This is a genomic window from Paenibacillus sp. FSL M7-0802 (assembly GCF_038004945.1).
In the GTDB taxonomy this organism is placed as follows: Bacteria; Bacillota; Bacilli; order Paenibacillales; family Paenibacillaceae; genus Paenibacillus; species Paenibacillus polymyxa_B.
In genome coordinates this window covers 3,590,001-3,647,671 of sequence record NZ_JBBOSD010000001.1, presented here as the reverse complement: position 1 = coordinate 3,647,671, position 57,671 = coordinate 3,590,001, and the positions used below count along the sequence as shown (strand labels likewise).

The following is a 57,671-nucleotide window of genomic DNA, read 5'->3' as shown; positions in this document are numbered from 1 at the left end:
TCAGCCGCTCCAGTTCCTCCAACGTCACATCTTGAAGCAGTACGTCGCTAGGCGTAAGCTCCGGCCGCTCTTTCGATACGCAATGGCTGATGACTTCACGCAAGCTCGAATGAAGCAGGGTGCCCAGGCGCTCTACCGTTTCCCGTTTATACTGGGTTTCCCCATAACGGATCGTGAGTTCCTGCACTCCTTCCGACACCATACCGTTGATATCGAGGACATAATCCATCACTGCATTCGGGCTTGAATCGGAGCCCGGGCTGAACGGAGACGGCCTCGAGCCGCTGCTTTCGTAATCCTGGTCGAACTGACCCAAATAGTTAAAGCTGATCTCCGGCTCCAAAGCGAAGCGCTCGCCGTCACGCGGCGCCGACAAATAACGCAGGATGCCGTAGCCGATTCCTTTGTTCGGAATGCGGCGCAAGCTTTCTTTAACCTGTTTCACCTGATGACCGAGCGCCTGGGCGTGACCCGGCTCCAGAACGACAGGGAATTGGCTTGTAAACCAGCCTACCGTGCGCGTAATGTCCACATCCGGCAAAATATCTTCCCGGCCGTGGCCTTCGAGATTCACCAGCACGCGTTCCCGGCCGCTCCAAGCTTGTACCGCGAGGCCAAGCGCGGCAAGCAGCAAATCGTTCATTTCCGTATGGTAAGCACGGTGTGCCTGCTTCAGCAGCTGTTCGGTTTCCTCCGCCGTCCAGCGAACGGTCACGAGCCCGCTGTCCTTCAGCTTGGATCTGCCTTGTTCAAAATCTTTCGGAAGCGGCTCATAGGTCAATTGCTCGATATGCTGCCAATACTCTCTCTCGCTTTCCATCGCCGGACCGTTCGCATAATCAGCGAGCTGTTTCGCCCACGTTTGGAATGAATCCGTTTTGAGCGGCAGACGGATCGGCTGCCCTTGCAGCGCCTGCTCATAGCCGGCAGCAAAATCCTCAAGCAGAATCCGCCAGGATACGCCGTCTACGACCAAGTGATGGATCGCGATGAGCAGGTGGTCGCCGTCGTCGCAGCGGAACAAGCCGAGCTTCACCAGCGGACCGTTTTCCAGATCGATGCTCGCTTGAATGTCATTCGCCTTAGCCTCTACCGCTTCTTTCACGTCGCCGACTCCCTTGAAATCGACAACTTCCAGATCGAACAGCGCTTCGTTCTCCCCGGCGCCGCAGTTCCAGGCGGTATAGCCGTTCTCGGTTTGGCGGTAAACCGTACGGAGAGCATCGTGATGCACGACAAGCTGACGCACCGCTTGGCGTAAAGCTTCTTCGTCAAAGCCTTGCTTGGAGAACTGCATGAACGCCTGGTTGCTGTGATGCACGTCGGCCGGATTTTGTTCAAAGAACCAGCGCTGAATCGGGGTCAAGATGACCTCTCCCGTCACTTCGGCCTGGCTTGCCGTTCTCTCCGCCGTTTGCAGCTGCAAACTAAGGGCGGAAATCGTCGGGTAATGGAACAAATCTTTCATGACCAGCTTGTACCCCGTTTGCAAAAGACGGGACGATACCTGCAAGGCCTTGATCGAATCGCCGCCGAGCGCAAAGAAATTGTCCATCGTGCCGACCTGATCCACGCCCAGCACCGACTGCCAGACCGATGCAAGTGCTTGCTCGGCAGGAGTACGAGGCGCCGTGTATGCAGCCTCGGCACGAATGCTTCCTTCCGGCACAGGCAGCGCTTTACGGTCGATCTTCCCGTTCGGCGTAAGCGGCATTTGATCCAGGCGCATGATGCGCGAAGGCACCATATGGGAAGGCAGCGCGGCGTCCAGATGGGCCACAAGCCCTTCCAGATCGAAGCTGGAATCCGCTACGACATACCCACACAAATATTTCTGCCCCCGCTCGTCCGTCCGGTCGATGACAAGCGCTTGACGCACGCCGGCAAAATTTTTCATGGCCGCTTCAATTTCACCAAGCTCGATCCGATAGCCGCGAATTTTCACCTGGTTGTCGATCCGGCCGATGAAGTCCACGTTGCCGTCCGGCATCCAGCGCGCCAGGTCGCCCGTCCGGTACAGACGCTCCCCAGCGGCGAACGGGCTGTCTACGAATTTCTCCGCCGTCAAATCCGGGCGGTTCAAGTAACCGCGGGCCACACCCGCTCCGCCGATAACCAGCTCGCCCAACACCCCGATCGGCACCGGCTTCAGATTCGCATCCACGATGTAGAACTTGGCGTTCAGCCACGCTTTCCCGATCGGCACGCTGCCCGTCTTCGGCAGCTTCTCCAGCGGCTCGTCATAGAAGCTGGAGTCAATCGCCGCTTCCGTTACGCCGTAGCTGTTAATAATACGGAACTGCGAGCCGAAGCGCTCCTGCAAGGTGCGGTAATCCGCTACGCTGCACGCATCCGAGCTTGTGATCAGCAGCTGCATCGAGCTGAGGTCCAGACCCTCGGCATGCACATGCTCCATGAACGGCACGATCAGCGCCGGAGTCGATTCGAACACCGTCACGGCGTAGTCGCGAATCCAGCCGTAGAGGCGGGTTGGATCAATCCGGTCGTCCTTCGGCACGATGACCATGGTGCCGCCGTTGTACAGCGTCCGCGCAATGTCGCCGACGAACACGTCGAACGAGAAGCTGGCGAGCTGCAGCAGCCGGATCGGGAACTGATCCAGGCGGTAGTCCCGCCGGTAGCCCGCCGCCGTGTTCACCAGGCTGCGGTTTTCCACCGCCACGCCCTTCGGACGGCCCGTCGTACCGGAGGTGTAGATGACGTAAGCCAAATCGCGCGGCTTGTTCACATTCGCCGGATTCGATGCGAGATCCGCCGCTAGTACGTTCTTCTCGGCTTCTGCCGTGGCGGACGTTTCGGCGGCAGCCGTTTCCGCTTGCGCCAAAGCCTCCGCCTCTGCGCCTGCTTCGCCCACAGCCGCTTCCGCCGCTCCGAGGCTGTACGTCGCGGCGTCGTCAAGCGCAAGCACCGTTTGCAGCACTAGAGCTCCGTCGCTGCGCCAAGCTTCCGCCTGCTCCAGCAGGCGGGTCTGCGTGAGCAGCACCGACGCCCCGCTGTCCGCGAGCATATACTCGATCCGCTCCGCCGGATAGTCCGGGTCGAGCGGCACATAAGCGCCGCCCGCTTTCCATACGGCGAGCACCCCGATCAACAGCTCCGCCGAACGGTCGGCCAGAATGCCGACCACCTGTTCCGGCTTCACCCCGCGCGCCCGCAGTGCATACGCCAGACGATTCGCTTTGGCGTTCAGCTCCGCATACGTCAGCTTACTGTCTTCGTAGACAACCGCCAACGCTCCCGGAGTGCGCTCCGCCTGCTCCTCGAACAGCTCGTGGAACGTTCTCTCTCTCCACGACTCATCCGCCTCCAAACCTGTACCCTCTGCGGCGGGTTGCTTCGCAAGAGCCGAAGACGACACGTCAAACCCGACCAGCAAATCATGCTTTTCGCTGTCCGTCAAGATATCCAAATCCGAAATCCGTGCACCCGGCTGAGCCAGGAGCGACGCCAAAAGCTGCTCGTAATGACCCGCCAGCCGGACCATCGTTTCCTGTCTAAACAACGAGGTAGCGTACTCGATCTTGCAAACCAGCTCGTTATCGGCTTCCACGATATCAAAGCTAAGATCAAACTTTGCCGTCTTTTCCTCGATGTCGAACAGCGACCATTGCAAGCCTTCCAGGGTTAAATCCAAGCTTTCGTGCTTTTGCAAAGAAAACATGGTGTCAAACAGAGGATTCCGGCTTAAATCCCGGCTCACCTGAAGAGCTTCCACCAGCTCCTCGAACGGATAGTCCTGGTGCTCGTAGGCTCCAAGCGTCGTTTCCTTCACTTCCTGCAAGTAATCCAGGAACGTCCGCTCCGCCGCCGGACCCAAGCGAAGGGCCAGCGTATTGACGAACATGCCGATAATCGGCTGCAGGTCGGCGTGAGAACGGGCGGCAATCGGAGTGCCGACCACTATATCTTCCTGTCCCGCGTATTTATGAAGCAATACGGAGTACGCAGCCAGCAGAAGCATGTACAGCGTCGCTCCCGAATCGCCGGCAAGCCGTTTGAGAGCTTCGCTTTTCTCCGCATCCAGCGTAAACGTGAGCGTTTGACCGTCAAACTGCTGGACAGCCGGGCGGGAGAAGTCGAGAGGCAGCTCAAGAACCGGAAGCTCGGAGCTGAATACCCCGCGCCAGTATTCCTCCTGCCGTTTGATGCGCTGGCGCTGCTCCTCGGATTGCTGCCAAACGGCGTAATCCTTGTATTGAATCCGCAGCTCCGGCAATTCTTCCCCATTGTAAAGCCGCACGAATTCACGCAGCAGCACGTCCATGGAAAGGCCGTCGGAACCAATATGATGAATATCCAGCGCGAGCAGGAATTTCTCTTTCTCCAGTTCGATCAGCAGGGCGCGCAGCAAAGGCGGCTGGGTCAAGTCAAAAGGCTGAATGAAGCCTTCAAGAATGGCCGCAACCTGATCTTCGCTTGCTTGAAGCTTCTCGACCTTGAAAGCTACGAGCGGATGAATACGCTGAACCGGCTCCCCATTCACGATTTCAAATCCGGTGCGCAGCATATCGTGCCGGGCCACCAAAGTAGTCAGCGCCTTTTCCACTTTGGCCTCGTTCAAAGCCCCTCTCAATTGCAAGGCGCTTGGGAGATTATAATTCAGCTCCAAGCTATCCAGCTGGTGCAGGACGTACAGCCTTTTTTGCGCGGAGGAAACCGGATAGTACGCTTTCTCTTCCGCTTTCGGAATCGAGCTGTGCCGCGTTTCTTCCAAGCTGGCAATAGCCCCGGCCATCGACTCTACCGTCGTATAGCGGAACACATCGCGCAGCGGAAGTTCGACGTTCATTTCCTTCTGAATCTTGCTGACAAGGTTCGTCGCCCGCAAGGAGTGGCCTCCGAGCTCGAAGAAATTGTCCAGGACTCCAATGCCGGAGTAGCCCAGCACTTCCTCCCAGATCTTCACAAGCTCGGACTCCGTCCAGTTACGCGGTGCTACATATTCGACGCCCGTCTGCAAGCTGCCTTGGGGCTCCGGCAGCGCTTTGCGGTCTACTTTGCCGTTGGCCGTCAGCGGCATGCGCTCCAGCTGCACGAAGTACGACGGGATCATGTACCCCGGCATTCCCTGGGCCAGTGAGGTTCTCATTTCGCTGACCGTCAGTGTCCGGTCCGCCACAAAGTAGGCGACAAGCGCCTTCTCGCCCCCGCCGTCCTGACGGGCAAGCACCACCGCTTCTTCCACGCCCTCGACGTTCAGCAGCTGCGTCTCGATTTCGTCCAGCTCGATCCGGTAACCGCGGATTTTGACCTGGTGATCGATTCGGCCCAGGTATTCGATATTGCCGTCCGGCAGCCAAGCCGCCAAGTCGCCCGAGCGGTACAGTTTCTCCCCCTCCGCAAACGGGGAATCGACGAACTTCTCCGCCGTCAGATCCGGACGGTTCAGGTATCCTCTCGCAAGGCCTTCCCCGGCCACGTACATTTCGCCCGCTACGCCGATCGGCACAGGGCGGCAGCTTTCATCAAGGACATACACGCTCAGCGTCGGGATCGGCTTACCGATATTGCTCTTCGCCGCCTCTATTTCGACCCATGTGATTTCCTTATATGTAACGTGGACCGTCGTCTCGGTAATGCCGTACATATTGATTAGCTTCGTCTCCGGGTACTTCGTCTTGAAGCCCTTGAGCAGCAGCGGACTCAGCGCTTCGCCCCCAAAGATCACATTGCGAATCCGCAAATCGTATGGATGATCCGTCAAGACCTCACGCAGCAGCTGGTAGAAGTACGTTGGTGTCTGGTTCAAAATGGTAACCTGTTCGCGGCCCAGCAGCGCCAGGAAATCGGCCGGATTTTTCGCCGTGAGCGGCGGTACGATGACCAGCTTGCCTCCGTACAGCAGCGCTCCGTACATTTCCCAGACGGAGAAATCGAAGCAGAACGAGTGGAACAGCGTCCACGTGTCGGACGGCCCGAAGTCGAACAGGTTCTTGTCGTTGAACAGGAGCCGCACGACGTTCTTATGCTCGATCAGCGTTCCTTTCGGTCTGCCGGTCGTTCCCGACGTGTAGATGACATATGCCAGGTTATCCGGCCCGGAAATCGGCTCCAGGTTCGAAGCGTCCAGCGCACCTTCGGAGCCCGCCCCTCTGTCCCTCCAAACGAAATCATCCAATTCGAGGCGCGTTCCTGCGAAGTCAGTCTTCTCGTGCAGATGCTTTTGAATCAGCAATAACGGCGCGCCCGAATCCTCGATCATGAAGCGGATGCGCTCCTCCGGGTAGTCGGGATCGACAGGCACGTAGGCTCCGCCCGCTTTGAGAATCGCCAGAATGCCGACAACCATATCGAGCGAGCGTTCGGCCAGAATCGCTACCAGCTGGTCCGCTTCTACTCCCGTCTCCCGCAGCTTCCGCGCAAGGCGGTTGGATCGCTCGTTCAGCTCGCGGTAGGTCAGCTGCCGCTCGTTCATGACGGCGGCCACGTTGTCCGGGTAAAGCTCCGCCTGCTCTTCGAACAAGCCGTGAATCGTCTGCTGCCGCGGGTAGTCCGCCTCCGAATCGTTGAAACCGCGCACCAGCTCGCGGATTTCCTCCTCCGTGAGCATTTCCAACGAGGCAATATCCCCGTCCGGCGCTGCTGCGATGGTTTCGAGCAGCTTGTCATAATGTCTGGCGAACCGCTCCGCGGTCTCCTGTTTATACAAAGCCGTAGCGTACTCCAACCGGCATTCGAGCTGACCGTCCAGCTCCGAAATATCCAGGAGCAGCTCGAACTTGGATGTTTGGTTTTCCAGTGGATAAAACGATTGCTCCAGCCCCTCGATGACAATTTGCTCGTTCTCCGTATTTTGTAGGGAGAAGAACGTGTCAAAGAGCGGATTCCGGCCGGTCGCGCGCGGAATGTGAAGACTTACTACCAAGTCTTCGAACAAATAATTTTGGTGTTCGAAAGCCCCGAGCGTGATGTCCTTGATTTCTTCCAGGTACGAAAGGTACGGCTTGGAACGCTCCGGACGGCTGCGAATGGCCAGCGTGTTGATAAACATCCCTACGATCGGCTGCACTTCTTCCTGCGTTCTTCCGGCAATCGGCGTTCCTACGATCAGATCTTCCTGACCCGAATATTTATGCATAAGGATGGTGTAAGCCGACAGCAGCACCATGTACAGGGTCGTCCCCGTCCGTGCCGCCAGTTCTTTCAGCTTCTCCGTCCGATCTTTCTCGATATAAAACTTCACGGTTCGGCCGTCAAAGCTTTGCACCGCAGGCCGCGGGAAGTCCGTCGGTAGCTCCAAGACCGGCAACTCGCCCGACAGCTGTTCCAGCCAATACTCCTTCTGCGGCTGAAGCATCTGCCCGTAAGCTTCGGAATGCTGCCAAACGGCATAATCTTTGTATTGAATGCGTAGCGGGGTCAGCTCCTCGCCCCGATACAGGCGGCTGAACTCGTCGAAGAGCAGCGCTGTCGAAATGCCGTCCGAGACGATATGGTGCATATCGAACAGCAGAATGTGGCGATCCTCGGCGACTTCGATCAGGCCGATGCGGAGAAGTGGCGGCTTGGTCACATCAAACGGATAATAGTAAGCTTCCACCACTTGGTCCACTTCCCGCTCGCTCGCCTGGAAATAATCGACAGAAAACTCCACCTCGTCATAGATGCGCTGGACAAGCTCGCCTTGAACCTGCTCGATCCCGGTACGCAGCGTCTCATGGCGCTGAATCAGCGCCCGGAACGCGTGCTCGACGCGCGTGCGGTCCAGCTTGCCTTCGAGAAGAAGCGCCGCCGACATATTGTAGCTGCGCTCGGCCCCGTCAAGCTGGCGCAGGACGTACAGACGCTTTTGCTCGGATGAAACCGGATAGTACTCGGCCTCAGCCGCCTTTGTGATCTCATACGTCTCCTGCTGCCTTAAACCGCTGATTCTTTGGGCCAGCTGTTCGATCGTGGTGTAGCGGAAAACTTCCCGCAACGGAACCTCGACTTGCAGCTCTTTCCGAATCTTGGAAACAAGCGTGGAGGCCCGCAAGGAATGACCACCCAAGTCAAAGAAATCGTCTTGGACTCCAACTCGCGCAATACCCAGCACCTGCTGCCAAATGAGGGCAAGTCTTGTTTCCAGCGTTGTGCGAGGAGCCACATACTCACGGCCTGCTTCTACCTCTCCGGTCGGTTCAGGCAGCGCTTTACGGTCAATTTTGCCGTTCGGCGTGAGCGGAAGCTTATCAAGAGACACCAGCCGGGCCGGGACCATATGGGCCGGCAGCTCTTGCTTCAATTGGGACAGCAGATCGCTCAGCTGCAAGGAAGCATCCGCCGCCACGTAGCCGCACAAATACTTTTGCCCCTGCTCATCCGTACGGTCGGTCACCACAGCCTGCTTGACGCCCGGGAAACGCAGCAGGGCCGTTTCAATTTCGCCGAGTTCGATCCGGAACCCGCGAATTTTCACCTGATAGTCGATCCGGCCGATGAAGTCGACGTTGCCGTCTTTCAGCCAGCGGGCCAAATCGCCTGTCCGGTACAGACGTTCGCCCGGCACAAACGGGCTGTCCGCAAACTTCTCGGCGGTTAGGTCCGGACGGTTCCAGTACCCGCGCGCCACCCCGGCGCCGCCGATGACAAGCTCGCCCGGAACCCCTACAGGAACCGGCTTTAACGCGGCATCGACAATGTAAAACCGGGCGTTCAGCCAAGCTTTGCCGATCGGCACATGACCCGACGGCGGCAGCTTATCCAGCGGCTCACCGTAAAAGCTGCTGTCAATGGCCGCTTCGGTAACGCCATAGCTGTTGATGATGCGGAATTGTCCGCCGAATCTTTCCTGCAGCAATCGGTAATCGGTGACACTGCAAGCATCCGAGCTGGTAATCAGCAACTGCATGGAGCTAACGTCCAGCCCTTCTTCATAAATATGCTGCATGAACGGCAGGATGAGCGCAGGCGTCGATTCGAATACCGTAATGTTTTGGTCCCGAATCCAGCCGTACAAGAGGTTCGGATCAATCCGGTCATCCTTCGGCACAATCACCATCGTGCCTCCGTTATACAGCGTCCGCGCGATGTCTCCGACGAACACGTCAAACGAGAAGCTGGCCAGCTGCAGCAGCCGCACCGGAAACTGATCCAACCGGTACTCGCGACGGTACGCATCCGCCGTATTCACGAGACTACCGTGCTCGATCATGACGCCTTTCGGGCGTCCCGTCGTACCCGAGGTGTAAATCACATAAGCCAAGTCTTGCAGGGCGCTGCCGGCAGATTCAAATTCCACGGCTAAGGCATCCCCGTTATAAATCTGTTCATCGTCCATGGCATAGACAGCTTGAAGCTTCAGCCGGTCATCGGCCAACCAACCTCCGGCCCGCTCCAACAGATGACGCTGCGTAAGCAGCACCGATGCATCGCTATCGCTGAGCATGTACTCAATCCGCTCCGCCGGATAATCGGGGTCCAGCGGTACATAGGCTCCGCCGGCTTTCCAAACGGCGAGCACCCCGACCAGCAGTTCCACCGAACGCTCCGCCCAGATCCCCGTAATCGTCTCCCTTCCCACGCCCTGTTCGCGAAGGAGAGAAGCCAGCCGCTCGGCGCGTTCGTTCAATTCGCCGTAGGTCAGCTGTTTGTCCATGTAGACGACTGCCGGATGATCCGGAATTTCCCGGGCAAACTTTTCAACATACCGATGAAACGCTTCTCCCTCGCTCAGCCCTGCCACCGGCGGGTTAAAAACGTTGAGAATGCGGTGTCTCTCCTCATCGCTCAGCAGAGAAATCTCGCGTACCGGCAGTTCGGGAGTCTGAAGAAACTGGTCCAGAACGGTTACATACTGTTCCATAATCCGATCAATCTCGGCCGTCTCGAACAGGCCGGTACGATAGGAAGCATGGAGAATTACATGGCCTTCATTCAGCATATGGTCGAAGCGCAGCAGCAAATCGTCCATCTCGTGCCTAGCGAAGTGAGCCTCCAGGCGTACCTTGATTTCTTCGTACTCCACGATTTTCAAAGGCAGATATTCCAGAGACGTGCGGAACAGCCCCGAAAGATCGTTGCGGCCGTGTTGTTCGCGTAAATCCTGGATCAATTGGTTATAAGGGTATTTCTGATACCTCAGATCCGCCGTATTTTCCTTGGAAACCGTTTGGATCAAGGAAAGCACGTGCCTGTCTGGATTCAGACGAATCCGCGTAGCCACGGTGCTGACGAACATGCCGATCGTTTCTTTTTCCTTCTTGCTGGTGCGATTGGCGAAAACCGTGCCGACCGGAACATCGGTGCTGTCGGTCAGCTTGTACAATAAGGCGTACATGGCGGACAGAAATAACGTATATAAGCTGACCTGATATTGTTCGCTAAAGGCCAGAATGCGTTCATACCGGGAACCGTCCAAAGTGATGGCCAGTTTATTGGATTCGCTGCCGATCGAGAATGGCGGATACGATTTAATGCCGGTCGTTTCAGGCAAAGTGTTGTACTTCGTCAGCCAGTATTCCTTGCCTTTTTGATAACGCTGCGATTGCTCATATTCACGCTCCGCGGAAATATAATCCAGATAGGAAGGGGCCTGGTAACTGCTGGAGATGCCTTTGCGCAGTTCCAGGTATTTTTCCATCACCGCATGCAGCAAAGCATTGACGGACAAGCCGTCGGCGATAATATGATTTACCGTCAAATTGAGCCATACTTGGCCGTTCGCAAAATGGATCATCGTAAATTGGTAGAGGTGTTCGTCGAACACGCTGGCCGGTTTTTCGCTTACTTCTTTCACCCAAGCATAGAATTGTTCGGTTGTGCCTATTTCGAGGCGGCTTATCCTAGCTTGGACATTCTCCGGCTCTTCGAACCACTGCGTTGGATTTTGCAAATCCCCGCTAATGCGGATTCGGAAAACGTCATAGGTTTTGACGATCTCTGCCGCCGCTTGCTCCAGAAGCTGTGTGTTGATCTCGCCCGTAATCTGGTAGGTCGCGGAAAGCATCGTGATGGACGTTCCCGGATTCATAATTTCCATGAACCATATTCGGCGCTGGGCTTGCGTTAATCCATATTGCTCGTTGGTATTCTCTCTCACATCGACACACTCCCGGTTTAGAGATTCTTTATAGATAGGCTTTGTACCTAGATGTCACTTAGTCACTCTTAGAAGAACCGCGCAGGCCATTCCCGGAACGGCTCCTTCGGACTTTTCCTCCTTTTTCGTGTCTACGTTTTCTGGTAACTACCGGTTATAAAGTCATACCTTGGATTACTAAAAGACTCTGTCGCATTCGCAAGCAGGAAGCCGCCCGCCGTAAAGCGGGTCTAGCCGTACAGCCGGGCGTAATAACCCCCGAGCGCCAGCAGGTCCTGATGGCGGCCCCGCTCGACGACCGTCCCTTGGTTCATGACGGTAATCAAATCCGCATGTTCCACGGTGCTGAGACGGTGGGCGATCAGAATGGTGGTGCGCCCCTTCATCAATACGTTCAGGGCCTGCTGTACCCAATGCTGGGATTCATTATCCAGCGCGGAAGTCGCTTCGTCCAGCAGCAGAATCGGGGCGTTTTTGAGAATCGCCCGGGCGATCGCAATTCGCTGCCTTTGTCCGCCCGACAACGACGCTCCTCTCTCTCCCACCGGCGTTTTATACTGTTCAGGAAGTTCCTGAATGAAATGGTGAGCGTACGCCGCTTTGGCCGCTTCGATCACTTCTTCATCCGTTGCATCCGGGTTGCCGTAGCGGATGTTTTCCTCAATCGTGCCGGTAAACAAGAACGGCTCCTGCGGAACGTATGCAATCTGCCTGCGGATTTCGTCCAGCGTGTAATGGCCGAACGGTTTGCCTTGGAGCAGGATTTCTCCGCTGTCCACAGGATAAAAGCCGAGCAGCAGCTTGATCAGCGTACTTTTGCCGCTGCCGCTGGCCCCCACGATAGCGGCGACCTGGCCGGGAAACACCTGCATGGACATGTCGACAAGCACCTTTTTATCCGCCTGATAGGAAAATTCCACATCGCGAAACTCCACCGCAGCCTCCGACACGAGCTCGCTGTGAGGAGATCCCAAACTCTCCGGTTCCTCTTCCTCTCTTAGTACCTCTTGAATCCGGTGAGCGCCTGCGAGCGAATTTTGGGTCATCGACAGAACCATCCCCAAGTTCAACAAGGCGTGCGTCAGATTCACTTGCAGAACCGCCAGGGCGGCAACGCTTCCCATTCCCATCAGTCCGTAGGCATAAAGAAGACTGCCGATGACGATAATGCCGCAGAACGTGACGTAACTGATAAAATGGTTCACCGCAGCCTGCATGCCATTCTTCTGCGCGGTTTGCCGAAGCGTCTGCGTCATTTGTTCGTTCAACGCCTCATACTGGCCGTAAATCGTGCGGATGCGGAACAGCTTCACCAATTGAATGCCGCCCATAAAATCTTTGAATTTTTCGGTCATTTTACCAAGCGTTTGCAAGCCTTGTTCGGACAAGGCGCGAATATCCCGCGCAAATTTCAGGCTGACCACGGAGGACAGCAGCAGAATGACGAAGGATACGCCGGCAAACCGCCAATCGATCAACACCATAGAGACAATGGAGCCGATGCAAAAGACAACCTGAAGCAGCAAAACGAAGTAAACCTGCGAGAATGTAAACTCAACGGTCGTTACGTCGTTGTTCACCCGTGACAGCAAGTCCCCATGGTGGGTCTGCTCCAGGAATCTCGGCCGCACCCGGCACAGCTTGTCATAAAGACGTTCGCGGATATTCAGCACAGTCAGCTCGACACTGCGCTGGTATAAGTAAATGAACCAGGGAGAAATTATATTTTCCAGGAACAGGGCCGCGCCCAAAATAATAAAGGCTTCGACCATCAGGGACGTATCTCGGGACACGGCGAAATCAACCAAGTTATGTACGACCAAACTGAAGGCGATCAGGAACAATGTCTGGGTGAGCGCCGTCACGGCCAGGCCAATGGCGTACTGGGTTTTGCGCTTGCGGTTCATAAACATCAGCAAGTAGCCGAGTTCTTTCACTTGCGAGAGCCATCCGCCCTTTTTCATGTGTACGCCACCTCCCTGCGTTCGGCAGACTCGGTAAATTCCTGGTAGTACGACTGGGCGTACAGTCCCTTCATCTCCAGCAATTGTTCATGAGTGCCCTTTTCAACAATATTCCCTTGTTCCATGACCCAAATTTCGTCGGCGTTTTGTACTGTAGAAAGCCGGTGGGCAATAACCATGGTCGTTCTCTGCTTCATCAATACGCCCAGCGCTTCCTGAACCGCGCTTTCCGACTCCGGATCAAGAGCCGACGTTGGCTCGTCCAGCAGCAGAACGGGAGCATCCTTCAGAAAAGCCCGGGCCATTGCAATGCGCTGGCGCTGCCCACCGGACAAGAAGCCTCCGCGCTCTCCGACATACGTCTGGTAGCCGCCCTCAAGCTGCATAATGAAGGAATGCGCCTGAGCAGCTTTAGCGGCTTCGATAATCTCTTCCATCGACGCTACTTCCCGCCCGTAACCGATATTTTCGGCGATCGTGCCGCTAAACAAATATGAATCCTGGGTTACCACGGAAAAATGTGACCGAAGCTGCTCCGGATCGGCGCCGTGGATCAGGCTGCCGAACACGCGGATCTCGCCCTGATCTTCCGGAAGCGGATAAAAGCCGCATACAAGCTTAAACACCGTACTCTTCCCTCCGCCGCTCGCTCCGACAAGCGCGATCGTCTTCCCTTCCGGCACCGAGAAGCTAACATTCCGCAGGATCGGGGAGCTCTCCTCATACCCGAAGGTTACGTTCTGAAACTCGATGGGGGCGGCGCTCGCTTTCGGAAGCGAACGGCCATTTTCCGTTTCGGTCGGCTGCTCGACGATTTCGGAGACCCTTCTCAGGGCACCGGTCATTTCGAACGTCCGTGTGACGAGCTCGGGAATATGCTCCAGCGGCTCCAGACACAGATTCAGCAAGTACAGGAAGGCGATCAGCTCTCCCGCGCCTAGCTGCCCTTTGTAGATCAAATAGCTTCCGTAACTGACGGCGAAAATGATCGGGCTGATCATCAGCGTGGAAAGCAGCGGGTTGACCCAGGCTTCCCGTTTTTTCACGGCCAGCTTTTTTTGAGCCGTCAATTGCAGCAGCACTTGGTAGGAGCGAGATAGCATGCCGGATAGCAGGTAGCTTTTTACAATAGGCATACCCCCAAGCGTATCCTGGAGGTTGACGTTCATTCGGCCCATGTTCGCCTGGACTTCCTCCGTCAACCGCTCCAACTGCTTGCCGATCCATTGGGAAACCAGCAGCGCTACGGGAAATAACAGCAGGCTGTACAGCATCAGCTCCCATTGGAGGTAGATCAAATAAGCGAAACAGCCGATGAACAATAGCGGATGATAAAACCACTGGGCGAGGTCCCGAATCATAAACTGCTGGATGAGCTGCAGGTCGTTGTTGATCCGCGACAACACGTCGCCGGAGTGCTGCTTTTCCAAATAGGAGATCGGGAGTTTGCCGATATGACGCATGACATGGTTGCGGATATCCTGCACCGCAGAGGCGCTGCTTCGCTCCACGCCGAAGCTCATGAAAAACTTCGCCGGCACACCGATCAAGATGACCACAAAGACCGTGTACACGATTTGCAGAACGATTGGCCCCGCCCCCTTCTCGGCCTGGGTAGTCAGCTGCTCGATCAAACTTCCCGTCCATATCTCAATAACGGCGGCGGCAATCGCGGACAAGGTACCGACGATCATCCAGCCTTTGTGACGGCTTACATAGGACATCAGCCAGCGGAACGCTTTCCAGGCGGCGTAAGCGGTTTGGCGCTTGGAAGGCGCCGCTGTGCCTTGTTCTTGAACAGACGGCTGCCGGTCAGCTTCCATGCAGTACCCCGGCCTCCGCTTCGATCTGCCGCTTGACTTGCTCTAAGATGTCCCGGATGACAACGGCCGTTTCGTCCACGCGCGCGAGTTCCAGCAATTCCTCGTGCGCGCCCTCCAGCCGGTAATCGGCGTAAGCTTGCGTCGTTGCCCCCCGCCAGGACGGCAATTGGTGCTCCAGGCGGAACGCTTCGCTGTCCTTCGCAATCAGTTCGTAAATCCGGGCCGGGATCGTGCCGGAATTAATAAGCTGCGCTTCGTACGCCAAGGTCGCTTTGACCTTCCGATGAACCCGCTCCCGCACGAGCGGGTTGCTCATTAATTCCTTCTCTTCTTCGTCGAAATCAGCAAGCATTTCTTCAAGCTCTTTCTCCGACGTTTCGGAAGGCGTCAGCGCGTCCTTAATCCACGAGTCCACCATGAGCACGTCCGTTACGGAATACCCTCTTTTCTCCATCGTTTTGGCTACCTCGAACGTCAGGTTGCCTCCGAAGCAGTAGCCGAGCAGCACGTAAGGTCCTTCCGGCTGGATGCGGACGATCTCGTCCACATAACGGTTCAGCATGGCCTTGTAATCGACGGCATCGTCGATAAAATCAATGCCGTAGAGCACGAACCGGCCGTCGAGCCTGCTTGCGAGCTCTCGATAACCGATGCCGAAGCCGCTGCCCGGAGGGAAGCAGAACACGTTCAGATCTCCTGCTTTATTCAGCTTAATGAAGGAGTCTCCTCCTTTATCCAGGCCGAGATCCCCCTCTCCGAAAGCCATGGCTTCAACTGTTACATTATGGAATTGGCGGTTCAGCGGTATCTCAAATCCCGTTTCATCATAAACGGCTTGAACGAGCCTCATCAGACTTAACGAATTGCCACCCAACTCAAAAAAGTTATCCTTTACGCCGACCTGCGGAACGCCAAGCGTATCCTGCCAGACGCGGGCGATCTTCATTTCAAGCAGCGTTCTCGGCGCGACATATTCCGCTCCTCCGACCGCGGCTTCCTCCGGCGCGGGCAGCGCTTTGCGGTCGATTTTCCCGTTCGGGGTCAGCGGCATCCGCGAAAGCTGCACGAGGTGCGAAGGAATCATATACCCCGGAAGCTGCTTGGCGAGCTCCTCCTTGAGTTCATGCGCCGCCAGCCTCGTTTCCGCGACGTAGTAAGCGACAAGCTGCTTTTGGCCGTTCGCGTCGTCGCGGTCGAGCACCTTGGCTTCTTGCACGGCGGCGATCTTCAGCAGCTGCGTCTCGATTTCGTCCAGCTCGATCCGGTACCCGCGGATTTTCACCTGATGATCGATCCGGCCCAGGTATTCGATGTTGCCGTCCGGCAGCCAAGCCGCCAAGTCGCCCGAGCGGTACAGTTTCTCCCCCTCCGCAAACGGGGAATCGACGAACTTCTCCGCCGTCAGATCCGGGCGGTTCAGGTATCCTCTCGCAAGGCCTTCCCCGGCCACGTACATTTCGCCCGCTACGCCGATCGGCACAGGGCGGCGGTTTTCATCCAGGACGTACACCCTCAGCGTCGGGATCGGCTTGCCGATATTGCTCTTCGCCGCCTCCATTTCGACCCACGTTATTTCCTTATACGTCACGTGAACCGTCGTCTCGGTAATGCCGTACATATTGATCAGCTTCGTCTCCGGGTACTTCGTTTTGAAGCCCTTGAGCAGCAGCGGACTGAGCGCTTCGCCCCCGAAGATGACGTTGCGAATCCGCAGATCGTACGGATGGTCCGCCAAGACCTTACGCAGCAGCTGGTAGAAGTACGTTGGCGTCTGGTTCAAAATCGTGACCTGTTCGCGGCCCAGCAGCGCCAGGAAATCGACCGGATTTTTCGCCGTGAGCGGCGGTACGATGACCAGCTTGCCTCCGTTCAGCAGCGCTCCGTACATTTCCCAGACGGAGAAATCGAAGCAGAACGAGTGGAACAGCGTCCACGTGTCGGACGGCCCGAAGTCGAACAGGTTCTTGTCGTTGAACAGGAGGCGCACGACGTTCTTATGCTCGATCAGCGTTCCTTTCGGTCTGCCGGTCGTTCCCGACGTGTAGATGACATAAGCCAGGTTGCCCGGCCCGGAAATCGGCTCCAGGTTCGAAGCGTCCAGCGCATCGGCGGCGTCCGCCCCTCTGTCGCCCCAAACGAAATCGTCCAATTCGAGGCGCGTTCCTGCGAAGTCGGTCTTCTCGTGCAGATGCTTTTGAATCAGCAATAACGGCGCGCCCGAATCCTCGATCATGAAGCGGATGCGCTCCTCCGGGTAGTCGGGATCGACAGGCACGTAGGCTCCGCCCGCTTTGAGAATCGCCAGAATGCCCACAACCATATCGAGCGAGCGTTCGGCCAGAATCGCTACCAGCTGGTCCGCTTCTACTCCCGTCTCCCGCAGCTTCCGCGCAAGGCGGTTGGATCGCTCGTTCAGCTCGCGGTAGGTCAACTGCCCCTCGTTCATGACGGCGGCCACGTTGTCCGGGTAAAGCTCCGCCTGTTCTTCGAACAAGCCGTAAATCGTTTTCCCCCGCTCGAACCCGGTTTCGGTGTCATTAAATCGCTTCAGCAGCGTCTCCCTCTCGTCTGGGGACAGCACATCGGCTTGTCCGAGCTCCAGATCCGGCTGAAATAAAAGCACGGACAGCAGCCGAACAAGATGGTCGGCCGCCTGTTCCACAAATGCCCGCTCGTACCACTGCCCGTCAAAGCTTATTTCCAGCTCGATGGAATGGTTTTGGCGGTCGAAGCGAAAAACCGTATCGGCCGCCACCCGGTTGCCCAGCGGTTCCGGATGAATCGGTGCAAAGGATGCGACGGTGTTGATGATTGGTAGGCCGTCCCCCGTATAGTCCAGATGGAGCGGCTCCACCATTTTCCGAAAAGGCAGGTGCTGATGCTCCAGCGCCTCGCCGATGGAGGCTTTGATGCCCCCGAGCAGCGTTTTCAGCGTAGTCTGGTGGCTTACGGACGTCTTGATTACCAAAATGTCCTGCGGCGGCGGAGTCCCGTCAGGGTCTGCGCTATAAGAAGGCATGCCCACCAGCACTTGGTCCCGCCCGGTATATCTGAACAGCAGGCTTTTTACTCCTGCCAAAACAATCATGTACAAAGCCAAATCCGAACCGTTGGCGAGGCAAATGATTCTCTCTGAGAGTTCGCTCGGCAGAGTACGGTGAAGCAAGCCCGGCTCGGCCGCAGCTTCCCCGTCGGCGGATAATTTGGAGGATTGACTGTAGGGAAGGAAGCTCAGGCTGTCATCGGCATCAAACTTGCCGCTCCAGTACCGTTCTTCCTTTTCAAACAAAGATTTCATTTGTACCTCCCCTAAAAATGAAGTGACCGCATGCCCTGGCGCAGGTCCGAAAAAGCTTGCTTTCGGCCTGCGCGTTTACGGGCTTGGACGTTGTTCGCCGTCTTCCTTGGGATGCGCGCCGCTTTCGCTTGACGGCGGAGGCGCGCTTGTAGGATTAGAACGCGAATTCGATCGTATCGACGGCACTCTTTGCGCCTGCCGCCGGTTTATGACATTCAATCCTGCTTAGCTCAAGTTGTGGATTTTCCGCAATTTGAGACAGTACCCGCAGGTAATCCTCGGTCAAGGTGCGGATCATCGCCTCTTTGAACAGCTTGGTGGCGTAGAAGAAGCCCCCGCTCAGCGCCCCGTTGTTTTCATACATAAACAGCGTCAGATCGAACTTCGCTTCTTCCAAATGGTCAAGCTCGTAAGTCTTCAGGCTGACCCCTTCCAGCTCGGCGTCTCGTTCTTCGATATTTTGCAAGTCGAAAACGGCATCGAACAGCGGGAAGCGGCCCGGCTCCCGCTTCACATTCAAGCGCTCCACAAGCTCGTCGAATGGATAATCCTGGTTCTCAAAAGCACCCAAAGCCGTTTCCTTCACTTCTTCCAGGTAGGACAAGAACGTTTTGTCGCCCGACGGACGATTGCGGATCGCCAGCGTATTGACAAACATCCCGATGACCGCTTCCAAATCGGCGTTCGTTCTTCCCGCCACCGGGGTGCCCACGATTAAGTCCTCCTGCCCGCTGTACTTGGACAGCAGCACGGTATAAGCCGCAAGCAGCACCATGAACAGCGTGCTTTCACGCTCGGCTGCCAATTCGCGCAGCCGCGCAGAGAGAGAAGCTTCGACGTCGAACTCCAGATGCGCGCCTTCGTAGCTGCGAGCCGCAGACCGTTCGTAGTCCATCGGCAGGTCCGCCGTCGGCAGCTCGCCTTCGAAGGTTTGCAGCCAGTACGCTTCCTGCCGCCCGATCCGCTCTCGGTGGGCCTTTGACTGCTGCCAAACGACATAATCCTTGTATTGAATGCGCAGTGGCGGCAATTCTCCCCCGGCGTAGAAACTCGAGAACTCATCGATCACAATCGCCATCGATACGCCGTCGGACACCATATGGTGCATGTCGAAAAGGAGAATATGCAGGTTCGGCTCTAGCTCGATGGCCCCGGCGCGCAGCAGCGGCGGCTTGCCGAGATCAAACGGACGAACGAAGCTACGGACGATCTGCTCGATTTGAGCCGCATCCTCTTTATCCGCTTGATGATGCTCGATAGTAAAATCGACCTGCGGGTAAATCCGCTGAACCGCTTCGCCCTTCACGATTTCAAAACCGGTGCGCAGCGATTCATGCCGTGTTATCAATTTCCGCAAGGCGGCTTCCAAGCGGTCTAAATCAAACTCGCCTTCCACCTGCACCAGCTCCGGCATGTTGTAAAGCTGATCCGCTCCATCCAGCGTGTGCTGAATGAACAGCCGTTTCTGGGCGGAGGACAGAGGGTAGTACTCTCTCTCCTCAGCTTGAGGAATGGCCTCATGCTCCCGCCGTTCCATCCGTGCGATCGCCTCGGCCATCGCCGCAATCGTCGAGTGACGGAATACGTCGCGCAGCGGCAGGTTGACGTTTAATTCCTTAAATACCTTGCCCGCCAGCGTTGTCGCTCGCAGGGAGTGGCCGCCGATGTCGAAGAAGTTGTCGTGAACGCCAATCTCCTTCGCAAGCCCCAGCACCTCCTGCCAAATCGCCGCCAGCTTCGTTTCCAGCTCATTGCGCGGTGCGACGTACTCCGTTCCGCTTCCCGCTTCCCCTTCCGGCGCCGGCAGCGCCTTCCGGTTAATCTTTCCGTTCGGCGTCAGAGGCAGGCGCTCCATCTCCACGAAGTACGACGGGATCATGTAGCCCGGCAGCTCCTGCGCCAGCGCGCTGCGCAAATCGTTCACCGCCAGCTCCGCTCCGGTATCCGGCGTGTAATACGCGCATAGCGCCTTCTGCCCGTTCGCGTCACTTCGAACCAGCACCACCGCTTCGCGCACGCCTTCCACCCGCAGCAGCTGCGACTCGATCTCGCCCGTCTCAATCCGGTAGCCCCGGATTTTCGCCTGGTTGTCGATCCGGCCGATGAAGTCCACGTTGCCGTCCTCCATCCACCGCGCCAAGTCTCCTGTGCGGTACAGCCGCTCGCCCGCGGCGAACGGGCTGTCTACGAACTTCTCTTCCGTCAGCTCCGGACGGTTCAAGTACCCGCGCGCCACCCCGACTCCGCCGATGACCAGCTCGCCCAGCACCCCGACCGGCACCGGGTTCAGATACGCGTCCACGATGTAGAATTTCGCATTCAGCCACGCTTTGCCGATCGGCACATGGCCTGTCTGCGGCAGCTTCGTCAGCGGCTCGTCGTAGAAGCTTGAGTCGATCGCCGCTTCCGTCACGCCGTATGCGTTGATGATCCGGAACAACGAGCCGAAGCGTTCCTGCAAGGTCCGGTAATCCGCCACGCTGCAGCTGTCCGAGCTCGTGATCAACAGCTCCACCCGGCTCATGTCCAGTTGCTGCTCGTGCACGTACTCCAGGAACGGCACGATCAGCGCCGGCGTCGATTCGAAGATGGTGACCCGCTCCCGCTCAATCCAGTAGTGCAGACGAGACGGATCGATCCGATCGTCCTTCGGCACAATCACCATCGTGCCTCCGTTGTACAGCGTCCGCGCGATATCTCCCACGAACACGTCAAACGAGAAGCTTGCGAGCTGCAGCAGCCGCACCGGGAACTGGTCCAACCGGTATTCCCGCCGGTAGCCCGCCGCCGTGTTCACCAGGCTGCGGTGCTCGATCATCACGCCCTTCGGCTTGCCCGTCGTTCCCGACGTGTAGATCACGTACGCCAGGTCCTCCGGACGACATTCGTGCAAGTGATCATCCGCTTCCAGCGGCGCATTCGCCCGCTCGTCGCTGTACGACGCTTCGTCGTCGAGGTACAGCACCGCCGCCAGCGCCAGCTCCTCTTCGCCGAGCCAGGCTTCGGCACGCTCTCGCAGCGGCGTTTGCGTCAGCAGCACCTTCGCTCCGCTGTCTTCAAGCATGAACCGCACGCGGTCCGCCGGATAATCCGGGTCGAGCGGCACATACGCACCGCCCGCTTTCCAGACGGCCAGCACGGCCACCAGCAAGTCCACCGAACGCTCGGCGAGAATGCCGACGATCGTCTCCCGGCCGATGCCGCTTGCGCGCAGCGTGCCCGCCAAGCGGTTCGCCCGCTCGTTCAGCTCCGCATACGTAAGCCGGTCGTTCTCGTACACGACGGCCTCCGCTTCCGGCGTGCGCTCCGCCTGTTCCTCGAACAGCCAGTGGAACGCGGCCGCAGGAGCCGCTTCCGGCTGCGCCGGGTTAAACGCGCCGAGAATTTGTTCTTTTTCCTCTGCCGTCAGCAAGTTCAGCTCGGCGATCTTCGCATCCGGACGGCTTACGATCGTTACGAGCAGCTGCTCGTAATGTTTCGCCAGCCGTTCGATCGTCTCCCTTTTGTAGAGAGCCGTCGCATATTCGAAGCTGTAATCCAAGCCGCCGTTCTCCTCGCCCACATCCAAGCTGATATCAAACTTCGCGGTATCCAGTGCGCTCGGATAAGGAATCAGGCGAAGCCCTTCCAGCTCAAATTCCTCGTTCTCCGTATTCTGCATTGTAAACAGCGTGTCGAAGAGCGGATTGCGGCTTAAATCACGGGTGACTTGCACCTTGTCCACCAATTCTTCGAACGGATAGTTTTGATGCTCGAAGGCGTGGAGGGTCGTTTCTTTGACTTCGTTCAGGTATGACAGGAATGTCTTCTCCGAAGCCGGATAACTGCGGATAGCCAGCGTGTTTAAGAAAATCCCGATCAACGGCTGCACATCCCCATGATTCCTTCCGGCAATCGGCGTACCGACGATCACGTCTTCCTGACCTGAATATTTATGCAGAAGGACGTTATACGCCGCAAGCAGCACCATAAACAGCGTTGTGCCCGTTTCCGAGGCCAGCTGCTTCAGGCCGTCGGTTTTCGAAGCGTCGAAGAAAAACTCCAGCGTTTGGCCTTCGTAGCTCTGCACGGCCGGACGCGGATAGTCCGTCGGCATTTCCAGCACCGGAAGCTCGCCTTGGAACATGTCCAGCCAGTACGCCTCCTGACGCTGAAGCCGTTCCTTCTGCTCCTGCGAATGCTGCCAAACGGTGTAGTCTTTGTACTGAACGCGCAGAGGCTCCAATTGCTCGCCGCCGTACAAGCGGACGAATTCTTCAACAAAGATTTCCATCGAGACGCCGTCGGAAATAATATGATGCATGTCGTACATTAGAATATGGCGTTCCGGAGCCAGCTCGATAAGGCCTACCCTCAGCAGCGGAGGCTTCGCCAAGTCAAACGAACGGACGAAACGGCGAACCGTCTCTTCGGCCTCTTGCTCATCCACTCGATAGAACTCCACAGCAAAATTCACGTCATGGTATAACCGCTGCGATGCTTCGCCATCCACCATTTCGAACCCGGTGCGCAGCATTTCATGCCGCGCCACGAGCTTACGGAACGCTTCTTCGAACCTTGTCCGATCCAAAGCACCCTCCAGCAGCATCGCTTCCGGCATGTTGTAGCTAAGCTCCGCGCCTTCCAGTTGATTCAGGATAAAGAGACGTTTTTGAGCAAAAGATTGCGGGTACACCTCCCGGTCATCCGCCACCGGAATGGCAACGAATGTCTGCTCATCCAGCCGGGAAATGGCGGATGCCATGCTCTCGATCATGGAATGGCGGAACACGTCACGCAGCGGCAGATCCACGTTCAACTCTTTATGAATCTTGCTGACCAGCGTCGTCGCCCGCAGGGAGTGGCCGCCGATGTCGAAGAAGTTGTCGTGAATGCCAATCTCCTTCGCAAGCCCCAGCACCTCCTGCCAAATCGCCGCCAGCTTCGTTTCCAGCTCATTGCGCGGTGCGACGTACTCCGTTCCGCTTCCCGCTTCCCCTTCCGGCGCCGGCAGCGCCTTCCGGTCAATCTTTCCGTTCGGCGTCAGAGGCAGGCGCTCCAGCTCCACGAAGTACGACGGGATCATGTAGCCCGGCAGCTCCTGCGCCAGCGCGCTGCGCAAATCGTTCACCGCCAGCTCCGCTCCGGTATCCGGCGTGTAATACGCGCATAGCGCCTTCTGCCCGTTCGCGTCACTTCGAACCAGCACCACCGCTTCGCGCACACCTTCCACCCGCAGCAGCTGCGACTCGATCTCGCCCGTCTCGATCCGGTAGCCCCGGATTTTCGCCTGGTTGTCGATCCGGCCGATGAAGTCCACGTTTCCGTCCTCCATCCACCGCGCCAAGTCTCCCGTGCGGTACAGCCGCTCGCCCGCGGCGAACGGGCTGTCTACGAACTTCTCTTCTGTCAGCTCCGGACGGTTCAAGTACCCGCGCGCCACTCCGACTCCGCCGATGACCAGCTCGCCCAGCACCCCGACCGGCACCGGGTTCAGATGCGCGTCCACGATGTAGAATTTCGCATTCAGCCACGCTTTGCCAATCGGCACATGGCCTGTCTGCGGCAGCTTCGCCAGCTCCTCGTCGTAGAAGCTTGAGTCGATCGCCGCTTCCGTCACGCCGTAAGCGTTGATGATCCGGAACAACGAGCCGAAGCGTTCCTGCAAGGTCCGGTAATCCGCCACGCTGCAGCTGTCCGAGCTCGTGATTAACAGCTCCATCCAGCTCATATCCAGCCGCTGCTCGTGCACGTACTCCAGGAACGGCACGATCAGCGCCGGCGTCGATTCGAAGATGGTGACCCGCTCCCGCTCAATCCAGTAGTGCAGACGAGACGGATCGATCCGATCGTCCTTCGGCACAATCACCATCGTGCCTCCGTTGTACAGCGTCCGCGCGATATCTCCCACGAACACGTCGAACGAGAAGCTTGCCAGCTGCAGCAGCCGCACCGGGAACTGATCCAACCGGTATTCCCGCCGATAGCCCGCCGCCGTGTTCACCAGGCTGCGGTGCTCGATCATCACGCCCTTCGGCTTGCCCGTCGTTCCCGACGTATAGATCACGTACGCCAGGTCCTCCGGACGGGCTTCATGGAAGCTGTCGGTGCCAACATTCTGATGGCTCTCATCGCCGTCGTCCACAGCATCCGTCAGCTTGCCGGAGACCATGCCGGAGACAATCGGCGCATTCGCCCGCTCCTCGCTGTACGACGCTTCGTCGTCCAGGTACAGCACCGCCGCCAGCGCCAGCTCCTCTTCGCCGAGCCAGGCTTCGGCGCGCTCTCGCAGCGGCGTTTGCGTCAGCAGTACCTTCGTTCCGCTGTCTTCAAGCATGAACCGCACGCGGTCCGCCGGATAATCCGGATCGAGCGGCACATACGCCCCGCCCGCTTTCCAGACGGCCAGCACAGCCACCAGCAAGTTCACCGAACGCTCGGCGAGAATGCCGACGATCGTCTCCCGGCCGATGCCGCTTGCGCGCAGCGTGGCCGCCAAGCGGTTCGCCCGCTCGTTCAGCTCCGCATACGTCAGCCGCTCGTTCTCGTACACGACGGCCGCCTCTTCCGGCGTGCGCCCCGCCTGTTCCTCGAACAGCCGGTGGAACGCTGCCACAGGAGCCGCTTCCGGCTGCGCCGGGTTAAACGCGCCGAGAATTTGCTCTTTTTCCTCTGCCGTCAACAAGTTCAGCTCGGCAATCTTCGCATCCGGACAGCTTACGATCGCCGCAAGCAAATGTCCGAAATGAGTCGACAGCCGCCGGATCGTGCTTTCTTTATAAAGAGCCGTTGCGAATTCAAAACTGCACTCCAGGCCGCCGTTTTCTTCCGTAACATCCACACTCAGGTCGAACTTGGCCGTGCCGTATTCGCTAGGGTACGGGGACAATTTCAGCCCTTCCAGCTCAAACTCTTTATCCTCCAAGTTTTGTAGGGAGAACATCGTGTCAAACAGCGGGTTGCGGCTCAAATCCCGGCTGACCTGCACTTTATCAACGAGCTCTTCGAACGGATAATTCTGATGCTCGTAAGCGCCTAAGGTCGTTTCTTTCACTTCTTCCAGATACGACAGGAAGGTCTTCTCCGAAGCCGGATAATTGCGGAGCGCCAGCGTATTGACGAACATTCCGATCAAAGGCTGCGTGTCTCCGTGCGTTCTGCCCGCAATCGACGTTCCGACGATCAAATCGTCCTGACCTGTGTATTTATGCAAAAGCACGGTATATGCCGCAAGCAGCACCATATACAGCGTCGTTCCTCTTTGAGCGGCCAGCTGCTTCAAGCCTTCGTTCGTTGCCTCGTCCACGAAGGACGTCAGCGTTTGTCCCTCAAAGCTCTGCACGGCAGGACGCGGATAGTCCGTCGGCATTTCCAGAACCGGCAGCTCGCCCCGGTAACGGTCCAGCCAGTAAGCTTCCTCGCGTTTCAACTGCACTTTTTGCTCGTCCGACTGCTGCCATACCGCATAGTCCTTGTATTGAATGTGCAAAGGCTCTAATGACTCGCCGCCGTACAGACGAACGAGTTCCTCGACTAACACGTCCATCGAAACCCCGTCGGAGACGATATGGTGCATGTCGAACATCAGCAAATAACGTTCGGCTGCCAGCTCTACGAGCTCCGCCCGCAGCAGCGGAGGCTTCGCCAAGTCGAAAGGCCGGATGAAGTCCTGCACGACTTCAGGCGCTTCTTCCTCGCTCGCATGACGGTACTCGACGGCAAAGTCGACGCTCTCGTAAATGCGCTGTATTGCTTCGCCTTGTACGATCTCAAAGCCGGTTCGCAGTGTTTCGTGCCGTGCGATCAGTCCGCGGAAAGCCTTCTCCAGCAGGCTCCGGTCAATCGATCCTTCCAGCAGCAGCACGCCCGGCATGTTGTAGCTCTGATCGGCCCCTTCCAGCTGATTCAGGATAAACAGCCGCTTCTGAGCTGAGGAAAGCGGATAATATGCTCTTGCGCCTGCCAGCGGAATCGACGAGAACGACTGCTCTCCGATCCGGGAGATGGCAAGAGCCATCTCTTCGATCGTCGAGTAGCGGAATACGTCGCGCAGAGGCAGCTCGACGTTCATTTCCTTCTGAATCTTGCTGACAAGGTTCGTCGCCCGCAAGGAGTGGCCTCCGAGCTCGAAGAAATTGTCCAGGACTCCAATGCCGGAGTAGCCCAGCACTTCCTCCCAGATCTTCACAAGCTCGGACTCCGTCCGGTTACGCGGTGCTACATATTCGACGCCCGTTTGTATGCCGCCTTGCGGCTCCGGCAGCGCTTTGCGGTCCACTTTGCCGTTGGTCGTCAGCGGCATACGCTCCAACTGCACGAAGTACGACGGGATCATGTACCCCGGCATTCCCTGGGCCAGCGAGGTTCTCATTTCGCTGACCGTCAGCATTCGGTCCGCCACAAAGTAGGCGACAAGCGCCTTCTCGCCCCCCCCGTCCTGACGGGCGAGCACCACCGCTTCTTCCACGCCCTCGACGTTCAGCAGCTGCGTCTCGATTTCGTCCAGCTCGATCCGGTACCCGCGGATTTTGACCTGGTGGTCGATCCGGCCCAGGTATTCGATGTTGCCGTCCGGCAGCCAAGCCGCCAAGTCGCCCGAGCGGTACAGTTTCTCCCCCTCCGCAAACGGGGAATCGACGAACTTCTCCGCCGTCAGATCCGGACGGTTCAGGTATCCTCTCGCAAGGCCTTCCCCGGCCACGTACATTTCGCCCACTACGCCGATCGGCACAGGGCGGCGGTTTTCATCCAGGACGTACACCCTCAGCGTCGGGATCGGCTTGCCGATATTGCTCTTCGCCGCCTCCATTTCGACCCATGTGATTTCCTTATATGTCACGTGAACCGTCGTCTCGGTAATGCCGTACATATTGATCAGCTTCGTCTCCGGGTACTTCGTCTTGAAGCCCTTGAGCAGCAGCGGACTCAGCGCTTCGCCCCCGAAGATGACGTTGCGAATCCGCAGATCGTACGGATGGTCCGCCAAGACCTTACGCAGCAGCTGGTAGAAGTACGTTGGCGTCTGGTTCAAAATCGTGACCTGTTCGCGGCCCAGCAGCGCCAGGAAATCGGCCGGATTTTTCGCCGTCAGCGGCGGTACGATGACCAGCTTGCCTCCGTACAGCAGCGCTCCGTACATTTCCCAGACGGAGAAATCGAAGCAGAACGAGTGGAACAGCGTCCACGTGTCGGACGGCCCGAAGTCGAACAGGTTCTTGTCGTTGAACAGGAGGCGCACGACGTTCTTATGCTCGATCAGCGTTCCTTTCGGTCTGCCGGTCGTTCCCGACGTGTAGATGACATAAGCCAGGTTGCCCGGCCCGGAAATCGGCTCCAGGTTCGAAGCGTCCAGCGCATCGGCGGCGTCCGCCCCTCTGTCGCCCCAAACGAAATCGTCCAATTCGAGGCGCGTTCCTGCGAAGTCGGTCTTCTCGTGCAGATGCTTTTGAATCAGCAATAACGGCGCGCCCGAATCCTCGATCATGAAGCGGATGCGCTCCTCCGGGTAGTCGGGATCGACAGGCACGTAGGCTCCGCCCGCTTTGAGAATCGCCAGAATGCCCACAACCATATCGAGCGAGCGTTCGGCCAGAATCGCTACCAGCTGGTCCGCTTCTACTCCCGTCTCCCGCAGCTTCCGCGCAAGGCGGTTGGATCGCTCGTTCAGCTCGCGGTAGGTCAACTGCCCCTCGTTCATGACGGCGGCCACGTTGTCCGGGTAAAGCTCCGCCTGCTCTTCGAACAATTGAACGAGCGTCTTCCCGCGCGGAAATTCCGTGGTGGTGTCGTTAAAACGTCCGAGAAGGTCGGCCTTTTCCGCCTCCGTCACAAGTTCCAGCTCGCCCACTGTAATTTCCGGGTTATCCGTCACCTGCTCCAGCAGATGGACGAGATGCCCCTTGAGCCGCTCGATGCTGTCTTTATCGAACACTTCGGCGTTAAAGTCGAACCGAATTTCGATCTCGGCTCCCGGCACCACGGTCACGTTGAAGTTATAGTTCGTCTGCTCCTCCATCTGAACGTCAGCGATCGTCAGGTCGCCGTGTTGCTGGTCGCCCGCCTGCTCCATCTGCTCGTCCACCGGATAGTTCTCGAAAGCGATGATATGGTTGATCAGGTTCTGCTTTTGCACGCTGCGGGCTTGAATTTCATACAGCGGATAGTAATCATATCGCCCGGACTCCAGCGCACGCTCTTGGAGTTTCGCCATCATATCAGCGAACACGGTGCCCGCTTCGCTCGTGACGCGGACAGGCACCGTATTGATGAACAGCCCGATCATGGACTCGATGCCCGGGATTTCCACCGGTCTTCCAGCCACGACGCTGCCGAATACGGCATCGTTTGTTCCGTTATATTTTTGCAGCATCACGCCCCAAGCGGCTTGCAACAGCGTATTGACCGTAACCAGGCGATCTTTCGCCACCCGATCCATCCGCTCGCTCAACTCCTTGCCCAGCTCGGCTGTGACGTGATCAGCCGTAAATCTGCCGTTCAGCGCCGGTTCCTTTTGTCCCGGGAGTACAGTTTGCCCTTCATAACCTGACAGGAATGCCGTCCAATAGCCGGATGCCGCCTGATCGTCCTGTTTCTCCAACCATTCGATATAGGCGCCATAATCCGATCCCTTATCTCCCGCTGGCTGCTTGCCGGATGCCAAGGTCGAGTACGTCTCAAACAGCTCCTGCGTCAGCTGCGCCAGGCACCAGCCGTCCATCAAAATATGCTGGAAACTCCACAGCACATGATAGCTTTGCTCTTCGGTGCGCAGGATCGTAACCCGAACGAGCGCGTCATGTTCCAGGTCGAAGCCGCGAAGCTTGTCATCCTCGGCCTTTTTATCCAAATACGCTTGTTTCTCGTCCACCTGCAAATGAAGCAGCTCTTCATATTCAAAGCCGACCGGCTTGTCGCGGTATATGATTTGCAGCGGCTCGCCCGCCGGTCCTTTCACAAAATTCGCCCGCAGCACCAGATGACGTTTCGCAAGCTCCATCCAGCTCCTCTCGAAAAGCTGGACGTCGAGCGCTCCCCGCATCGTAAACCGCGTCTGCTCGAAGTAAGCGGCAGTTTGCCGGTCAAGCGCGCTGTGGAACCACATGCCCTTCTGCATCGGCGTAAGCGAGTAAATATTTTCGATTTCCCCGAGATGGCCCGAGCGCTGGGCGATTTGCTCCAATTCCGCGATGGTCAAGCCTTTAAATTGCACGTCGCTCGGCGTCAATTCGGTGTTTTCTTTGCCTGCGCAGTGGGTAATGAGCTCTCGGAGACTTTGCTCAAGCCGCTGAGCGAAGGCTTCCATCGTTTCCTTGCGATACTGCTTCCGGCTGTAGCTGAGATCGAGCGATAAAGTGCCGTCCAGCACCATGCCGTTGATATCCAGCACAAAGCTGCGGGCCTGCCGGTCGCTGGCCGGGCTGCCGCTGGAATAAGAAGATATGCCGATCTCGTCCTGATTGACATCATCGTCGAACTGGCCGAGGTAGTTAAAATTAATTTCCGGCTCTGCGCCCCAAACAAAGCCATCCTCCGATTTGGAGAGATAGCGGCATACGCCGTACCCAAGCCCCTTGTTCGGAATGCGGCGCAAGCTTTCCTTGACCTGTTTAATCTGATAGGCCAAATCCCGGTCGGTTTCTGGCTCCAGGACGACCGGAAACTTGGTCGTAAACCAGCCGACTGTGCGCGTGATGTCGATATCCGTTCCGATCGATTCGCGTCCGTGTCCTTCGAGATTGATCCGCACCCGTTCGTGTCCCGTCCACTTGCGAACGGCTATGCCGAGCGCCGTTACCAAAATATCGTTCATTTCGGTGTTGTAGGCCCGGTGAACCCGCTTCAGCAGCAGCTCCGTTTCTTCGGGAGTCAAACGGACGAACAGCGATTCGCTGTCCTGCTGCGTCGTAACGTCCGCCTCCAGATCCTTCGGCACGGCCGGAACCGCAATTTGTTCCACGGCCTGCCAATAGGCCCGTTCCTTCGCCATCTCCGGGCTTTGCGCGTAAGCGGCTAACTGCTCGGACCAAGTGCGGTACGCATCCGTTTTCGCCGAGAAACGAATTTCCTCGCTTTTGCCGGCCTGCTCGTAACCCAGAGCGAAATCCTCCATCAAAATGCGCCAAGACACGCCGTCCACCACGGCATGATGAACCGCGAGCAGCAAATGATCGCCGTCCGCGCACCGGAACAGTCCCGCCTTCACGAGGGGCCCGTTCTCCAGATCGATGCCCGCTTGAATGTCCGTTGCCTTCGCTTCCACAGCCTGCGCGGTATTCTCCGCATCCTTGAAGTCGAACACGTACAGCGTGAACAGCCCGCCGTCCTGAATCGCGCGGTTCCGCGCGCTAAACCCTTGTTCCGTCTTGCGGAACACCATCCGCAAGGCGTCATGATGCTCGGCCAGCTTTTGCAGCACCTGACGCACCGTCTCTTCGTCGAAGCGTTCCTTCCGGTACAGCATCACCGACTGGTTGAAATGATGCGGGTCCGCAAAGGAGCTCTCGAAAAACCAATGCTGAATCGGCGTCAGCGCCGTTTCACCCGTTATTTCGCCCTGATCAATGGTACGTCCGATCGGTTTCACATGCAGGCTGAGCTGTGAAATAGTCGGATATTTGAACAAATCCCGGATTTCCAGCTTGTACCCGGCTTGATGAAGCCGCGAAGATACTTGAATGGACTTGATCGAGTCTCCGCCCAGCTCGAAGAAATGATCCGTTACCCCAACGCGATCGGCGTTCAATACCGCCTGCCACACATCGGCAAGCGTCCGCTCGGCTTCATTGCGGGGAGCTACGTACGCGCCGCCGGTCAGCGCGTTTCCTTCCGGAGCGGGCAAAGCCTTCCGGTCGATTTTGTCGTTCGGCGTGAGCGGCATCTGCGGAAGCTGAACAAAATGCGCCGGAATCATGTAATTCGGCAATTTTTGCGCCAGCGCGCTTCTTAGCTCGCCGAGCGTAAGCGGGCGCCCCGCGACCAGGTAAGCGCACAGTTCTTGCCCGCTTTTGCCTTCCCGCGCGATTACGATCGTCTCCTGCACGGAGTCGATCTTCAGAAGCTGCTCTTCAATCTCGCCGATCTCGATCCGGAATCCACGGATTTTCACCTGATGGTCGATCCGGCCCAAGTACTCAATATTTCCGTCTGGCAGCCAGCGGGCGAGATCTCCCGTCCGGTAAAGGCGTTCTCCCGGCGCAAACGGATGTTCCACGAACTTCTCTGCCGTCAGCTCCGGATGGTTCAGGTAACCTCTCGCAAGCCCCACGCCTGCCACGCACAGCTCGCCGTCCACTCCCGGAGGCACAAGCTGCAGGTGGGCATCCAAAATAAAAATCCGGTGATTGGCCAGCGGGCGCCCGATCGGAATGACTCTGCCCTCCGGCTGCTCCTCATCCGCATCCCAAAGCGTCGTAACAATCGAAGCTTCGGTAGGGCCGTAAGCATTGAAATAGTGGACCTTGCGTTTCCACTGCTGCACGAATTCGGCCGATACCGCCGAGCCTCCCGTTACGAGCTTCGTTAAGCTGGGAAGGCGGTCCGGGTTCAAATAAGCACTGTACGTCGGAGGCAAAATCGCCGCCGTAATCGCATGCTCGTTCATATAACTCTCGAACAGGCGGTTGTCGAGAATCGTCTCGGCCGTCGGGATGTACAAAGCCGCGCCAAAATAGAGCGCTTTGAACACTTCCCAGCAGGACGCGTCGAACGACAGGCTGGCGAATTGAACGATCCGGTCATGCTCCGTGATGCCCAGCCTGTCCGCGAACATCAGCTTCAAGCTGACCAAACCGCGATGCTCCAGCATGACCCCTTTGGGATTGCCCGTCGTACCTGACGTATAGATGACATAAGCCAGATCGTTCGGACCGCTGGCCGGCTCCAGGTTCGAGCCATCGTCGCTGTAGGCCTGCTCGTCATCCAGCGCCACCACGGTCCCTTCGAACGGCACCTGCTGCAGCAGGTGCCGTTGAGTCAGCAGCAGCTGCGCATTCGAGTTCTCCAGAATGTAGCGGATGCGTTCTTCCGGGTATTCCGGGTCGATCGGCACGTAGGCACCGCCAGCTTTCAGAACCGCCAGAATGCCAACGACCGTCTCCAGCGATCTCCTGACCATCAAGCCTACCAGCTGATTGGGCAGCACGCCGACCGATCGCAACGTCCGCGCCAGCCGGTTCGCCCGTTCGTTCAGCTCCGCGTACGAAAGCCGCCGCCCCTCAAAGACAACCGCCGTCGCTTCGGGCACCCGCTTCGCCTGCTCCTCCACGAGCTGATGAATCGTCCGATCACGGGGATAGTCCTTCTCGGTATCGTTAAAGCTTTGCAGCAATTGAAATTTCTCGTCTTCCGACAGCATGTCCGCCCGCACGATGTCCAGCTCCAACTCGTGAAGCCCCACGGCCAGCAGGCGATTCAGATGGCCGACGACCCGAGTCATAAACTCGGAGTCATATAAGTGCTCGTTATATGACAGCGCTAGCTGTATCGTCCCGTCGGTTAAGCTGAATTCAAAGGAACAATCCGTGACCACATTTTGCCCGATTTCGTCCAGATGCAGCTCCTTAAGGGATACTAGCGTATGGATGACGGGTATACCGTCTGCATATTGCAGGTCCAGCTTCTCCGTCATTTTCAAGAACGGAATATGTTGATGCTGAATCGCTTCCGGCAAGGAAGTCCTCAGCTCGCTCAGAAGCGTTTTAAAAGTCGCACCCGCCGAAAGCGAGTTTTTCAAAATGACCGTATGATTAACGGATCGACGCGTCTCCGTCGGTTTCCGTACAACCGGCATGCCGACCAGAATGTCAGAAGCGCCTGTGTATTTATGCAAGAGTGACTGAACACCGGCGAGCAAAATCATAAAAGCGGCCAGCGGAGCGCCCTTGCTCATTTGAAGGACGCGCTGCGCCGCTTTTTCCGAAAGCGAACCGCCCACGGTTTTCATAATGGGCGCCAGGGAGCTTGGAGCTTTGCTGTAAGGCAGCGGCGTCAAGGTATAATCGTCGCTACCGAATTTTTCGTTCCAAAACAACGTTTCTTTTTCAAAAGCCATCTGGATCGTTCCCCTCTCTTCATCGGTAAAAGCAATCCGGCGGAGCATATGCCGCAGCAACGCTTCAGCCTCGCTCCCCGCCTTTTCAAACATGTGACAACAATGTCAATGGCTTTCGCCAGGTCACCGCTTCGCTTGCCCGTTTGATCGCATGCGGCAATCCTCTGCCTAGCAGCTGTCCCGCTCGGCTCCCATGCGTGAAAGACAACAAAGAGCATCGTTCTACGCAAGAGATGCAGCTGCTTCCGGCTCCTCTGCTTCAATATGCTTGCTGCGGACGAGCCGCCCGAAGACGGGCTTTGGTTTAACATTGGGTTCGGAATTAGATTTGGGGGTGGACAAGGGATGTTCCACCCATCGATGTTAGGCTTGCTGTAGGGTTCCGGCCGGCCAGCAGGAAGTCGACCGTACCTCCGGATTCGGCACCGGAGCTGCCTTTGTCGAAGCCTATGTTTAAGGGATATTGATACACTCTATGTACGATTTTAGTATTCCCCCGCCTGGTGTGGATAAGTAAAGATCTGGCTGCGGGGTAGTGAGCTTTTCCTGACGATTAGATGTGACAATGGTGCTGCATGAGGCTCAAAGAATGCTCCGTATGGCATAAACGGGACAGCCCTTGGATCGGCGGTGAATTCCATGCTGCCTGACGGTACCGCAGGCAGCATGGGGAGAAAATCTTCCAATGGGATGAAAACGTTATCTTAACATCAGGGCCGCACGACCCCCAGAAGGCACTTCCGTGCCTCTTGCCGGGGCGTCCACCTGCTTTCGTTACCAGCAAATCCTGGGTCTCCTGAGAGATCACCTGCTGCATACTGGACTTGATAATGTCGCAGCCGGCGGCCAGATGCTCCATCGAGACGGTCAGCGGAGGCATGATCTTCAGCACGCAGTCTCCTCTGCCGGCTCTTTCAATGATGAGCCCGTTCTCGAAGCTGATCTCCGTCATCCGCTTCGCCTCGGCTTCATCCTTTCTGAACCTTCTGAAGTCATGGAGCAACATATTCTCGGCAGTCATTTTCCACAATTGTCGGTCCCCGCATGCCAGCTTGCTGGGTAGCCAGTGGACTGGTCTCTCGCACACAGCTTGGATAGGTATAAAAACCATCCAATTCTATTTTCTATCATAATTGGAAAGGTAACCTAGGTAAAATTATATCAAAATTCCGAAGAATGTATAGTAAAACTTTAGTTAAATTTGGTCAAGGTGTTAATATTTTGCCTAAAAATAGCGAATGGAGAAGAAACGCTGGGAATGGTTTTCCATCAATCGAGGAATTCGACGTGTGTCGACATTCAGGCGGGGTGCCGGCCGATTTGGGAGATCTTCCCTGTATACATTCTCTGCCGGTGCTCCGAATCCTTGCGCTTTGCGATAACTTAACATGATTACCTGACGAATTTCTGGAAGCCTGGCTGGAAACGTGACTGGATGTCAGCTGGATATTCTGCTGGAAAATCCGTTGGATACTCGGTTGGAACTGCCCGGCTGGAAGCTGGCCGTAGCGTCCGCCCGGATGGCAGCCGGCATAGTTTTGTATCCCGCCGTCTTCACTGCGCCTCTGCTAGAGTAAAGGGCAGATAAATTCTGCCCCTCCTCATCAAACCGTACGTGAGGTTTTCCCTCATACGCTTCTTGGCATACCATTTTGTGAGTCGCTGAAGGATGTACCAGTCACGTTTAGCCATCTTCCTTTGGCTGTAGGTCGTAACGTAGTAGTTACGCCAACCCTGTATTTTCGGGTTTAAGTATTCCAAATGTTCTTGGAATGATTTGTGACGCATATTCGCAGGGGCTAGTCGTTCCTTCACGACTTCCCTAATTCGCTCCTTTGCCTTACGGCACAGCCATTGTTGGGTCGTATAATATACTTGGCTTTCGGAAGTTTCGGCCTTCGTCTTTCGGTGAAGCATGCCTAGGAAGTCGAAGCCTTCTTCTCCTGTCCATAGTCCGACGATTCGCGTTTTTGTCGGGTGTAACGTTAACTCCAGACGTTCCATTATCGTTCGAATGATCTCGTATGCCCGATCCGCATCCTTCTTGGGGATATATTGGCGCTTTACGGGTTTCCCATACCCTGGCCTTTACCTTGTTTTATCCATTTTTCTATCGTGGTGGGAATCGGATATGCTTGAGCCATAATGCCCCTCCATTCACCTCGTAGTTTCTTAATGCAAAAAAAGCCCCATTGTAAAAACAAGGTGCCTGACTTTAAGATGTGTGATATATAATTTTTCAAGAGAGATTTCAGTACTAGGCTAGCTTCTTAATAAACTAACTTTCGACAAAAAAGCGTAAATTATAAAGGATGTATATTTAGTGAGATTATACCATGAATTGTGCTTTAAGGAATAAAAAAATAGGTCTTACCATCATAAATATCTTGGTTATCGAGGTTGATATACAATCGCTCAGCACGTAATTTTCACATCTTTGGTCTCCGTCGGATTATCTTAGGTTGCTTTCTTTTATTCTCCAATCCCTTTGAAAAATAACACTGCTACAGATAGTGTCGTCTTAGAGGAATCTTAAATTGGGTTGCTTTTTATGAAAAAATTTATGCATCCATTCGTCTTTCTCCAGCTTGGTCAGTATATATTTAGTCGTTATATTTTTTAACTGACGAAACCGATTAATCTCAGATTTTTTAAAGAAACCTTTTGCAGCATACTCCATCAATAACTCGTAATTAATACGCCCAGCACAAACTAAAGAATCCTCACTTAATTGATCAAGTGCATCTTTGACATTAAGCTGCGGACTTGGGATCACTACATTCAAGCTTCCAAAAGGAAGCTCTATTCTTTGAATTTCCTCTTTGACTACCCCGACTCATGGCTTCGCATGAGCTGTAGAAGGATATACGAGTGTACGCATATACTCCAAGGAGCACTAATATTCAAACCAGGACTCGTAACGAACATCTTATAGACGTCGGTGTGCCCATGGCATCAATTACATCTTGGATGGAAGATCCTATCGTAAATGGAGCGGCCCCCTTCTTCTTTAAGCCAATAGATACTTTCAAATTATGGTTGATATTACTCCACCCAATGATATGATCATTAGAGTCCAATTCCACATTTGATTCCCATAAGTCCATGAGTTTCCGATGATCGATGTCGAAGTTCCCATAACATCAATCACTTTTTGTTTCGGAGACCCTATAGTAAAAAATTAGGACTTTCTTCTTCCAGATTTATATGGATAGCCGTGTGTCCATCTCAATTGGATGGATCATATGTCTAATGTGAACTTAAAACATAACTACTGAAGGCTTTGCAATAATGAGTCCCCTTCACGGCTCCGCGAAAGTTCATTTATCTCTATACCGCTTTAACTTCAAATCAACAATTCCCTCTATTTCCTGTTTATCGCCCAGGTCTAACTTTCGAAATCCTGAGATTAATTTTGATTCAAGATCATCTAACTTAACTTGAAATAATCCACTATAAAAAGTTGCCGCCTCATCAAGTAATAACCAATCTAAATCAATATCGAAATTTAGTTTAAGGGCAATTACGGTTTCTAAGGATGGTTTGTACTTATCTTTTTCCAATTCACTTAATGTACCCTGAGAAATACCAATAGTAGATGAAAAGTCAGTTTGATTAAGCTTATTTAATTTTCTTATACTCTTTATCTTTTCACCCAAAGTCTTCATTGCTCCACCTACCATCCATAAAAATGAAATACATACTTAATTTATAATAGTTATATATATTATATATTCATTTGTATTTTAGATAAAAAAACATTTTTTTCATCGCGACAATAAGCTCTTGATTTCTCATACTGTTTTCAACAGAAACTTGGATTTCTCCTGCTTCAATTACTTAAGATACCAATTACAGGAAAGGGTTCAAAGCCCTTTGATTTGTCATGCAACTATACTCGCTCTGATTGAGCCAAAGCAGTCGCCTCCTGAATTTAATAAAAAAAGCCCGATGATACTTGCTCATCGGACTTTTGTTAAATACTTACTAAGAAGAGATATTATTGTTATTTTTCATTAATATTTAGTACACAACTTTATTGTCCGAAGACAAATTAGTGTCTATATACAATAAAGTTGAGTTCTGAATAGTGTTGATAAATCAACGTTTTTCGTTATTTCATAATAATAATAAATACAATAAAGTTGAGTTCTCAAATCATATTTAAAGCTTCTCCTTCAATTAAAAAGTCATTTTATAATTATCCGTTATTACTTAGCCCCTCATCGGATTTTAATTTCAAAAAGTTGGCCACTGAATCAGAGAAATAAATCATATAAATAATGTAGATAAGGGGATTAATCAACGCCTCTTTTCCCCAGAGCGAAGGAAGCACAATATCCTGATCTGACAGCCCAATTTGCGACAACATTTCTTCGCCAAAGCGACTGAGAAATTTTGAATACATTGTTGTTGTATAAAAAGAATGGGTTTGTTCAACTTTATCTCTATTTAAAAAATAAAACATGTTCTTTCGGATTTTAGTAAAGCGAATGGCTCTTTGCATGTGAAGCAGGAGCCAGTTATTGTGGGCAATGGTAAACAAGTCGTTATTAATATTTGAATGAGTACAATGAAGGAATTGAAAAAACTCGCGCAAATGTTCAATCCTGGTACGTTAAACGTAGCAAGAGGGATGACATAGCTTGGAGACAATTTGTGATTTAACAGCCCCCACATATAGCTTGATTGCGCGCATAAAAACAACCTTCTCCCCACTTTTCAGGTGCCTTGTTCAAGCGCATATCTTGTAAGCTGGACACGATTTTGAAGATGCAACTTTTGCAATATAATTTTCAAATGGTTTTTAACCATAGTATAACGAGGTTCCATTTATTTGAATGCAGGCATTCAATGATACTCTTCTCTTATACTTAACCTTGCATAATACTATCAGGAAGAGTATCTCGCTTGATATGAGGATCGTAATTGGCGACCACAAGAATATCCATATGCCGCGCAGTGCTCAGTAACTTTTGGATAATTGTTCCTTCTCGTAAACGTTTCCATATGGGGCTGTCACTCTGACCAATAATGAGTTGGGTAGTATGATATTCATTAGCTCTGGCAAGAAGAACATCTGCAAGCTTATCAGAATGCCCAAGTGGCACAACTTCAAAATGCCCGCCTAGACGCACTACCAGGCTTTCGAGTTTCTCTTTTTTCATCAATTCCTCTTCATTCATCGTATCCGTTGGGTGTACATATGTGACAATCCATTGTGCCTTTAGTCGGAATGCAATTCTAAATCCCCGCCGGATTAACCTTTCTGCATTGGAACTCAGCTTGACGCATACGAAAATGACCTCCCGCTTATTCCAGGGTCCACGTAAGGAACTTTTGCGCTCCCATGCTTCCAGACGTTCATCCACATCGTCCGCAATTTCCCGAAGCGCCAGCTCCCTTAAAGCAATTAATTTTCCAATTTAAAAAAAGTTCCCCAGAGTCTGATCTATCTTCTCCCGGGCATATATCTTTCCTTCCTTCATACGGGCTTGTAGAGCCTGCGTGCCACATCGATCAGCTCGACCTCGTCAGCAAGGCGAAGAATGGAACCCGGGACGGTTTCCCTGACACGCACCCCTGTAATTTGCTCCACTGCATCATTTAAGCTCTCTAAATGCTGAACGTTAACGGTAGAAATGACAGAAATCCCAGCATTCAAAATTTCCAATACATCTTCATATCGCTTTTTGTTTTTGCTACTGGGAACGTTGGTGTGAGCCAACTCGTCGACAAGTACCAGTTCAGGATTCCGCCGGATGATTGCCCCAGTATCCATTTCTACAAGTTCTGTGCCTGAATATTTGATTTTTGTGCGCTCGATTAATGGCAGTTCTGCAACCTGCTGGATGGTTTCTTTTCGCCCATGCGTTTCCAGCAAACCAATTACAACATCAATGCCCTTTTTAAGAAGATGATTGCCCTCTTGCAGCATAGTGTAGGTTTTGCCAACTCCAGGAGCCGCACCAATAAAGACCTTGAATCTTCCCCTTTTGATTCGTCCAATTTTCTCATCCACTTCCCGTGAATTTAAGCGGTGATATAACGGGTTTTTCTTCCGATTGGTCATTTTGGCTGGCAGAATCCGCTCTCCATGGTGCTCCGCCCGATCAGCAACGATAAAGATATCCATATTTTTGGATTTTTTTAGAATGTCATTGATGACGGAGCCTTGTCAGAAATAATGTCCCGGTTGCAGTATAACGAGCTTTCGAGCATCTTGGTGCATCTTCTTTCAATTGTTCTAGAGTTAAAGCTGCGCAAGCAGTCTTCGGCATATTTAAATAAATCAACAAAGCTTATGACTGAGACAAAATTCCTTTTACAAACAATGAGACACTGTGCTTGTAGAACTCTTCCTCGGTGACGAGTTGGGACTGATATTGCCGGTGAATCAGCTCGCTCATCTGAAATCCGTAGCACATCGAGAGAAAAGACATGGCGGCAAGACGCTCATCCTGTCTGGCTATAACTTTTTTCTTCTGCAAGCGTTCAAAATATTCAACCAGCAAGGAGTGCAGCTTCACCGGCGGATCGGCCAGCACTCTGTCCAATTCGGGAAGCATTCCTTTGTCGCGGATGCCAATCAAAATGATGTCCGCATTTTTATGGAAAAACAAACGGTACTGCTGGCTTACATTCAGCAGATCGACTTCCGGATTATCGGTCGCGTCCTCTTTTAACAGCTTCTCAAATTGCGGGATATCCGAATGTCTTTCAATGATGGCTTCCAATATGCCTTTCTTGCTTCCAAATTGCCGGAAAATCGTAGATTCATTGACTTTAGCTTCCGTTGCAATGGCTTTGGTGCTTACTCCCCGATAGCCCTTCTTTTTGATGAGCCGTGTCGCGGCTTCAATGATTCTGTCTGAAGTTTGCATTGTATTTCTCCTTTTGCATATGTTAAACCTATTCTACTACAAGTTTTGCATGTGCAGCAGGGTCGGGGATCATCATTTTCATAAACGTTTATTTAAGGCAAATCGCTTCTTTTTTCCCAGCGGCTTGGTTCCGTAATCTTGACATGATCAGGCACCAATTGCGTGAGCGTGCCTAATTTATCAAATGTAATCTGGATTCGGTCAGAGGGCAACAGCCATTGTTCGGTCTCGATTGCGCAGCAATCCGGTATCGTCCCCATTCCTATAATCGTGCCCGGGAGCGGCGTGAAAACTTTGAGAACCTCCTCCATCACTTTTGCAGGATGTGCAGAATACTCGGATGTGCTTCCCTTCCAGTGCAGTCTCTCCCCGATGCGTACATCCACATCCAGTACCAGCGGGTTGTCGATTTCATCCGGCGTAACCAGAAATGGTCCTATTCCTTTGCTGCGATCAAAATCTTTGCAGCGCGTCGGTCCGGTCAGCGCCTGGAAATCCGGCCACTGCACATCGCGGACAGTACTGTCGTTAAAAATAACATAACCTGCAATGCAGTTCCCCTTCCCTGTAACAAAGGCCAGCTCCGGCTCGATATCCAGGTAGGAAGTGTACGAAGGCCAATGAATCGTATCCCCATCGCCAATTAATGCATTATGGTTACACTTGTAATAACTGAAAGTTACTTTATTCGGATCTTTCTGGAATTTTTCGGTAATATTTCGTTTAAGCTCTTCTCTTTCCGACCCTGTATATTCTCTTTGCAGCAGATTTGCGCCAGCATTTCTCAGATGTCTTGGCGTCAGCCCAAAATCGATAAGCGCAGCCGGATTCGGAACCGGCGGCAGCAGTTTTACCGCTGCAATCGGGCAGATTTCATGTTCATTGAATTGATGCGACTGTTCGACAGCATATTGCATCAATTCCTTAGCGGCATCATAACTTGCCGGCAAATAATGAAGATAGCTGTCCATACATTCAAGACTGTCAACGAATGTTCCCTGCTTTTTCATGATTGCGGCAAAAGACACGACAAATTTCTCGTTAATTACAAGCCCAAACAAAGGTTCCTGGGATGTCTTGGTTTGAAAGGTTACTAGCTTCATGTTGCAGCGCCTCCATCCATGTAGTGTGATGTTGTTCTGTTACTATCATATAGCACAGAGAAAATGCATGCAAGTACATGCTTGCATTTCTGTTTTCCATTCTCTATAATAAAGACATAGTCAGTATGCCTTACCCCAAAAACATATACGCAAAGGAGAATTTTCATGAAGTATGGACATATTATCCAAAAACCTCGTGTTAAATTTTTTGAAGTTGCAGATGGCGTCTTTGCCGGTATTTCGCCGTATCGCGGCATCAGTTGGGCCAATGCCGGGTTCATCAACAAGGGTGAAGGGCTGGTGTATGACACGTTCTTCGATTTGTTCCATGCGCGGGAAATGCGGGAGGCTTTTATGGAAGTAAGCAACGGCGGCTCTCCCGCATATGTGGTGAACTCGCACTATAACAGCGACCATGCCTGGGGAAACAAAGTGTTTGAAGATGCTTGCATTATTATGCACAAGGAAGCGTCCAGAGAGCGTCTCACCGAAAATATCGCCTGGATGGACAGCGTCATTAGAAGAGGAAAGGATTCTCCGGAATCGACTTCGGGCGAGCGGTTTTTTGCAGCGGAATTTGAAGGATTCGACCTGGAAGGCGTAGATTGGGTGCTCCCGAATATTGAGATAAAGGACGATATCAACATCCGTCTTGGAGATACGGAAGTTATGATTTACAACGTAGCTCCGGCCCACTCTGACAGTGACTTACTGCTGTGGATGCCAAAAGAAAAAGTGCTGTTCGCCGGCGATGTCGTGTTTAACGGTTGTACGGCATACAGCGAAGAGGGAACCCTCAATTGGGTTAAAGTGCTTGATCGCATTATTGATGAAATTAAACCCGAAATCGTTGTTCCAGGACATGGCGCCATCTGTGGCCTGGACTTCGTGAAGGAGCAGAGAGACTACCTCCTGAATCTGATCAGCGAGTTCAACAAGCATTACAATGGCGAAATTGATTCCTTGTCCCTGACCAAGCAAATTGATATTTCCCGCTTTCTTCATTGGATTCAGCCAGAACGCTTGTATGTTACAGTGGATATCCTATTGAAAAGCAAACGAGGGTTACCACCCCTTCCAATTTGGAACGAGGTGCCTGCTAAGCTGGAAGACATGAAAGCTTTTTTGGCCGGAAAATATGGTAATCAAATCAAGCCATGGGACCCTATGAGTGTTTGGCAAGAATAGCAATTTGAAGCTAGCCTACGAAAAACAAAAAACGGCCCTGTCGCAAACGATGCGAACAGCGGCCGTTCTTTCGAATTGTTCCACGGAAATAAAATCGGCGCTTAGAACCGATTATGAAAAAAATGGAGATGGACTTATGACTTACTAGTAGAACTCTTCTAAAACGATATAACCAAAATTTGATGTTAAGTGTATTTCTCTTCTTTAAAGGGATTCCAAGACTTTTGGCGGTAGCCACCATCACTAACCTGCCCGTTAGCTTAATGACGAATCGTCAGTCTAAGACTTTATTTTCTCAATCTATATCTTTATTTTCTTAGTCTAGAACTTTGTTTTACGGTCTAATACTTTATTTTCTTTTAACATTTTTAAGGCATCTTAATAAGAAGCTTCCGGGAAAGATTAGTACCGAACAATCTTCAGCTTTATAAAATCAATAATTTCATCTCTATCTTCTTTAGTAAGTTCTCGAAACAAAGAAATAAGTTCTAGTTCCTAGGCTTCAATAGCTAAATTAAAAATAGGGTTCTTTGATACAGGCGTATCTCCAAAGATTAACCACTCTATATGGGAATTGAAGTTTTCTTTAATTGCTATAATTATATCAAGAGAGGGTCTATATTTATCTTGCTCTAGTTCACTCAACGTTCCTTGAGAAATTCCAATTGTATTTGCAAACTTTATTTGATTTAAGTTGTTTGTTTTTCTAATAGTTCGAATTCGTTGGCCTATTGTAGACATAATTGCCCTCCTAAGCTAAAAAGATCCCGATATAATATCATCGGGATCTTTCTTGATGTTTGTAAAATAACTAGTTCCATACTTTTTTTACTGGTTCCACAGTTTTTTTATTGGTTCCATACATTCTTTTACTGGTTCCGCACTTTTTTATCACCAGACAATTAGTTTAGCATTTTACTAAAGCTTATTCTACGGTAACACTTTTCGCCAGGTTACGTGGTTTGTCAACATCATGACCCAGTGCAAGAGAAGCGTAGTAAGCCAACAGTTGGAGAGATACAACCGAAATTGCAGCAGACAGGATTGGAAGTGTCTTTGGAATGGCAAATACCTGATCCACGGACTTCAGCAACTCAACTGCGTGCTCTTCGTACGTAATTGCAAGAACATCTGCACCACGAGCCTTAACTTCCTTAATGTTGCTCACGGTTTTCTCCAACACGGATTCCTGTGTTACCAAAGCGATAACCGGAATGCCGTCTTCAATCAATGCCAGTGTACCATGCTTCAATTCACCCGCAGCATAAGCCTCGGAATGAATGTAGGAGATTTCCTTGAGCTTCAGGGAGCCTTCCTGTACTACAGCATAGTCCTGACCGCGACCAATAAAGAACAGGTGCTTGTGGCTCGCAATTTGCTCAGCATAGGCTTTGATCGCATCTGCTTTACCCAGCATCTCTTCCACTTGCTCTGGCAGAGATTCCATAGCAGCCAGCACATGAGCTACTTGCTCATCCGTTTGTGTGCCACGCACTTGAGCGAGATACAAACCAAACAGATAGAATGCAATCAACTGTGAAGAATATGCTTTAGTGGAGGCTACTGCAATTTCCGGTCCTGCCAGTGTAACCAACACATCATCTGCATCACGGGCAATGGAGCTGCCGACTACGTTGGTAATCGCCAGTACATGAGCGCCATTTGCTTGCGCTTCACGCAGTGCTGCCAACGTGTCAGCAGTTTCACCGGATTGGCTCACCACGATCACCAATGTCTCTGGTGTTACGATAGGTGAACGATAACGATATTCGGAAGCCACATCGTTTTCTACCGGTATACGAGCCAGACTTTCAATAACTGTACGACCAATCAAACCAGCATTGTAAGCTGTACCACACGCGACAATTTGAATGTTGCGGATATTTTTAATTTGTTCTTCTGTCAGCTTCAGCTCAGGAAGAACAACCTTTTTAGTATCTTTATCGATACGGCCCAACATTGTGTCACGATAAGCCTTAGGCTGCTCGTGAATTTCTTTCAGCATAAAATGCTCATAGCCGCCTTTTTCTGCTGTTACAGCATCCCATTCGACATGAATCATTTCCCGAGAAATAAATTGGCCTTCGATTGTCATTAATTCGACAGCATCACTGGTCAAAACAGCCATTTCGCCATCGTTCAAAATAAATACATTGCGTGTATATTTCAGAATAGCCGGAATGTCGGAACCGATAAAGTTCTCGCCTTCTCCCACACCAATAACCAGCGGACTAGCTTGACGAACAGCAACCAGCTTATTAGGCTCATGCTCTGTCAGCACACCCAGTGCAAAAGCACCGCGCATAAAGGTAATAGCTTTTTGTACTGCTTTAACGATATCCCCTTTATATTCACGCGCAACCAGATGGGAAATAACTTCCGTGTCCGTTTCGGAAATAAAGGTATGACCTTCGCTGATCAGCTGCTCCTTCAGCTCCAGATAGTTCTCAATAATTCCGTTGTGAACTACAGAGAACTTTTGGCTCTCATCCAAATGTGGATGGGAGTTTTCATCAGAAGGCTTACCGTGCGTTGCCCAACGTGTATGTCCGATACCTGCATGGCCTACCAATGGCGTACCATCCAGTTTAGCTTCCAGATTCGCCAGACGACCTTTAGCCTTAGCTACTTGCAATCCTGAATCTGTAAACACGGCAATACCCGCAGAGTCATAACCGCGATACTCCAGCTTCTTCAATCCGTCAATCAATACCTCTTGTGTATTCTGATTACCAATATATCCTACAATGCCACACATATTCGTTATCCTCCCGATCATCATTTCACAAGACGACTCATCACAGGACTAACGTGTGCGGTAGATTGCGGAATAAAGTTCATTCATCTATGAAGTTGTCAATGATAACTATAGAATTTACAGGCATCTCTTCACGAATGTAACGAAATTCCCAAACCGCGCACGCCAATGATGATGGCCGCACATTCATGAAATGAATCTTATAATTTAGGTTATAAAATAATAAAGGCATCTACCGGTGCGTTGTGTAAACAGTTGCCTGTTCATTTTCCGCTGCCGGTTTACGGCTTGATGCTTCACCGGAAGGTCCCCGCCGAATGTTTCGAACACCTTCACCTCGTCAGCTTGTTTTGTCGTGAACCGATTTGCGAGCAACTTTATCTCAACTGAATCCATTGCTTCTCCACCAAGTTCCCCCGCACAAAATCAAGCTCTGGCGCTTGTATTACGTTACCTTACAACCCTCGCTTTCTCTATCTGAGTCACAACATCCCTATATTATATTCAGCTAAGTATCATTTGGCAATGACACTTTATTCATAATTACACCATGAAGGCCATAAATCGTTAGTAAATAACCGCAAACGCCGTTGCCTGCTTCTTTTTCACAGGCAACCGACGTTTACAAAATTTTAAACTAATTCTTTCTTCACGACATCTACGATCTGACCGACAAATTGCTCCAGTTCGTCCTTATCCGGGCCTTCGGCCATCACACGAATAAGTGATTCTGTGCCTGAAGCACGGACCAATACACGCCCATTATCGCCCAATTGTTGTTCCACCTGCTCAATTGCTTCTGCAATAGCAGGATTCCCCTCGTAATTGCGTTTGTCCTGCACACGCACATTTACGAGCACTTGCGGATACTGTTTCATGAGCGATTTTAGCTCACTCATTTTCTTGCCAGAAGCTTTCAAGGTATCTACCAGCTGAATCCCGGTCAGCATGCCATCGCCTGTCGTATTGTGATCCAGGAAAATAACATGACCAGACTGCTCACCGCCCAGATTAAATCCACCCCGACGCATTTCTTCCATCACATAACGGTCCCCGACCGCAGTTTTTGCAGTCTTGAGTGCCAGCTTTTCAGTAGCTTTATAAAAACCGATATTACTCATCACTGTCGATACAATGGTGCTATCCTTAAGTTTTCCCGCGCGGTTCATTGCATCTCCGCAAATGCAGAGAATATAGTCGCCGTCTACCTCTTCCCCGTTCTCATCAATCGCGATCAGACGGTCGGCATCGCCGTCAAAGGCCAGACCAATATCCGCTTTCAAGCGGCGCACTTCCTCTTTCAACTTCTCAGGATGAGTCGATCCGCAATGATCATTGATATTCAAACCGTTTGGCTCGGCACCGATGGTATGTACCTCAGCTCCCAGTTCTGCAAAAAGCTTCGGCGCCAGCTCATAAGCTGCTCCGTTTGCACAATCCAGTACAATTTTTAACCCTTCAAAAGAATGGCTAATTGTTGTTTTCAAGAACTCCAGATAGTCGTAGCGGGAATGCTCGTCTACAACAACCGTTCCCAATCCGCCGCCAATCGGACGAGGCAGTTGGTCTTCTTTTGCATCCATCAGCTCTTCAATTTTCAATTCCGTTTCGTCTGTCAATTTAAAACCGTCGCCGCCAAAAAACTTAATGCCGTTGTCTTCAACTGGATTGTGTGATGCTGAGATCATTACACCAGCGTCAGCCTTCAATTGACGTGTGAGATATGCCACCCCAGGTGTCGAAACAATACCTAGACGAACCACATTAGCCCCAATGGACAGCAAACCGGCTACAAGAGCCGATTCCAGCATCAGTCCGGATATCCGTGTATCCATACCAATAACAACTGTCGGTTTCTCTACATTACCTGCTAAAACATATCCGCCGCAGCGGCCAATGCTATATGCCAGTTCGGCTGTAAGTTCCTGATTAGCAACGCCTCGTACACCATCTGTACCAAAATATTTCCCCATGTAAAATGACTCCCTTTTTTTGTCTAATAAATCTTGATTATTTACTATAGATAAAACATGTTATGGCTGACTGTTCTCCGAGGTTCCATTCGCAGAAGAATCTGCGCCGTTATGAGGATTTGTTTTATCCTCCGCAGCTGCGTTGTCCCCGGTCTTAGCGTCAGAGTCTCCACTTTGACTGCCTTGCCCCTCCTGTGGCCTCTCCTGTCCCTTTTCGCCACTACCAGAGGGGTTTGATTCATTCTCACTGTTCGGATTCGTTACAGCAGGCGTAGAAGGGCTCTCAATGTTGACCGTTGCCTTTAGTTGGCTAGCATTTCCGGCTTGCGTAATATATTTAGGCAAGCCTACTTTCAGAGTAACCTCGTGTTGACCAGCCGCGAGGCCACTTACATCTGCCACCAAACTAATATCATCATTGGTTAAATTGTTTACCATATCCTGCGGGCCCTTCACAGTAACATCCATCGTCTTGCCTGCGGGCGCTGTAACAGTCGCAGTCGCTCCATCTCCTGCACCTTGTAAAACGATTGGGATGCCTGACAGCGTCCGTTCCGTATCTGTGACTTCATTGGAAGGAACGACGGTCACCTGAATTTGTATTGACCCTGGCTCGATTTTATCAGAACCTGAGGGGGCTGCCAAATTAGCTTGAACTGCACGGGTCCCCGCTTCCGTAAATTGACTTAAATCCAATGTAGCCGTGACGTAAGAACTAAGGCTGCCCAATACATCCTGCGATGCATACACCGCCGCTTCTTTCACGTTTGCATTGACTTTAGAAAGCGCCAATCCGTCTGGCAACTCTCCGGAATATACAATCTTAACAGGCACAGATTTCGCCTGCTGAGTTACCGGAATTTCAACGGACACAGTGGATGGCTCAATGACCGCACCTGTAAGTTCCTGTCCCTTTTTGTTATAAGCCTTCAGTTTTACACGCTTCTGTTCAAACTTTTCTGAGATGCCATCCGTATTAACAGCCCCCTGAACGGCAGTGACGGTACTCAACTGGCTTTTGGGCAAGGTAACCTTCACGGTTTGAGGAGCAATCACAGGCTTACCAAGCTGCAATCCCGCATCTGGATTTCCTTGAGGAACTATAGATACATTAAATGATTTCGTTTGTTTTTCCTCAATCGTCACTGTAACACGGTTAGGAGTCATAGATACCAATTCCACCCCGTCCGGTAAATCCGGTTCGAGTGATAATGTTTTAGTGCCTGCTCCTAAGCCGTTTAAGTTTAGCTTTGCCTGATAATTATCCGCGAAAAAGGAAGTCAGCACAGAGCGCTGTCCTCTAACTTCCATCTTTACATGGTCAGTATCCATGGTAGACAATACATATTTTGAATCATCCAGACCACTGGCCTGAATGGCCACATTATCAATCACTTTATTATTATAAGAAACGGTCAGCGTAGATGAAGGTGTACCTGTATCTAGATGGACCATTCCCCACAGCAGAACAGCAACCGCAAGCGCCAATATCTTGGAAATCGTATTATTGTTAATCCATTTGTCCATCATGAATTTCCACGGCCTCCCCTCCGATTCCAGAATGAGCCGCGTTTTTCCTTCAAAGACGGTGTTGGCCGCAACTCCTCATACAGCTTGGAGATTAGGGATTCTTCCTTAATGTCGCGCACGACCTGTCCATTAATGGCCAAAGAAATTTGCCCTGTTTCCTCTGACACCACGACAGTTACGGCATCCGTTACCTCACTCACCCCAATCGCAGCCCGGTGACGGGTTCCCAACTCCTTGCTGATGAACGGATTTTCCGATAATGGCAAATAACAGGCCGCAGAAGCAATCTGTTTATTTTGAATAATCACCGCACCATCATGCAGAGGGGTATTAGGAATGAAGATGTTAATTAGCAGTTCAGAACTGACTACAGCCTGTGTCTTGATACCAGACTCTGTATATTCGTTTAGCCCTGTCTCACGCTCAAATACGACCAAAGCTCCTATTTTCCTACGTGATAAATAATTCAGCGCCTTAATCATTTCTCCGATTAACTTGTTAATTTCTTCATCATCCGCAGACGAACGCCCAAATAGTTTGCCACGCCCCAACTGTTCTAGTGCACGACGCAACTCAGGCTGAAAAATAATAAAGATAGCCACCACACCAAAGGTGAACATCTGGTTCATCAACCACTTGAGGGTATACAAATCAAACCAGGTACTAACCGCCCAAATGACAACCAGAAATAGAATCCCTTTCAACAATTGAACTGCACGCGTTCCGCGAACAAGTAAAATAAGCTGATACATAATATAGGTTACGATCAAAATGTCGATAATATCTTTAATGGACTCTTTCCAAGTCAGGTCCGCAAAATAATCCAACATGCGCATGCCCCCGCAATTTTCTGTAGTGAGTGGGTGTAATATGTACACAGTATGCTCTCTCTATCTAGGTTATAACGATCAGGCTCACGTTGCAAGCTGTGTGACAAAAGAACCGCTAAAATCAGTAAAATACAGTACAATTCGCCAGCTTCATATACAAAAAAACGCCTTTTCCAGCGGAAAGAGGCGCTCGATATCGTCCTTGCCATTTCAAGCTTCTTTTATGGAGAAGAGGGTCCCCCGAATAAATCAGTAACCTTGTACCAAATCCAATCCAAGGTTTGATCAATACTTTTAACCTGTCCTGCAATATGAGCGGTGGACGCTTGATAATAAGAACCATCAATTACAGTTACATTTCCTTCCACATCGCCGTATACACGGGCTTCACCATTTTGCACTGTTAGATCTCCGGCAATGGATTTCCCTTCAGGCACAATCACAGTATCACCCTGAATAACGACTTGATCCAGTTGGCTTCCTTTGACTACCAATTGATGGTCCGTGCTAGAAAAGCTAGCCATGCTTGAGCATATAACAATAAGGAAGAAGGCAGCGGCTGTTACAGCGGGATGCCTTTTCACCCACGTCAGCATAGGCACCGCAGTCTGTCTTTTATGCGGTGGCAAAGCATTCATAATGCGAAATGTCAGCTCATCCGATACACACGGCACTTGATGATAGCGTGTACCGTAAAGCATCGCATCCGTCCGCTCCAGCTCTTTAAAACGCATGCGGCATTCCGGGCAGTCTAACAAGTGCTGTTCCAACTCATGTTTGTCCTGCTCAGACAGGTCGCCATCTAGATAGTCATGCATAAAAGAGACGGCTTGTTTGCAATCCATATGAGCCAATCCTTTCTAATATTCTTCCGTGTTTCTCAACATAACATGCTCCGGCTTAGAAACTTTGCTCATCTTACATACGTTACAACGAGCATTATGTTTCATAAAAACATCTACGCAGACTCTTTTCCTAGAATCTATGCGCATGATCTATAGCTTGTGCTCCAGTTTTTTGCGCAGAAAATCCCGGCCCCTGTGTACTCTTGTCTTAATCGTGGTGACTGGGAGATTGAGCACATCGCTGATTTCCTGTAAGGAAAGCTCCTGCAAGTACCGTAAAACCATAATCGTCCTATATTTATCCGGAAGGCTGTCAATGGCGTCATGAATTAAAGCCTGCGTTTCGGACAGAAGCGTACTCCCCTCAGGGGTAAGCTCTTCACTGGCGAGCATGGCGTACCCATCGACACCTTCCTGATCATTCATTTCAGCATCAAGTGAGTATGTAGGTTTTCTCCTTCGCAGACGATCAATGCACAGATTTGTAGCAATTCGATAAATCCAGGTTGAGAACTTCTGTCCATGATCGTATTTTTCCAAATTACGATACACACGCAAAAAAGTTTCCTGCACCAGATCCTCCGCCTCATGGCGATTACCTAGCATCCGGTAGGAAAGATGAAAAATCCGATCTTTATATAACTCGACTAACTCCGCAAAAGCTCGCTGATCACCTTTCTGTACCAGCCTCACCAAGCGGCTTTCCATATTATCCACTCTATACTCCCCCAGACTTGCTGATGGGTTACTTACTACATGTTTATGATTATTCATCGTAGTTTAATTTTATCCGGAAATCAACTGTAGTATTGTTACTAACTGCAAGCACACCTGCCATCAATATACAAACAGCACAATCGGGCACCCCATGAGTACCCGATTGCCTGTATTCGTACAACCACACTATATCAGCCCGTATTTCTTAAGCCTGCGGCAATTCCGTTAATCGTCAACAATACCTCACGCAGCATTTCAGTGTCATCACCGTTCTGATCCCGCAGCTCCCGTAGCTCACTTAGCAATTGAACCTGCAAGTAACTTAACGGATCAACATAAGGATTACGCAACCGGATAGATTCCTGAATAACCGGCACGTCGTCCAAAATCTCGGATTGTCCGGTTATTTTCAAAATCAACTCAGATGTCAGCTTGAACTCCGCTGAAATCTGTCCGAAAATGCGCTGCCGGGCCTCTTCGTTATCCGACATCCCAGCGTACTCTTCTGCAATCAGTAAATCCGCTTTAGCGATTGCCATTTGCAGTGTATCAATAAGTGACCGGAAGAAAGCAGAGTCCCTAAACATCGTTTGCAGCACTTTAAGGTTATCCTCATTGTTTTGATAGAAGCTTTGCAAACCTGTTCCAGCCGCATACCACGCAGGTAATAAGTAACGGCTTTGTGTCCATGCAAAAACCCATGGAATGGCGCGCAAGTCCTCAAAACGTTCGCTGTTCTTACGCTTGGACGGACGAGATCCAATATTCAGCTCGCCCACCTCAGGCAACGGTGTAGATTCTTTGAAGAAGTTGAAGAAATCTGGATCTCGGAAAATCAAATCCTGATACTTATCCAGTGATACTTGGGAAATGCGGGCGATAATCTCCTCCCAGCTCTCCTCAAACACTTCCTTCTTCCCGGAACGATGATATGCCACAGCCGTAATCAGCGCCGATGTTGCCTGCTCCAAGCTCCGGTACGCGATGCCTCTAAGCGAGTATCGGGATGATAGTACTTCGCCTTGCTCCGTAATCTTGATTCCGCCTCCAATCGTATGAGGAGGCTGAGCCAAAATACTGCGATTAAGTGGCATTCCACCACGACCCAGCGCACCTCCACGACCGTGGAAAAACTTCACTTTTACGCCAAACTCATTAACTACTTCCGTAATGCTATTCATAGCGACCCGAAGTTCCCAGTTCGCTGTAACCACACCGCCATCTTTATTACTGTCCGAGTATCCCAGCATAATCTCCTGAAGCTGGTCCATCGCAGCCACAGATTGTCGATATACAGGCAAGTTCATCAATCTTCTCATAATATCAGGTGCAGCATGCAGATCATCTATCGTTTCGAACAAAGGGACGGATTGCAGCGTACAGATAACAGTACCATCCTTCTCGATGCGGAACAGGCCTACCTCTTTGGATAAGACCATAACCTCCAGTAAGTCACTGGCTCCCTGAGTCATACTGATCAAGTAGCTTGTAATGGACTGCTTGCCGAATTCCTCCTGAGCCAAATAAATCGTACGATATACGTCAAGACATTCCTGTGTACTATCGCTATATTTTAAATACGGTGAAGTAATCGGACGAGGTTCATTCAGCAGCTTTTCCAGCAGATTTATTTTTTCTTCTTCTGACAGCTTACTGTAATCCGACACAATATTCATTTTAGAAAGAATTTCAGTCATCGCATTTTCATGTTCTTGACTATGCTGACGCACATCCAGCGTAGCTGTATGGAATCCAAACAACTCTACCTGGCGAATCATCTTTTGAATATATGTGTTTGCTACATAATCGGCAAAATGATGACGCAGGCTGTTATCAATAACATTTAGGTCTGCAATGAGCTCTTCCGCAGAATTATAACGCTCATTGGTGCCCTGTTTGCTTTCATCCAGGATGTTGTTCACTTTAGCAATCATATATGCCAGTTTAATGCGATATGGCTCTTTTTCGTTATGCCATACTTCCATCTTTTTAAGTGTAATGTGTGTACGGTCTTCTTCAATAGAAGCCAGCAGATCATCGGAAACTCGCACAATGCTGGTGCTGAAACTCAAGTAACCCATGAGTTCCTTTAACGTGTGCTGATATTCTCTCAAAGCCAACTTGCGCTGCATACGTAACGTTTCCCAAGTCACATGAGCTGTCACAGACGGATTGCCGTCTCGGTCTCCACCGATCCAGGAACCAAATCTCAGATAAGTGGGTATGTGCCATTTTTGTTCGGGATAATATTTGTCCAAACATCGTTCCAATTCTTGGTACACATCTGGGAGTACATGAAACAAGGTCTCGTGAAAATAATACATTCCATTTCTCACTTCATCTAATACAGTTGGCTTGCGATCACGCAGCTCATCTGTCTGCCACAGCGTAATTACTTCGTTTAGCAGATTCTCCCGTACCTGTTCCCGCTCACGCAAGGTAAGCATCGGATTATCCAGCAGCATGACGTCCTCGGAAATGCGCTTGTGGATATCCAGAATTACTCGTCGTGTCGCTTCTGTAGGATGTGCGGTCATGACTAGCTCCAAAGAGAGCTCTTTCAGCAAGTTGCTAACGTCCTCAGCGGAGAAGCCCCCTTGTTTAAGCTCCTGAACGGAACTTTCAATGGAACCGGGCTGAACATCTTCACCAGCGGAATGCTCATAATCCCGCTTACGACGAATACGATGGTTTTGCTCAGCGATATTCACCAACTGAAAATAAATCGCAAACGCGCGAATAACCTGGTGACGAATATCCGTATCCAGTCCGCTGACCATTTGTTTGAAATTCTCATACAACTCCGGCTGATACCCGGCACGTAACGATTTACTTGTCTCACGTATTTTCTCCACGATATCCAAAAGTTCGTTGCCACCCTGATGAACCAAAACCTCACCAAGAATATTCCCTAGAAAACGAACGTCCCGCCGTAGCAGATTGTTGGATTGGTTTTTGTTAGCGGTTAACGTAAGCTCAGTCATGCTTTTCCCCCCATCTGATCTGTTCCACACCATATACAGTTGTAGCAAAGGTACGTATACACACGAAATTTGACACTTTCTTAACATCATACAATAAAAACGCATGAAAAGCTGCAAAATTTACAGTAAAAAATCATCTTTTTGAATTACTTCTTTCGAGAAAATATTGGATTGTTATGAATAAATATGAAATTAATAAATAGAAATGAATGTATACACTAGTGATGCGTGAAACATTATGCACAGTCTCTTATAAAGAGTGTGTTTTTAAAGGTACAAATTCATGCGACATAGTGTGTATATGTTTATTATTTGTTGACAAAGTCAACTCCATTAGCCTTCTATCCACAAAGATATACACAAATTAGCCATTTTCTCAGTGTTTCTAGGGTATTTCCTCTTTAACACTTCGCTTTTTACCCACATAAATAAAGGGAAATGTGCACAACCCAAGAGCAACTGTTGAGTTATCACCATGAATTCGTACCATAATAGCTATAGGATTCCTATATTTAAAGGATTTGATCACGAAATTAGCCTTACTGCAGGAGAAAGGGGAACGTTAGAGGGGAAATTCGGGATCTAGGTGTCAAAAGTAACAAGAGCCTATGTACAATATGCACAAGTCATCCCCAACTGTGCATGACAGGAGACATAATTGCACTAGCTTATATACATAGAAGTAAATGTAATGTGGACAAAATAAAAAGAAGCCTTTCGGCTTCTAGGTAATCGGTAAGCGGGTGATGGGAATCGAACCCACGCTATCAGCTTGGAAGGCTGAAGTTCTACCATTGAACTACACCCGCAAAATAGTATCGGGATGACACGATTTGAACATGCGACCCCCTGGTCCCAAACCAGGTGCTCTACCAAGCTGAGCTACATCCCGATATAATTTTTTAAAATATGGCGCGCCCTGAGAGATTCGAACTCCCGGCCTTTTGATTCGTAGTCAAACGCTCTATCCAGCTGAGCTAAGGGCGCAAATATGGAGCGGACGACGGGAATCGAACCCGCGACCCTCGCCTTGGCAAGGCGATGCTCTACCGCTGAGCCACGTCCGCAAAAACAAGATGCGCGTGGAGGGACTTGAACCCCCACGTCAAAGACGCTAGATCCTAAGTCTAGTGCGTCTGCCAATTCCGCCACACGCGCATGTAATACAATGGTGAGCCATGAAGGACTCGAACCTTCGACACCCTGATTAAAAGTCAGGTGCTCTACCAACTGAGCTAATGGCTCTTAATGGCTGGGGATATAGGATTTGAACCTATGCATGACGGAGTCAAAGTCCGTTGCCTTACCGCTTGGCTAATCCCCAATATGCATATGATTCACAATTCCCCAAGATTTCATCCAGGTAAGAGGATGAAAAATGGTGGAGGCTGAGGGGCTCGAACCCCCGACCCTCTGCTTGTAAGGCAGATGCTCTCCCAGCTGAGCTAAGCCTCCATAATATCCTATGACCCGTAGGGGATTCGAACCCCTGTTACCTCCGTGAAAGGGAGGTGTCTTAACCCCTTGACCAACGGGCCATCCTATAACAAGCTCTCAACCGGGTTCGAACCGGTGACCTCATCCTTACCATGGATGCACTCTACCTGCTGAGCTATGAGAGCAAATGGCTCCCCGAACAGGACTCGAACCTGTGACAACTCGATTAACAGTCGAGTGCTCTACCAACTGAGCTATCAGGGAATATTAATCATAAAGCTCTGCTTGGCGACGTCCTACTCTCCCAGGACCCTGCGGTCCAAGTACCATCGGCGCTGGAGGGCTTAACGGTCGTGTTCGGGATGGGTACGTGTGGAACCCCTCCGCTATCGCCACCAAACATGAATTTGCTGTGCAAATTCTACCGTACGGTTATTCGGTTCATCACTTATCGTGTGAATGAATAGCCATGCGCTTATCATATGTCACTTGTACATACCTTCAAGGTTACACCCTGAAAACTGGATCCGAAACTTATTTGCGTTTTATTTTAGGATAAGCCCTCGACCGATTAGTATTGGTCAGCTCCATGCATTACTGCACTTCCACCCCCAACCTATCTACCTCGTCGTCTTCAAGGGGTCTTACTAATTGGGAAATCTCATCTTGAGGGGGGCTTCACGCTTAGATGCTTTCAGCGCTTATCCCTTCCGTACATAGCTACCCAGCGGTGCTCCTGGCGGAACAACTGGTACACCAGCGGTACGTCCATCCCGGTCCTCTCGTACTAAGGACAGCTCCTCTCAAATTTCCTACGCCCACGACAGATAGGGACCGAACTGTCTCACGACGTTCTGAACCCAGCTCGCGTACCGCTTTAATGGGCGAACAGCCCAACCCTTGGGACCTACTTCAGCCCCAGGATGCGATGAGCCGACATCGAGGTGCCAAACCTCCCCGTCGATGTGGACTCTTGGGGGAGATAAGCCTGTTATCCCCAGGGTAGCTTTTATCCGTTGAGCGATGGCCCTTCCATGCGGTACCACCGGATCACTAAGCCCGACTTTCGTCCCTGCTCGACTTGTAGGTCTCGCAGTCAAGCTCCCTTCTGCCTTTGCACTCTTCGAATGATTTCCAACCATTCTGAGGGAACCTTGGGGCGCCTCCGTTACTCTTTAGGAGGCGACCGCCCCAGTCAAACTGCCCACCTGACACTGTCCTCGCACCGGATCACGGTACCAAGTTAGAACCTAGATACGATCAGGGTGGTATCCCAAGGATGCCTCCCTTCAAGCTGGCGCTCAAAGTTCTACGGCTCCCACCTATCCTGTACAGATCGTACCCAAATTCAATATCAAGCTGCAGTAAAGCTCCATGGGGTCTTTCCGTCTTGTCGCGGGTAACCTGCATCTTCACAGGTATTAAAATTTCACCGGATCTCTCGTTGAGACAGCGCCCAAGTCGTTACGCCATTCGTGCGGGTCAGAATTTACCTGACAAGGAATTTCGCTACCTTAGGACCGTTATAGTTACGGCCGCCGTTTACTGGGGCTTCGGTTCATAGCTTCGCCCGAAGGCTTACCACTCCCCTTAACCTTCCAGCACCGGGCAGGCGTCAGCCCGTATACTTCGCCTTGCGGCTTCGCACAGACCTGTGTTTTTGCTAAACAGTCGCTTGGGCCTTTTCACTGCGGCCCCCTCGGGCTATTCACCCTACCGAGGCACCCCTTCTCCCGAAGTTACGGGGTCATTTTGCCGAGTTCCTTAACGAGAGTTCTTCCGCGCGCCTTAGAATTCTCTTCTCGCCTACCTGTGTCGGTTTGCGGTACGGGCACCTTCTCCTGGCTAGAGGCTTTTCTTGGCAGTCTGAGATCATGACCTTCGCTACTACAATTTTCGCTCCCCATCACAGCCCAGCCTTACGATGTGCGGATTTGCCTACACACCAGCCTCACTGCTTAGACGGACATCCATCAGTCCGCGTCACTACCCTACTGCGTCACCCCATCGCTCATAACGGATTACGGTGGTACAGGAATTTCGACCTGTTGTCCTTCGACTACGCCTATCGGCCTCGCCTTAGGTCCCGACTTACCCTGAGCGGACGAACCTTCCTCAGGAACCCTTAGGCTTTCGGCGGATCTGATTCTCACAGATCTTTTCGTTACTCATACCGGCATTCTCACTTGAATGCAGTCCAGCGCTCCTTACGGTACACCTTCAACCCGCATTCAACGCTCCCCTACCCCTGATGCAAGCATCAAGCCA

The 57,671-nt window shown here is 52.1% G+C and carries 21 protein-coding genes, 11 tRNA genes, 2 rRNA genes and 3 pseudogenes (2 of these 37 cut by a window edge); 2 read left to right on the top strand and 35 right to left on the bottom strand.

All coding sequences use genetic code 11. The features are described from left to right. The 6 genes and pseudogenes from MHB54_RS16780 to MHB54_RS16755 form a co-directional block, all read right to left on the bottom strand. A protein-coding gene (locus MHB54_RS16780) for a non-ribosomal peptide synthetase (RefSeq protein WP_340981724.1) crosses the window boundary here: on the bottom strand, positions 1 to 11,041 show its 5' portion. The gene continues 7,802 nt to the left of window position 1, outside the view; 11,041 of the gene's 18,843 nt are visible here — the first part of the coding sequence; it begins with the start codon at positions 11,039 to 11,041; the stop codon falls past the left edge of the window. Positions 11,042 to 11,271: 230 nt separating this feature from the next. Beyond that, complete coding sequence (locus tag MHB54_RS16775; protein ID WP_264454488.1) at positions 11,272 to 13,005, bottom strand: ABC transporter ATP-binding protein; 1,734 nt, start codon at positions 13,003 to 13,005, stop codon at positions 11,272 to 11,274. Further along, positions 13,002 to 14,828: an ABC transporter ATP-binding protein gene (locus MHB54_RS16770; RefSeq protein WP_071558196.1), complete on the bottom strand. Its 1,827-nt coding sequence runs from the start codon at positions 14,826 to 14,828 to the stop codon at positions 13,002 to 13,004. The genes MHB54_RS16775 and MHB54_RS16770 overlap by 4 nt, the downstream gene beginning before the upstream one ends. Next, positions 14,818 to 18,126: a non-ribosomal peptide synthetase gene (locus MHB54_RS16765; RefSeq protein ID WP_340981722.1), complete on the bottom strand. Its 3,309-nt coding sequence runs from the start codon at positions 18,124 to 18,126 to the stop codon at positions 14,818 to 14,820. Before MHB54_RS16765 ends, MHB54_RS16770 begins: the two co-directional genes overlap by 11 nt. A 154-nt stretch (positions 18,127 to 18,280) precedes the next feature. Next, a complete protein-coding gene (locus tag MHB54_RS16760) occupies positions 18,281 to 33,247 on the bottom strand; it encodes an amino acid adenylation domain-containing protein (RefSeq protein ID WP_340981721.1) in 14,967 nt (4,988 codons plus the stop codon). Positions 33,248 to 33,926: 679 nt separating this feature from the next. After that, positions 33,927 to 34,127 (bottom strand): annotated as a pseudogene (locus MHB54_RS16755) (diaminobutyrate--2-oxoglutarate transaminase); the annotation flags it as partial. 454 nt (positions 34,128 to 34,581) lie between these two features. Here MHB54_RS16755 and MHB54_RS16750 point away from each other — a divergent pair. Further along, complete coding sequence (locus MHB54_RS16750; RefSeq protein ID WP_023990470.1) at positions 34,582 to 34,731, top strand: hypothetical protein; 150 nt, start codon at positions 34,582 to 34,584, stop codon at positions 34,729 to 34,731. On the opposite strand, the gene MHB54_RS16745 is transcribed toward MHB54_RS16750, so the two are convergent. The 8 genes and pseudogenes from MHB54_RS16745 to MHB54_RS16710 all read right to left on the bottom strand — a co-directional run bounded on the left by MHB54_RS16745 (position 34,709) and on the right by MHB54_RS16710 (position 41,141). After that, the gene (locus MHB54_RS16745) at positions 34,709 to 35,158 is read right to left on the bottom strand and encodes a group II intron maturase-specific domain-containing protein (RefSeq protein WP_023990471.1); all 450 of its coding nucleotides are present in this window, start codon (positions 35,156 to 35,158) and stop codon (positions 34,709 to 34,711) included. The two genes, MHB54_RS16750 and MHB54_RS16745, sit on opposite strands and share 23 nt — an antisense overlap. Positions 35,159 to 35,675: 517 nt before the next feature. Then, entirely contained in the window at positions 35,676 to 35,930 is a 255-nt protein-coding gene (locus tag MHB54_RS16740; RefSeq protein ID WP_068939597.1) for a hypothetical protein, read from the bottom strand. A 544-nt stretch (positions 35,931 to 36,474) separates the two neighbouring features. After that, positions 36,475 to 36,822 carry a helix-turn-helix transcriptional regulator gene (locus MHB54_RS16735; RefSeq protein ID WP_023990474.1) on the bottom strand — a complete coding sequence of 116 codons (348 nt, stop codon included), beginning with the start codon at positions 36,820 to 36,822 and terminating at the stop codon, positions 36,475 to 36,477. 533 nt (positions 36,823 to 37,355) lie between these two features. Beyond that, complete coding sequence (locus MHB54_RS16730; protein ID WP_028542640.1) at positions 37,356 to 37,754, bottom strand: hypothetical protein; 399 nt, start codon at positions 37,752 to 37,754, stop codon at positions 37,356 to 37,358. A 122-nt stretch (positions 37,755 to 37,876) separates the two neighbouring features. Continuing rightward, a pseudogene (locus MHB54_RS16725) lies at positions 37,877 to 37,966 on the bottom strand (DNA-binding response regulator); the annotation flags it as partial. 62 nt (positions 37,967 to 38,028) lie between these two features. Then, a pseudogene (locus MHB54_RS16720) lies at positions 38,029 to 39,332 on the bottom strand (histidine kinase); the annotation flags it as partial. A gap of 124 nt (positions 39,333 to 39,456) precedes the next feature. After that, the gene (locus tag MHB54_RS16715; protein WP_053326174.1) at positions 39,457 to 40,038 is read right to left on the bottom strand and encodes a TetR/AcrR family transcriptional regulator; all 582 of its coding nucleotides are present in this window, start codon (positions 40,036 to 40,038) and stop codon (positions 39,457 to 39,459) included. Positions 40,039 to 40,130: 92 nt separating this feature from the next. Further along, a complete protein-coding gene (locus MHB54_RS16710; protein ID WP_071558190.1) occupies positions 40,131 to 41,141 on the bottom strand; it encodes a fumarylacetoacetate hydrolase family protein in 1,011 nt (336 codons plus the stop codon). 165 nt (positions 41,142 to 41,306) lie between these two features. Between MHB54_RS16710 and MHB54_RS16705 the strand changes: the two genes are divergently transcribed. Beyond that, entirely contained in the window at positions 41,307 to 42,329 is a 1,023-nt protein-coding gene (locus tag MHB54_RS16705; protein ID WP_068939586.1) for an MBL fold metallo-hydrolase, read from the top strand. Positions 42,330 to 42,824: 495 nt separating this feature from the next. On the opposite strand, the gene MHB54_RS16700 is transcribed toward MHB54_RS16705, so the two are convergent. From MHB54_RS16700 to MHB54_RS16600, 21 genes are all read right to left on the bottom strand, one after another. Beyond that, a complete protein-coding gene (locus MHB54_RS16700) occupies positions 42,825 to 43,070 on the bottom strand; it encodes a helix-turn-helix domain-containing protein (protein WP_053326177.1) in 246 nt (81 codons plus the stop codon). A gap of 184 nt (positions 43,071 to 43,254) precedes the next feature. After that, positions 43,255 to 45,087 (bottom strand): glutamine--fructose-6-phosphate transaminase (isomerizing), encoded by a 1,833-nt coding sequence (gene glmS, locus MHB54_RS16695; protein WP_071643165.1) that lies wholly within the window; start codon positions 45,085 to 45,087, stop codon positions 43,255 to 43,257. A 632-nt stretch (positions 45,088 to 45,719) separates the two neighbouring features. Further along, positions 45,720 to 47,060 (bottom strand): phosphoglucosamine mutase, encoded by a 1,341-nt coding sequence (glmM, locus tag MHB54_RS16690; RefSeq protein ID WP_013312125.1) that lies wholly within the window; start codon positions 47,058 to 47,060, stop codon positions 45,720 to 45,722. Positions 47,061 to 47,120: 60 nt separating this feature from the next. Beyond that, positions 47,121 to 48,590 (bottom strand): CdaR family protein, encoded by a 1,470-nt coding sequence (locus tag MHB54_RS16685; RefSeq protein WP_028542644.1) that lies wholly within the window; start codon positions 48,588 to 48,590, stop codon positions 47,121 to 47,123. Beyond that, positions 48,587 to 49,420, bottom strand: coding sequence for a diadenylate cyclase CdaA (gene cdaA / locus MHB54_RS16680; RefSeq protein WP_013312127.1), 834 nt, complete (start codon positions 49,418 to 49,420; stop codon positions 48,587 to 48,589). The genes MHB54_RS16685 and cdaA overlap by 4 nt, the downstream gene beginning before the upstream one ends. 221 nt (positions 49,421 to 49,641) lie before the next feature. Continuing rightward, positions 49,642 to 50,265 carry an anti-sigma factor gene (locus MHB54_RS16675; protein WP_013312128.1) on the bottom strand — a complete coding sequence of 208 codons (624 nt, stop codon included), beginning with the start codon at positions 50,263 to 50,265 and terminating at the stop codon, positions 49,642 to 49,644. Positions 50,266 to 50,415: 150 nt separating this feature from the next. Beyond that, positions 50,416 to 50,982, bottom strand: coding sequence for an RNA polymerase sigma factor SigW (gene sigW / locus MHB54_RS16670; protein ID WP_016818747.1), 567 nt, complete (start codon positions 50,980 to 50,982; stop codon positions 50,416 to 50,418). A 191-nt stretch (positions 50,983 to 51,173) separates the two neighbouring features. After that, positions 51,174 to 53,966, bottom strand: a complete 2,793-nt coding sequence (gene ppc / locus MHB54_RS16665) for a phosphoenolpyruvate carboxylase (protein ID WP_264454484.1) — start codon at positions 53,964 to 53,966, stop codon at positions 51,174 to 51,176. Between the two features lie 738 nt (positions 53,967 to 54,704). After that, positions 54,705 to 54,775: transfer RNA gene (locus tag MHB54_RS16660), tRNA-Gly, on the bottom strand. 9 nt (positions 54,776 to 54,784) lie between these two features. Next, a tRNA-Pro gene (locus MHB54_RS16655) sits at positions 54,785 to 54,858 on the bottom strand. 18 nt (positions 54,859 to 54,876) lie between these two features. Next, a tRNA-Arg gene (locus tag MHB54_RS16650) sits at positions 54,877 to 54,953 on the bottom strand. Positions 54,954 to 54,958: 5 nt separating this feature from the next. Further along, positions 54,959 to 55,033: transfer RNA gene (locus MHB54_RS16645), tRNA-Gly, on the bottom strand. Between the two features lie 10 nt (positions 55,034 to 55,043). Next, positions 55,044 to 55,124 (bottom strand) — tRNA-Leu (locus MHB54_RS16640). An 11-nt stretch (positions 55,125 to 55,135) separates the two neighbouring features. Further along, positions 55,136 to 55,211: transfer RNA gene (locus MHB54_RS16635), tRNA-Lys, on the bottom strand. Positions 55,212 to 55,215: 4 nt separating this feature from the next. After that, positions 55,216 to 55,290, bottom strand: a tRNA-Gln gene (locus MHB54_RS16630). 55 nt (positions 55,291 to 55,345) lie between these two features. Then, a tRNA-Val gene (locus MHB54_RS16625) sits at positions 55,346 to 55,421 on the bottom strand. 11 nt (positions 55,422 to 55,432) lie between these two features. After that, positions 55,433 to 55,504: transfer RNA gene (locus MHB54_RS16620), tRNA-Glu, on the bottom strand. Between the two features lie 11 nt (positions 55,505 to 55,515). Continuing rightward, positions 55,516 to 55,588 (bottom strand) — tRNA-Thr (locus MHB54_RS16615). 3 nt (positions 55,589 to 55,591) lie between these two features. Next, positions 55,592 to 55,667: transfer RNA gene (locus tag MHB54_RS16610), tRNA-Asn, on the bottom strand. A gap of 19 nt (positions 55,668 to 55,686) precedes the next feature. After that, positions 55,687 to 55,803: ribosomal RNA gene (rrf, locus tag MHB54_RS16605) — 5S ribosomal RNA — on the bottom strand. Between the two features lie 151 nt (positions 55,804 to 55,954). After that, positions 55,955 to 57,671 (bottom strand): 23S ribosomal RNA (locus MHB54_RS16600); it runs 1,208 nt beyond the window's last position.

What these genes read in the sequence shown, in the direction of transcription:
- MHB54_RS16775 (WP_264454488.1), bottom strand. Translation starts at nt 13,005, where the DNA reads ATGAAAAAGGGCGGATGGCTCTCGCAAGTGAAAGAACTCGGCTACTTG.
- MHB54_RS16770 (WP_071558196.1), bottom strand. Translation starts at nt 14,828, where the DNA reads ATGGAAGCTGACCGGCAGCCGTCTGTTCAAGAACAAGGCACAGCGGCG.
- MHB54_RS16765 (WP_340981722.1), bottom strand. Translation starts at nt 18,126, where the DNA reads ATGAAATCTTTGTTTGAAAAGGAAGAACGGTACTGGAGCGGCAAGTTT.
- MHB54_RS16760 (WP_340981721.1), bottom strand. Translation starts at nt 33,247, where the DNA reads ATGTTTGAAAAGGCGGGGAGCGAGGCTGAAGCGTTGCTGCGGCATATG.
- MHB54_RS16745 (WP_023990471.1), bottom strand. Translation starts at nt 35,158, where the DNA reads ATGGAACGTCTGGAGTTAACGTTACACCCGACAAAAACGCGAATCGTC.
- MHB54_RS16735 (WP_023990474.1), bottom strand. Translation starts at nt 36,822, where the DNA reads ATGAAGACTTTGGGTGAAAAGATAAAGAGTATAAGAAAATTAAATAAG.
- MHB54_RS16715 (WP_053326174.1), bottom strand. Translation starts at nt 40,038, where the DNA reads ATGCAAACTTCAGACAGAATCATTGAAGCCGCGACACGGCTCATCAAA.
- MHB54_RS16710 (WP_071558190.1), bottom strand. Translation starts at nt 41,141, where the DNA reads ATGAAGCTAGTAACCTTTCAAACCAAGACATCCCAGGAACCTTTGTTT.
- MHB54_RS16705 (WP_068939586.1), top strand. Translation starts at nt 41,307, where the DNA reads ATGAAGTATGGACATATTATCCAAAAACCTCGTGTTAAATTTTTTGAA.
- MHB54_RS16700 (WP_053326177.1), bottom strand. Translation starts at nt 43,070, where the DNA reads ATGTCTACAATAGGCCAACGAATTCGAACTATTAGAAAAACAAACAAC.
- glmS (WP_071643165.1), bottom strand. Translation starts at nt 45,087, where the DNA reads ATGTGTGGCATTGTAGGATATATTGGTAATCAGAATACACAAGAGGTA.
- glmM (WP_013312125.1), bottom strand. Translation starts at nt 47,060, where the DNA reads ATGGGGAAATATTTTGGTACAGATGGTGTACGAGGCGTTGCTAATCAG.
- MHB54_RS16685 (WP_028542644.1), bottom strand. Translation starts at nt 48,590, where the DNA reads ATGATGGACAAATGGATTAACAATAATACGATTTCCAAGATATTGGCG.
- cdaA (WP_013312127.1), bottom strand. Translation starts at nt 49,420, where the DNA reads ATGTTGGATTATTTTGCGGACCTGACTTGGAAAGAGTCCATTAAAGAT.
- MHB54_RS16675 (WP_013312128.1), bottom strand. Translation starts at nt 50,265, where the DNA reads ATGGATTGCAAACAAGCCGTCTCTTTTATGCATGACTATCTAGATGGC.
- ppc (WP_264454484.1), bottom strand. Translation starts at nt 53,966, where the DNA reads ATGACTGAGCTTACGTTAACCGCTAACAAAAACCAATCCAACAATCTG.